33 protein-coding genes and 4 pseudogenes are annotated in these 52,649 nt (G+C 72.2%); 27 read left to right on the forward strand and 10 right to left on the reverse strand.

Annotated features, from left to right (window positions below; genetic code table 11):
- From ABZS71_RS28435 to ABZS71_RS28460, 6 genes are all read left to right on the forward strand, one after another.
- Positions 1 to 236, forward strand: a 236-nt coding sequence (locus ABZS71_RS28435) for an amidase domain-containing protein (RefSeq protein WP_356214682.1), incomplete at its 5' end; no start/stop codon positions are given.
- A gap of 34 nt (positions 237 to 270) precedes the next feature.
- A complete protein-coding gene (locus ABZS71_RS28440; RefSeq protein ID WP_356214684.1) occupies positions 271 to 921 on the forward strand; it encodes a hypothetical protein in 651 nt (216 codons plus the stop codon).
- Positions 918 to 1,736, forward strand: a complete 819-nt coding sequence (locus ABZS71_RS28445; protein ID WP_355847528.1) for a hypothetical protein — start codon at positions 918 to 920, stop codon at positions 1,734 to 1,736. The genes ABZS71_RS28440 and ABZS71_RS28445 overlap by 4 nt, the downstream gene beginning before the upstream one ends.
- A gap of 100 nt (positions 1,737 to 1,836) precedes the next feature.
- Positions 1,837 to 2,241, forward strand: coding sequence for a DUF3662 domain-containing protein (locus ABZS71_RS28450; protein ID WP_356214731.1), 405 nt, complete (start codon positions 1,837 to 1,839; stop codon positions 2,239 to 2,241).
- Positions 2,242 to 2,288: 47 nt separating this feature from the next.
- Entirely contained in the window at positions 2,289 to 2,600 is a 312-nt protein-coding gene (locus ABZS71_RS28455; RefSeq protein ID WP_356214686.1) for a hypothetical protein, read from the forward strand.
- A gap of 157 nt (positions 2,601 to 2,757) precedes the next feature.
- Positions 2,758 to 3,789, forward strand: coding sequence for a hypothetical protein (locus tag ABZS71_RS28460; RefSeq protein ID WP_356214688.1), 1,032 nt, complete (start codon positions 2,758 to 2,760; stop codon positions 3,787 to 3,789).
- 97 nt (positions 3,790 to 3,886) lie between these two features.
- On the opposite strand, the gene ABZS71_RS28465 is transcribed toward ABZS71_RS28460, so the two are convergent.
- Together ABZS71_RS28465 and ABZS71_RS28470 are read right to left on the reverse strand one after the other, a co-directional pair.
- Positions 3,887 to 4,396, reverse strand: coding sequence for a hypothetical protein (locus ABZS71_RS28465; protein WP_355847537.1), 510 nt, complete (start codon positions 4,394 to 4,396; stop codon positions 3,887 to 3,889).
- Positions 4,397 to 4,479: 83 nt separating this feature from the next.
- Positions 4,480 to 6,537, reverse strand: coding sequence for a DUF4429 domain-containing protein (locus ABZS71_RS28470; protein WP_356214690.1), 2,058 nt, complete (start codon positions 6,535 to 6,537; stop codon positions 4,480 to 4,482).
- Positions 6,538 to 6,593: 56 nt separating this feature from the next.
- Here ABZS71_RS28470 and ABZS71_RS28475 point away from each other — a divergent pair, with 56 nt between their 5' ends.
- From ABZS71_RS28475 to ABZS71_RS28515, 9 genes and pseudogenes are all read left to right on the forward strand, one after another.
- Positions 6,594 to 7,601, forward strand: a complete 1,008-nt coding sequence (locus tag ABZS71_RS28475) for a D-cysteine desulfhydrase family protein (protein ID WP_356214692.1) — start codon at positions 6,594 to 6,596, stop codon at positions 7,599 to 7,601.
- Positions 7,602 to 7,869: 268 nt separating this feature from the next.
- Positions 7,870 to 8,610 (forward strand): DUF4142 domain-containing protein, encoded by a 741-nt coding sequence (locus ABZS71_RS28480; protein WP_355847546.1) that lies wholly within the window; start codon positions 7,870 to 7,872, stop codon positions 8,608 to 8,610.
- Between the two features lie 690 nt (positions 8,611 to 9,300).
- The gene (locus tag ABZS71_RS28485) at positions 9,301 to 9,711 is read left to right on the forward strand and encodes a hypothetical protein (RefSeq protein WP_355847549.1); all 411 of its coding nucleotides are present in this window, start codon (positions 9,301 to 9,303) and stop codon (positions 9,709 to 9,711) included.
- Positions 9,708 to 10,502, forward strand: coding sequence for a transcriptional regulator (locus tag ABZS71_RS28490; protein WP_356214694.1), 795 nt, complete (start codon positions 9,708 to 9,710; stop codon positions 10,500 to 10,502). Before ABZS71_RS28485 ends, ABZS71_RS28490 begins: the two co-directional genes overlap by 4 nt.
- A 37-nt stretch (positions 10,503 to 10,539) precedes the next feature.
- Positions 10,540 to 10,974: a roadblock/LC7 domain-containing protein gene (locus ABZS71_RS28495; RefSeq protein ID WP_356214696.1), complete on the forward strand. Its 435-nt coding sequence runs from the start codon at positions 10,540 to 10,542 to the stop codon at positions 10,972 to 10,974.
- A gap of 83 nt (positions 10,975 to 11,057) precedes the next feature.
- Positions 11,058 to 11,432, forward strand: coding sequence for a hypothetical protein (locus ABZS71_RS28500; RefSeq protein WP_356214698.1), 375 nt, complete (start codon positions 11,058 to 11,060; stop codon positions 11,430 to 11,432).
- Positions 11,387 to 12,232 (forward strand): annotated as a pseudogene (locus ABZS71_RS28505) (MFS transporter); the annotation flags it as partial. The gene ABZS71_RS28500 and the pseudogene ABZS71_RS28505, both read left to right, overlap by 46 nt.
- 258 nt (positions 12,233 to 12,490) lie before the next feature.
- Positions 12,491 to 13,720, forward strand: coding sequence for a cytochrome P450 (locus tag ABZS71_RS28510; protein ID WP_356214700.1), 1,230 nt, complete (start codon positions 12,491 to 12,493; stop codon positions 13,718 to 13,720).
- Between the two features lie 5 nt (positions 13,721 to 13,725).
- Positions 13,726 to 13,932: a ferredoxin gene (locus ABZS71_RS28515; protein ID WP_356214702.1), complete on the forward strand. Its 207-nt coding sequence runs from the start codon at positions 13,726 to 13,728 to the stop codon at positions 13,930 to 13,932.
- 461 nt (positions 13,933 to 14,393) lie between these two features.
- Here ABZS71_RS28515 and ABZS71_RS28520 read toward each other — a convergent pair whose 3' ends face one another.
- Positions 14,394 to 14,957: an ATP-binding protein gene (locus tag ABZS71_RS28520; protein WP_355847567.1), complete on the reverse strand. Its 564-nt coding sequence runs from the start codon at positions 14,955 to 14,957 to the stop codon at positions 14,394 to 14,396.
- Positions 14,958 to 15,154: 197 nt separating this feature from the next.
- Between ABZS71_RS28520 and ABZS71_RS28525 the strand changes: the two genes are divergently transcribed.
- The 3 genes from ABZS71_RS28525 to ABZS71_RS28535 all read left to right on the forward strand — a co-directional run bounded on the left by ABZS71_RS28525 (position 15,155) and on the right by ABZS71_RS28535 (position 18,013).
- A complete protein-coding gene (locus tag ABZS71_RS28525) occupies positions 15,155 to 15,922 on the forward strand; it encodes an IclR family transcriptional regulator (protein WP_356214704.1) in 768 nt (255 codons plus the stop codon).
- Positions 15,923 to 15,964: 42 nt separating this feature from the next.
- Positions 15,965 to 17,467, forward strand: coding sequence for a glycerol kinase GlpK (glpK, locus tag ABZS71_RS28530; protein WP_356214706.1), 1,503 nt, complete (start codon positions 15,965 to 15,967; stop codon positions 17,465 to 17,467).
- Between the two features lie 150 nt (positions 17,468 to 17,617).
- On the forward strand, positions 17,618 to 18,013 hold the full coding sequence (locus ABZS71_RS28535; protein WP_355847576.1) for an SseB family protein: 396 nt from the start codon (positions 17,618 to 17,620) through the stop codon (positions 18,011 to 18,013).
- 119 nt (positions 18,014 to 18,132) lie between these two features.
- Here the strand turns inward: ABZS71_RS28535 and ABZS71_RS28540 are convergent, their stop codons facing one another.
- The 3 genes from ABZS71_RS28540 to ABZS71_RS28550 are packed head-to-tail and all read right to left on the reverse strand — an operon-like array spanning position 18,133 to position 21,047.
- Positions 18,133 to 19,518, reverse strand: coding sequence for a HAMP domain-containing sensor histidine kinase (locus ABZS71_RS28540; protein WP_356214708.1), 1,386 nt, complete (start codon positions 19,516 to 19,518; stop codon positions 18,133 to 18,135).
- Complete coding sequence (locus ABZS71_RS28545; RefSeq protein ID WP_356214710.1) at positions 19,515 to 20,186, reverse strand: response regulator transcription factor; 672 nt, start codon at positions 20,184 to 20,186, stop codon at positions 19,515 to 19,517. The genes ABZS71_RS28540 and ABZS71_RS28545 overlap by 4 nt, the downstream gene beginning before the upstream one ends.
- Before the next feature lie 45 nt (positions 20,187 to 20,231).
- Positions 20,232 to 21,047 (reverse strand): hypothetical protein, encoded by an 816-nt coding sequence (locus tag ABZS71_RS28550; protein WP_356214712.1) that lies wholly within the window; start codon positions 21,045 to 21,047, stop codon positions 20,232 to 20,234.
- Positions 21,048 to 21,213: 166 nt separating this feature from the next.
- On the opposite strand from ABZS71_RS28550, the gene ABZS71_RS28555 reads away from it, so the two are divergent.
- From ABZS71_RS28555 to ABZS71_RS28570, 4 genes are read left to right on the forward strand one after another with little or no spacing between them, the layout of a single operon-like run.
- Positions 21,214 to 22,050, forward strand: a complete 837-nt coding sequence (locus tag ABZS71_RS28555; RefSeq protein ID WP_355847588.1) for an undecaprenyl-diphosphate phosphatase — start codon at positions 21,214 to 21,216, stop codon at positions 22,048 to 22,050.
- A gap of 44 nt (positions 22,051 to 22,094) precedes the next feature.
- Entirely contained in the window at positions 22,095 to 22,280 is a 186-nt protein-coding gene (locus ABZS71_RS28560; protein WP_356214714.1) for an SAM-dependent methyltransferase, read from the forward strand.
- A gap of 40 nt (positions 22,281 to 22,320) precedes the next feature.
- Positions 22,321 to 23,556, forward strand: a complete 1,236-nt coding sequence (locus tag ABZS71_RS28565; protein WP_356214716.1) for a cytochrome P450 — start codon at positions 22,321 to 22,323, stop codon at positions 23,554 to 23,556.
- Positions 23,553 to 24,719 (forward strand): serine hydrolase domain-containing protein, encoded by a 1,167-nt coding sequence (locus tag ABZS71_RS28570; protein ID WP_356214718.1) that lies wholly within the window; start codon positions 23,553 to 23,555, stop codon positions 24,717 to 24,719. The genes ABZS71_RS28565 and ABZS71_RS28570 overlap by 4 nt, the downstream gene beginning before the upstream one ends.
- A 12-nt stretch (positions 24,720 to 24,731) precedes the next feature.
- Here the strand turns inward: ABZS71_RS28570 and ABZS71_RS28575 are convergent.
- From ABZS71_RS28575 to ABZS71_RS28590, 4 genes and pseudogenes are all read right to left on the reverse strand, one after another.
- A pseudogene (locus ABZS71_RS28575) lies at positions 24,732 to 25,087 on the reverse strand (enolase C-terminal domain-like protein); the annotation flags it as partial.
- 14 nt (positions 25,088 to 25,101) lie between these two features.
- A pseudogene (locus tag ABZS71_RS28580) lies at positions 25,102 to 25,713 on the reverse strand (N-acetylmuramoyl-L-alanine amidase); the annotation flags it as partial.
- A 64-nt stretch (positions 25,714 to 25,777) separates the two neighbouring features.
- On the reverse strand, positions 25,778 to 25,906 hold the full coding sequence (locus ABZS71_RS28585; protein WP_355844495.1) for a hypothetical protein: 129 nt from the start codon (positions 25,904 to 25,906) through the stop codon (positions 25,778 to 25,780).
- A 71-nt stretch (positions 25,907 to 25,977) separates the two neighbouring features.
- Positions 25,978 to 26,166 (reverse strand): annotated as a pseudogene (locus tag ABZS71_RS28590) (hypothetical protein); the annotation flags it as partial.
- Positions 26,167 to 26,824: 658 nt separating this feature from the next.
- On the opposite strand from ABZS71_RS28590, the gene ABZS71_RS28595 reads away from it, so the two are divergent.
- The 5 genes from ABZS71_RS28595 to ABZS71_RS28615 all read left to right on the forward strand — a co-directional run.
- Positions 26,825 to 27,628: a hypothetical protein gene (locus ABZS71_RS28595; RefSeq protein ID WP_356214721.1), complete on the forward strand. Its 804-nt coding sequence runs from the start codon at positions 26,825 to 26,827 to the stop codon at positions 27,626 to 27,628.
- A 15-nt stretch (positions 27,629 to 27,643) separates the two neighbouring features.
- Positions 27,644 to 28,843, forward strand: coding sequence for a copper amine oxidase (locus tag ABZS71_RS28600; protein WP_356214723.1), 1,200 nt, complete (start codon positions 27,644 to 27,646; stop codon positions 28,841 to 28,843).
- A 38-nt stretch (positions 28,844 to 28,881) separates the two neighbouring features.
- Positions 28,882 to 30,246 (forward strand): serine hydrolase domain-containing protein, encoded by a 1,365-nt coding sequence (locus ABZS71_RS28605; RefSeq protein WP_356214725.1) that lies wholly within the window; start codon positions 28,882 to 28,884, stop codon positions 30,244 to 30,246.
- Between the two features lie 107 nt (positions 30,247 to 30,353).
- The gene (locus tag ABZS71_RS28610) at positions 30,354 to 48,968 is read left to right on the forward strand and encodes a non-ribosomal peptide synthase/polyketide synthase (RefSeq protein WP_356214727.1); all 18,615 of its coding nucleotides are present in this window, start codon (positions 30,354 to 30,356) and stop codon (positions 48,966 to 48,968) included.
- An 11-nt stretch (positions 48,969 to 48,979) separates the two neighbouring features.
- Positions 48,980 to 52,649, forward strand: a 3,670-nt coding sequence (locus ABZS71_RS28615) for an amino acid adenylation domain-containing protein (protein ID WP_356214729.1), incomplete at its 3' end; no start/stop codon positions are given.

Here is a 52,649-nt window from a genome sequence, read left to right on the forward strand (position 1 = left end):
CCGACAGCCAGAAGACCGGGGACGTGCTCTTCTACGACTGGGGACAGGGCGAGGGCGTCAGCCACGCGGCGATGCAGGTCGGCTACGGCCCCGACGCGACGTCCCCTTCCTGGAAGGGCAACTACGTCGACCAGCACACCAGCAACCGGTACCACGCGTTCTGGTCGCTCAAGCCCTACAACGCCGCCTGGGCGACGACCACGGTCTACTTCATGCACATCGACGCCGCCAACTGACACGACGTCAGTAAGCTTGTGAACCGGAGATAGCATGCCCCCCGTCAAGTCCACATGGCGTACGACGACGGCCATCAGCGCGCTGACCGTCGCAACCGTCGGCGGTATCGTCGCGCTCGGCGGCGCGGACGCCGCGTCCGGCAGCCCGCAGACCGGCGCCGGCCTGGTCCAGGCCGGCGCCGCTCAGCTGCCCAGCGTCAAGAGCGCCTTCACGGGCGCCATCAAGGCGGCCCGCACCTCCCAGGCTCCCCCCGCCTCCGCCGTCGGCGATGTGTCCACCCTCAAGGCCGGTCAGGCCGCGCCGATGGCCGGCTCCTCGGTACGCCGGCGCCAGCTGTCGGACGGACTGTCCACCCTCGCCAAGCACTTCACCCCCCAGCAGGCCAAGCATGAGGCGGTCGGCCTGCGCAACGCCGTGGCCGGCGAGGCCGATCCGACGTTCCGCAACCTCGGCAGCGGAGCGTCCAAGGTGGACTTCACCCGGGTCGGTGTCTCCGGCTCGACGGCGACCGTCCAGGCCAAGGTCACCCTGTGGGCGAAGTTCCAGCAGCAGATCGACGGCAAGTGGGTCACGGCCAACCCCGTCAACGTCATGAACTACACCGCCACGCTCGTCAGGAACGCCGAGGGCGACTGGCTGGTCGACTCCCTGACGGGCAACTTCGCCCCGAACGAGGGGCCGTGACACCTCTCCGTATCGCAGCCGGTGGCCTGGCCTCCGTCCTGGTCGCCGCCCTGGCCACCGGCTGTGCGAACACCGCCGCCCCGCCGAGCGCGCGGCAGCAGGTCATCGACCGGGTCCACCACGCCTATGAGCGGACGACGGCGCTGCCCGCCGTGTCCGCCGCCCTGACCGAGACCGTCGCGTCCGGCACCAGCGCCGTGGCGCAGGGCAAGGGCACGGCCGTCTGGGAGTTCCCCCACCGGAGGGGCGAGACCCGGATGACGGTGAACGGACAGACCCCGGTGATCGCGCTCCGGGTCGAGGACACCTTCTACGAGGGCCGGACGCGGAAGGCGCTGGCCGGCACCGGACGGGACCTCGCCCGGACGGGCGCGCGCAACCCCACGGCGATGCCGCAGATCCAGGCCCCGGGGCTCGACCCCTTCCAGCTGACGACCCTGCTGGGCGCCACCTCATGGCCCGACACCCTGGAGAGCGCGCAGCCGGTCGTCACATCCGACGACAGCGGCCAGCACACCGAATACCAGCTCGGTATCCGAACGGCCCGACTGGCGACCCATGCCAAGGGGGCCGACCGCACCTGGCTGACCGCGATGTCGCGACACCCGGGCGGGGCGGTCGTCACGGTGGCCGCCAGGCTCTCCCACGGCCGCATCAGCACGCTCTCCGCGCAGCTCCCCATCCCCAAACCGCACTCCCTCGCCAAGGAGCCCAAGGGGGCGAGCATCGCGCCCACACCCAGGCCGATGACCGTCCTCGTGTCCGCGGAGTTCTCCTATGTGAAAAAGCCTCAGCCCCTTGTCATCCCCTCGTAAAGAAGGGGGCGGCCGCGGGCCGGCCCCTTGTCGTGGCAGGAAGCCATGACAAAGGCACGACCAGGGCATGACGTGGTACTTCACGGGAACTCGGAGCGGCATGGAGACGCTGAACCGATGGGAACGAGTCCTGGAGCGCTGGGAGGAAGCGCTCGTCGCCAAGGTGTTCCGCAGTGAGCCTGTCGAGCTCCTCGGTGCCCTGCAACGGGAGTGCGACGACCATGCCGTGGTGTGCGGCCCACACCGGGTGGTGGTCCCGAACGTCTATGACGTCGCGCTGTCCGACGCGGTGTACGAGGAGCTGGAGCGACGCGGCTGCTCGGTGGGAGAGGAGCTGACGGACCACCTGATGCGGCACGCGGAGGAGAACGGCTACGAATGGGCGGGCCCGCCCACCGTGCATGTCACCCGGTCCAGCACCGTACCCAACGGCCGGTATCAGGTGGCGAGCAACCCCATGTCCCACATCCGCGCCGACGCGTTCACCGCCCCGGTCCCCGGCTGACGCCGGGCCCGGCGCGGCCCGCATCGGCCCGAGACAACATGTGTCTGATGGCCGAGGGACCCCACGACAGCGTCGGTGAAAGCGACGGCCGCGGCGCCACATCCGCCTTCGTCATCAACGACAACTCCTGCGAGACGCTCCGCGCCTCGCAGGCCCTGATGTTCGAGGACGTGCAGAACGCCACGATCACCGGCAATACGTTCGCCACCCCGACCGACCACGCCATCGGGCTCGCCGACCACTCCACCGGAGCGCATGTCGGCGGCAACACCCTCCACTCCGGCATCGGCTATGAGGTGGGCATCGACGCGTCGTCGAGGGCGGGCTACGAGGGCCCTGAGCCCGGCGGAGAGCCGTAAGAGCCTCGGGGAGGAGGAGAGGGGGGCGGGGCCGCACGACCCCGCCCCCGGCCTCGGCTTCGCCCTGAGACCTCGCTCGATCGCTCTCCCCCGCCAACGCCCGTCGCGGCGACAGGGAATGCCTCACAATGGCGCTACCACCTCAGGGGGAGAGTTCATGACGGAGTTGCGCGCCGAGCTCGTGGTGCCTCAGGGCAGACAACGCCGCGCACGGGGACGGGCGCTCATCGCCTGCGGCTGGACCTTTCGGATCGTCGGTACGCTCTTGGGCCTCATCGGAATTCAGCGAGGCCGCATGGCCGGCACCGGCCAGCTGGTCATCCACCTGGGCGAATCACCGGTGGTCATCCCGTTCTGGGGGAGACTGCTCATCGCGCTGACACTCAGCGCTGCCGGAGTCCTGCTCTTCCTGGTGGGACGCGTCCTCGCAGGCCGCGGACGGCAGCACATCGCGCATATCATCCGCTCCCTGACCGAGATCGACGGAAGGCCCTTCGTTCTCTATCTCCGGCCGTTCGCCGACGACCTGGCGGGAGCCCGGATGCCGACGCATACCCCCGCCGCTTCTTTGGGGTCCTTGTTCCGCCTCTCGGGACGCACCCAGGAGGAGTCGCTTCGCGAGATGTTCCGGGACTTCGGCACCATGGTCGCCATCGGCAGACCAGGTGAGATCCTTCCTCTGCCGGGTGCGCTGCGCGCCTATCTGCCCGTCGACGACTGGCAGGACACCGTCCGCCACCTCATTGCCAGGGCACGGCTGGTCGTCATGGGCGCGGGGCCGGGGCCGGGAACGATCTGGGAACTGGTCGAAGCCGTACGCACCGTCCAGCCGGCCCAGCTCGTCCTGGTCGTTCATCACGAGGCGGACGTCTACGAACAGTTCAGGAAGGCCGCCGCCGCGGAGTTCGCCGCCCGGCTGCCGCGACTACGCCGGGAGAAGGGCCCGCACTGGCTTCCTCCGGCCCTCCCCGACTATCCGCCCATCCGCCACCCTGAACGGCTCACTTGGGACTACGTTCTCAAAGGAGTGATCTACTTCGAACCCGGCTGGAAGCCCCGCTTCCTACGCTTCGACCCGACCGCCCTGCGTCGTCGCACCCAGTCGACGATGACCAAAAGCGTCAACCGTTCCCTGGAGCAGGTTCTGCGATATCTACGGGATGCGGGCCCTCCGTCGCCCAACCGCTAGGACCGCTCAGCGCGTCCTCGCCGCGCCCCGCGGCCATACGGTGCGGACCGGGACACACCTCCCACGGCGCTGTCGACGGTTGCCCCGACCTTACAGGTCACAGGACGAGAGCGAAGAAGCCCAGAAGGTAGGAGAGACAGAAGATGACCGGCACCCACTGCTCGACATGGGTCAACGGCAGGTACCTGCGCCAGTCGCGGCCCTCACCGAGCGCGCCCCACTCCGCTCGGGAGTAGGCGTACGCCGGCAGTCGCTCCTCGAAAGCCCCGATCACAGCGTACTTGGCGGCATTGAGCTGCCGGTACGAACGCACCATGACGAACCACGCGGCGCACTGGCCGAGCAGAATCACCAGGCCCGCGACGAGAGGCCAGACCGACACCCCGGTCAGTGCCTGGTCCGAGACCGCCGCCACCACCGCCACCACCGCACTGTTGAGCGACAGGAAGAAGGTGTTGGTCAGGTTGCGCCGGGCACTGACCCGGTCCGCCATCTCCACACACAGCTTGTACTGGGCCAGTATCGCCTCCTGGTACTGCTCACTGGCCGCCGAGTAGTCGGACGGGCCGATCTCCGTGTTCCACAGCGCATCCCCGAGATCGCTCATGCCACCAGCATGCCGAACGGGGCGGACGAGCGCAGGCCCTCGTGCCGACTCTCCGACCGTGCGTGGGGGCGGACACGTCCCGCTCACGGAAATTCGGGTATTTCGAGGTCACGACTCTTTCGGACGGCGCCCGACAGGTCCTGCATGGTGAGTCCGAACCTGACAACGAGCCAACCAGTGATCAAAAGCAGGCCGACGACCTGGAATCGGCGCGCCCAGTGGACGTTCCGACGGTAGCCGAGCGGCTTCAGCACGGGGCCGAGTCGCAGCGCGATTCTCGTGTCGAGGGCCAACAGGGCGCGCGGGAAACCGAATCGCAGGGAGACCACCGTCGGATGCCAGCCGTACGTGAAGGTGATGGCCGCGGCGATGCGCTGCCGGACGGGTCCGTCCGCGGCATCGTCGGGCAGCGGGTGAGGCAGCACAGCGGAGGCCCGCCGCCGGAATTCGTCGTAGGTCACCGGATCCGTGGGCACCAGGATGATCAGTTGCTCCGGGCGCAACAGCGCCACCACTTGGCGCAGTTCCCAAAAGAGCGCGTGGCCAGTCCCGCAGCGCATGACCACCAGGCGGCAGCGCAGCAGCAGCGACAAGACGGCCGACCGCCAGTCCTCGTCGGCCGGGACCTTCCCGCGCGCCGCTCCCGGAGCCGAGCGGCCGAGATCCAGCGCGATAAACGGTCCCACCCCCTGGACCACATCGGCCACCGCCTCCTCCAAGGAGGTGAACGCTCCTAATCGCGACGGTTCGGCCGCCTGCGCGTCGTCCTGAAAGGAGCGCAGGAACAGCACGGGGCGGCGGATGTCCGTACGCAATGCCATGGAGGCGTTCCGCACCCGCGAGAGTCGTTCGGCCCTGTACCCCACGCGGAGCCCGGTCCAGGCCATGACGGCGAAAGCTCCCGCGGCGAGTAGTCCGGTCCTGTCGAAGGCGAAAAGCCCAGCCAACACGAATGCGGCGACGATGAATACCACCCCAAGGACCGGCAACAGCCCGCGCGCGACGATGTGACGCCGCCAGCGCACCCTTCGCGGTGCGATGTCGCCCAGAACGGCCGGCACCTCGCGTCTCCGCCGTACCGGTCCATGCCGCAGCACGGCTCTCATGAGCCACTCGTCCCGTGGTTGCTCGCGCCACTCCCCCGTCAGGCTGAATCCTTGTCGCTCCAGGCGATCCCTGCGCGTCGGAACGTCGAGCACCCACACGGCAAGCTCGCCCGCCCCCTCCGTCGCGGCCCGGCGCATGGCGGCGGCGAGAAGTCCTGTCTCCACCTCCCGCATCGGGTCGTGCGGCGGGAGCTCCCATGTGCTGATCTCCCATGAGTCCGGACGGTTTTCACGGAGGCGTGTTCCGATCTCCCCCACCCGTACGCCATTCCGGGTGGCCACGGCGGCAAACGTCTCCCCCGCACGCACGGGCGCGACAGCACGTATGTCGAGCCCTGACCATGAGCGGTCCAGCACCGCGCGTACCGTCGCGACGAACAACACGCTCTCCGCCTGCCCCGGCACGGACACCTCCAGGGTGTGCGGGTCCTCGCGGGGCTCCAGCCCTCTTCCGGGCTCGCCCACCACCAGGAACCGCACCCTGTACGGTCCCAGCTCCTTCTCGGCGCACCACTCCACCGCTTCCACCACTCCCAGCGGAATGACCGTGGGTGTGTCCCCCGAGGACCATTCGATCCGGATGCTTCGCCCTATGAGCTCAGCGGTCCCCTCAACACCCTTCAGTCTCTTGACCGCACGGGGCAACAGCTCGCGGGGGACTGCCCCCATCGGCGTGGCGCCGATCGCTTCCGCGAGGGCATCCCGCAGCCGGTACGCCATCGCTCGGTCGCGCCGGTGGAACCGCACGATGTACGGGTCGAGACCCTCCGGCGGGTCGGACCCGAGCACATCGGCCACAGGGTCCGCGCCGGGCCGGGGAAGGATCCTCAGCGCACCCCATCGCCCGCCTTCCGGAAGGGTCACTTCGACGCCTGCCAAGGCCGTGACGGGGATGGAGCGGCCGTTGAGGGCCTTGAGTAAGGAGTGCTTCTGAAACGGTGTGTAGTAGCGGAATGCGCACCGTGCGCCATCGAATTCCACCGTGCATGTGCTGCCTTGAAGAATGATGGGCGGGTCGAAGCCGTCAGCGACCATACGGGCACCGTAGCCTGCTACCCGAATTGCCGGAACGGCCTCGAAGGGAGTCAGCGATGACCTCCGACAGTGGTATCCCACGACGCGTCACGCTCGGCACCTGGCCGACGCCGCTCGAACCCGCGCCACGGCTGGCCCGCGCGCTCGGGCTCGGCGCCGACGACCTCTGGGTCAAGCGGGACGACCTCATCGGGCTCGGCGGTGGCGGGAACAAGGTGCGCAAGCTGGAGTGGATCTGTGGCGCGGCGCTGGCCGACGGAGCCACGGTTCTGGTCAGCACGGGCGCGCCGCAGAGCAACCACGCGCGGCTGACCGCCGCCGCCGGTGCCCGGCTCGGACTTGACGTCGTCCTGGTGCTCGCCGGGGCACCCGGGGCGTCGGCGTCCGGCAATCTGGCGCTCGACGGACTCTTCGGCGCCACGGTGGTGTGGGCCGGGGACGTCGACGGCAAGGGGCTCGCCGCCACCGCGGAGCGGGTGGCCGAGCGGCTGCGACGCGACGGCAGCATACCGGCGCTGATCCCCTTCGGCGGCTCCAGTGTGCTGGGGGCGCGCGGCTACGCGGAATGCGGGCGGGAGCTGCTCGCCCAGGACCCCGGCCTGGAGACCGTCGTTGTCGCGGTCGGCTCCGGCGGCACAATGGCCGGGCTGATCGATGTGCTGGGCTCCGCGCGTGTGCTGGGCGTGCACTGCGGTGCCGTCGCCGATCCGGCCCTGACCGTGTCCGAGCTGGCCTCCGGCCTGTCCGGCGCGGACTGCGCTCCGCAGGCGCTCCGGCTGCGGTTCGACCAAGTGGGTGCCGGCTACGGCGCCCTGACCGAGCCGGTCATGGCCGCCATGACCCTGGCCGCCCGCACCGAGGGCCTCATCCTCGACCCGGTCTACACCGGGCGCGCGATGGCCGGTCTGGTCTCGGCGGTGGCGGACGGCGGCATCGTCGCCGGGCGACGTACGGTCTTTCTGCATACGGGCGGTCTGCCCGGACTCTTCGGCCACCCGGCGGCGCTCACATACGCCGAAGCCGAGCTTTCCGTCGCGGACGGGGAGGGCCCCGCTGCGAGCTGAGGCGCTGGTGGAACGGCACCGTCGCGCGCTGAGATCACCTCATGCACACGACGCCACCGGACTGGAACCACTGCGGAGTCGGTGAGCCGAAGCACCCCGGCACGCTCGCGCATGCCCTGCCGTACGCCCGGCGCGCGCCCGGCGGTTCAAGAGCGCATAAAGAACCGTGAGGCGCTTGAGCAAACAGGCTCCGTGATCCGTATTCGGCGGTACATGCACAGCGCAACACTGCCCGATACAACGACCGGCGCCCCCGCCAGGAGGGTCTATGCGATCCAGGTACTTCGTGACAGGAACCTCTCTCCTCATCGGTTCCGTGGTGGTCACCCTCGCCGTCATCATGTCGCCCGTCCTCACGGGGGTGCAGCAGAAGACCGTCACCGCCATGAAGGAGACGACGTCCACGCAGTACGGACCGCTCAGCGGGGCCGACAGGGAATTCGTGGTCAAGGTCCGCCTCGCCGGACTGTGGGAGTTCCCGGTGGGTGAACTGGCCCTCAAGAAGGGCACGACGAAGGCGGTGAAGACCGCGGGTGACCATCTGATCAAGGGGCACGCGCAGTTGGACGCCGCGGCACGGGACATCGCCCCCAAGCTCGGCATCACCCTGCCCAATAAACCCACGCCGCAGCAGCAGGGGTTCCTTGACACCCTGACGGCCGCGACGGGCAAGAACTTCGACTCCGAGATGGCGAACATCCTGCGCATCACCCACGGCCAGATCTTCAGCTCCATCGCCAAGATCCGGGCGACCAGCAAGAACAGCCTGGTGCGTCAGCTCGCCACGCAGGCCAACAACACCGTGCTGGACCACATCACCCAGATGGAGAACATCGGGATGGTCGACTTCGACAGCCTCCCGGCCAAGATCACCGCCACCCCGACCAACGGCCCGGACTTCACCAAGGCGCCCATGCCCCGCCCCGGCGAGCCCATGGTCGTCCTCTCCGAGGCCAATGCCAACAGGGGCGGGGCGTCCCCCACTCCGTCCACCCCCGCCGCCCCGTAATCCCTCGATGTGACCGTCCGCCCCCCCGTCTTGAGCTCGCCCGGGTGTTGCCCTCGCACCCGGCGAGTACGCCTCAGGACAAGCCGGACAACGGGGCCGTTTTCACGACCTCGACGGCCGCCAAAACCGGCCACTCTGAGCGGCGTCCCGGGCCGAAAGGGCCCCACCGAGCCCTTCTGGCATACGCGTTGAGTGGCCGCGGCGCGCCCTTCCTCGGCCTCCGCTCGGAGTCGACCACTCCACGACCGTCTACTGGTCTATCCACCACGCCTGCAATAGGACGGTGGAATATGCGTCCGCCCGTCTGTGGCCCAGGGCGACCCATCCGCGCTATGAATCGTTCCGATAGACCACGGCCGGGCACGGGCACGGCTTCCGGGGCCCGGCACCCGAGGGTCGGCCGGGAACCTCACCACGAGGCAAAGGCGCAGCACAGACGGGTCGGCCCCGGAGCGCACAGCCGGAAGCGGCCGTCGCCCGGGGCACCTCCCTCCCCCTCGGCGCCGATGGGGGCCCGTGGGGCTGCCGGGGTGCAGGGGGCGCATGGGGTCGCGGACCTTACTACAACGCGCCCGCCGTTTCGGAGCATTACCGGATTTCACCCCCTAGAGCTGAACCCTGCGTAACCTCGCCGTTACGGGCGAAGCCACCGGTGCGCGCCACGGGCAACGCAGGGAGGGGAGCAACCGCATGCCCGGAATCGACGAGTGTCTGCTGGAAGCGATGACCGTGAACGGCGCGCGCGGAGCGGCCCTGATCGAGTGGACCAGCGGACTCGCCCTCGGCATGGTCGGCGAGGTACGGGACGACGACCCCGAGGCCACCGCGGCGGAGACGGCCGAGCTGGCCCGTATGGCCGCCGAGCAGACGGCGTTCGCCGCGGTGACGTCGAACAACGGCGACAACGACGACGCGGACGGGGAGCCCCCCGTAGAGGACGTCATCGTCACCACCCGCACCTGCTACCACCTGCTGCGCTTCGTCGACACGGCCTTCGACAGCGGTGTCTTCTTCTATCTGTGGCTCGACCGCCGCGACGGGAATCTGGCCCTCGCCAGGCTACGGCTGCGCGATATCTCCCAGCGTCTGGCGCTGATATGAGAGACCCGAGAACCCGCCGCGCGCCCAGCCTCACCGAGCTCGCCGCCGAGCGGGCCAGTGGCGCCCTGCTGTGCGACGCGGGCACCGTCTACTTGACGGAGGGCCAGGTCGTTTACGCCGAGAGCCCCGTGGCCCCCGGGATCGATGTTCTGCTCACCACCGGCGGACGGCTCACCGTCGACATCTGGCGGGAGGCGGTGGGCCGGACGGACCCCCTCGGCGGCGTCGGCCGGTTCCTCGTCGACAGCGGCCGGCTGTCGGGCGCGGAGCTGGAGATCTGCCATCTCGGCGCGCTGTTCGACGCGGCCTACTTCGCGCTGGGCCCCGGCAGCGGACCGCGCGGCTTCCAGCGGGGCGCGGCGCACTGGCTCGGACCGGTGCGTCCGGTGGGCGCGGTCGCCGTCGAGCGGGAGACCCGGCGCCGCGGCAAGCTGCTCGACGCCCTGTGGCCGTATCCCCAGGTCGACACGGAGCCCGTGGTGCTCCGCCGCCCGGATGGCCGCGCCCCGGCCGTCACCCGGCGTCAGCGCGCGGTGCTGGCGCTGGCCGACGGGGTCCGTACGCCCGCCGGGATCGCCCGCGCCCTGGGCCGTCCCGCGTTCCACACCCTGATCGACATACGGCGGCTGGCGGCCGCCGGACAGGTGGAGACGCCCCGGCCGTCCCCGCCCACCCGGCCCCGCACTCCCGCACCGCCGGGAGCGGGCAGCGGTCCGGCCGCGGTCGTCTTCACCGATCCCGACATCGACCTGCTGCGTCGGCTCCGCGACGCCTTGGAGGCAACCCTGTGACTCCCCCGACCGCCCCGGCCGCGATGTGCGCAGCGTCATGAGACGCACCCTGCGGCAGCGCACGGAAAGGAGGCAGCTGTTGGCCGCCGAACCCGAAGTGCTCGAGGAGCTGCGCCGGTTGCGGGCGCGCGTGGCCCATGTGACCGGCGCCCTGGCCGCCACCAGCGACGGCGTCGTACTGGCGCATGACGCGGCCACCGTCGAACCCGACGGCGTCGCCGCGCTGACCGCGGCGGCCCTCGGGGTGGCGCAGTCGCTGGCGGGCGCCACCGGCCGGGGCGCCTTCCGGGAGCTGCTGGTCCGCGGCGAGGACGGCTATGTCGCGACGTACGCCGCGGGGTCCACCGCCGTCCTGACCGTCCTGGCCGGTGAGCGCACCAACGTCGGCCGCCTCCATATGGAGGCCCGTCGGTCGGGCGCCCGGCTCGCCGATCTCGTGAGCGGCGCACTCCGCCGGGCCGAGCAACCCTGACCACCACGACTTCCCCCCCACGGCGCCCTCATGGGCGCCGGCACCATCCGGATACCCATCCACCGAAAGGAACTGCCACGATCATGGCGAACACCCAGACCGCGCTCAAAGAGGCGATGACATCCATCGAAGGCACCCTCGGCGTCGCGCTGGTCGACTACTCCAGCGGTATGGCCCTGGGCACCGTGGGCGGAGGGAAGGAACTCGACCTCGCGGTGGCCGCCGCCGGCAACACCGATGTGGTCCGCGCCAAGGTGCGCACCATGGAACAGCTCGGCCTCAAGGACGCCATCGAGGACATCCTGATCACCCTCGGCAGCCAGTACCACCTGATCCGGCTGTTGAAGGGGCGGGACAGCCAGGGCCTCTTCCTCTATCTGGCGCTGGACAAGAACCGGGCCAACCTGGCGATGGCCCGGCACCAGCTGCGCAAAATAGAGGCGGACCTGGAGATCTGATCCGTCCGGCCCGGAACCGGGTGCGGGGTGCCGCTCGTCTCGCGGTGCCCCGCACCCCACGCCGTGGCCACCGCGAGCCCCGCGCCACCCGGCCCGAACGCCGCCCCCGAGCGCTCATCGGCGAGGTCGGCGAAGGGCTGCGGCTGATCGCCGGCGACCCGTGGCTCCGTACCCTGACGTCTTCGCGGCCGCCTCCGACCTGGCCCTGATGGGGTATCAGTCGCTCCGGGTGGTCTTCCCGGTCCGCGGCGTCGGCCTGTCCGCCGGGCTGGTCGGCGGACTCGTCGCGGCCGTCAGCACCGGAGGCGTCGTCGGGGCCTTCGCCGCCCGCCGGGTGGCCGACCGGGTCGGCACGGCCCGTGCGACGCTCCTCTTCGAACTCGGCCTCGCGGTAGGCGCCCTGCTCATCCCGCTGACCGTCGGCGGAGCCGGAGTCCTGCTCTTCGTGGCGGGCGGTTTCTGCGTCACCGCGGGTATCCGTGGCGGGCAATGTGCTCAAGGCGAGCTTCCGGCAGCGCTACTGCCCGCCGAAGCCGCTCGGCCGCCTCACCGCGAGTTCGGCGTTCCTCACCTATGGGGCGCTCCCTCTCGGCGCCCTGCTCGGCGGCGCGCTCGGCACCGCACTCGGCCTGCGCCCCGCGATGTGGGTCATGACGGCGGGGATCCCGCTCGCCGGGCTGATCCTGTTCTTCTCCCCGGTCCGGCGGGCCCGGGACCTGCCGATGTCCCGCCGGCCGGCGGGCGGTGCGACGCTTCCCCTGGACCTCGATGACGAACCGGTAAGGAGCCCTCACCCATGACCGCTTCCCGCGTAGGTCGAGTGGCGGTACCACCGGCGTTGGCAGCCGCCGCGAGCCGCCAATGAGCCGGGGGACGCGGCCGCGTGCGGGCCGCTGTCGGCAAGAGACGGCCCGGCGGTCGGGCTACGCTCGAAGGGAAGGGCTCGGTTCGCCTGCGGACTGCTCTCCATACCGCTGTCGCCCGCGCGCGTTGTTCGCCCCGCGGTCGACGGTGTGGGCAGGCGTCCGGCACTGCCCGCCGCGGAAGGGAGCGATGCCGTGTCCGTCACATCACCCGGATCGTCGCCGGTCTCCCTGCCCAGGGAGCGCGACTGCCCGTTCGATCCGCCCGGTGCGTACGGGGTGCTGCGCGAGGAGCGGAGGGCCAGCAGGCTGGCGTTTCCGGACGGGAAGGTGGGCTGGCTGCTCACCCGGTACGAGGACGTTCAGGAGCTGCTCGCGGACGATCGGTTCAGTTCGGACCGCCGACGGACCTCATCGCCGGTGAGCGCGGTTCCGATCCCCGAGGACGACCGCCGTCGGCTTGGCTCGTTCATCGGCATGGATCCGCCCGAGCACACCCGCTATCGACGCCTGCTGACCAGGTGGTTCACGGTCCGGCGGATGCGCGGGCTGCAACCGCGGATCGAGGAGATCGTCACCGGCCATCTGGACGCGATGGAGCGCGCCGGGCCGCCGGCCGATCTGGTGGAGGCGTTCGCGCGGCCGGTGCCGTCGCTGGTGATCTGTGAGCTGCTGGGGGTGCCGTACGGCGACCGGGCCGCCTTTCAGCGGTGGGCCTTCGCGCTGTTCCGGATCGACGGGACCGAGGAGGAGGTCTACGCGGCCAGGGACGCGCTCTGGGACTACATGGGGAATCTGATCGCCGTGAAGCGGCGGCAGCCGGACGACGCGCTGCTGTCCAGGCTCGTCCACGGCGACCTGGGGAAGGACCCGTCGGCGCCGCTGAACGACGACGAGCTGACCGGCGTAGGACTGCTGCTGCTCCTCGCCGGCCATGAGACGACGGCGAACATGCTGTCGCTCGGCACCTACGCCCTGCTGCGCCATCCCGGGCAGTCGCGGCTGGTGCGTGAGCGGCCGGACCTCGTCGATCAGGCGGTCGAGGAGCTGCTGCGGTATCTGACCATCGTGCAGTTCGGGACCGTACGGGCCGCCCGCGAGGACGTCGAGATCGCCGGGGTGCGGGTGCGGGCCGGGGAGACCGTGGTCGCGTCGATCGCCGCGGCCAACCGGGATCCCGCGCACTTCCCCGACCCCGATGAGCTGGACATCACCCGCGACGCCGCCCACCACATCGCCTTCGGCCACGGCGTTCACCAGTGTCTGGGCCAGCATCTGGCGCGGATGGAGATGCGGACGGGCTATCCGGCCCTGCTCCGGCGCTTTCCCACGCTCCGCCTGGCCGTGCCGCCCGACCAGGTGCCGCTGCGCGACGACATGCTCGTCTACGGAGTCCACCGGCTCCCGGTCACATGGGAAGGATGATCGCGATGCGCATCGAGGTGGACCGCGGCCGTTGCCGCGGGGCCGGTCAGTGCGCGCTGCACGCGCCGGAGCTCTTCGACCAGTCCGAGGACGACGGCCTGGTCGTCGTCCTCGACGACCGGCCCCCGCCCGAGCTCCACGAGAGGGCCCGGCTCGCCGAGCGGCTCTGCCCGAACAGCGTCATCCGCACCGTCGGCGAAGACCGCCCCTGAGGGACATGCCGCCGATGGCGCGCCGCACGATGCCCGGGACCGAGCGATGAGACGGCCGGGCCGCGGCCACTCCGGCCAGGGCCAGGAGGGCCGGGACGGCCAGGAAAGGCACACCGAGCGGGCCGCGGCGTGGGTTTTCTGTGGGACCGCCACTACGTCGCCGCGTACCTCTCCACCGCCCTGGTCGGCGCTCTCGGCACCGCGCTCGGCGATGTCCTGCTGCTGTGTCCGGACGGACTGATCGAGGCCCGCGATACGACCGGGGCCTTCTGCCCCCTCATCGACCGGCTCCGCGACCGCTTCGCCGGCCGGCCGCCCGCCGGACCCATTGATGTCATCGACTTCCCCAACACGATCTGCCCCACCACGCCCGCACGCTCCACGACGACGTCGCCATCCTCGCCATCGCCCCGCCCGGCCCTATGTGAGGCGCGTGCCGGACCTGGGGTCTGCCGGGCCGGTCAGGCGGCCACCGGCAGCTCCGCCCAGCGCGTGACGCGGTCGCTGCCGGTGCGGGTGCCATGGCGCGCCGAGAGCGCGGTGACGATGCTGAGCCCGCGCCCGTGCTCATCGGGCTCGATCTCCTCGTCCGGCAGCTGGTCACAGGGCACCGGGCCGCCGTCGGTGACCTCGATACGCAGGGTGGGACACCCCTCGTTCTCGCTCCAGCACAGCCGTAGCACGGCCGGGGGCAGGGCGTGGAGGACCGCGTTGGTGATCAGCTCCGAGATCACCATGAGCGCGTCGTCGAGGCAGTCGGCGGGCAGCTCCCACTCGACGAGGAGCGCCTGCGCCCGTCGTCGCACGGGGGCGACCGCTTCATGGATGTGCGGCACCGGAAAGAGATGGCCGTCATCGCCGTCCGGTGGGGTCCGATCCGGGCTCTCGTCCCCGTTCGCCGCCGGCGCGCCCATCGGCTCCCCGCCGTCCGCCGGGGAGCCGATGCGACGCGTGGTGGTGTGACCGGCCTGCTTCACAACACGTCCTACGAAGCCGGCCACCGGAAAACTCAGCTGGTCCGCCACATCTCCTCCTCTCGTCGCCGGGTAGCTGTCCTTGATGAGGCCCACTCGGCCACCTATTGGCATACTGGTACTCATGTCCTGATACGGACGCTATGGGCCTCCACCCATCGGGGTCAACGAATCCGAGTCGGCATTGCCGAACGTTTCCCCGCCTGCTCAACAGGCTGAGCCCATGGGCGAAGAGCTACGATCGCGTCATGGCCGGCCCGGTGCAGTCCATCGAGCGGGCGGCGGCGATTCTGCGGCTGCTCGCCCAGGGCTCGGGTCGGCTCGGACTGGGCGAGGTGGCGGCCTCGCTCGGACTGGCGAAGGGCACCGCACACGGCATCCTGCGCACCCTGCAGAGCGTCGACTTCGTCGAACAGGACAAGGCCACCGGCAAGTATCAGCTCGGCGCGGCGCTGCTGCACCTGGGGACCAGCTATCTCGACATCAACGAGCTGCGGTCCCGCTCCATCAACTGGGCCGATGCGCTCGCCGCCCGCAGCGGTGAGGCAGTCCGCCTCGGCGTGCACCTCGAGGGCCAGGTCCTCGTCGTCCACCACGTCTTCCGGCCCGATGACACCTTTCAGACCCTGGAGGTGGGCTCACTGCTGCCGCTGCACGCCAGCGCACTGGGAAAGGTCCTCCTCGCGTACGGGGTGGCACCCATGGAGCCGCTGACGGAAGCGGAACCGGAGGCCTACACCCGGCACACTCTCGTCTCCTCCCAGCAGCTGGGCAAGGCGCTGGGCGAGATACGGGAGGCCGGATGGGGGGCCGCCAACCAGGAAATGATGATGGGCGAAGCGGACATCGCGGCGCCGATACGCGGACAGGGCGGCCTCGTGGTGGGCGCCATCGGCGTGTCCGGCGCCGTGGAACGCGTCTGCGACAGCAAGGGCCGTCCCCAGGCGTCGCTGGTCGGGCTGACCCGCGATGCCGCACGCGCGATCTCCCGCGACCTCGGTGCGGCCCGCTGGTGACCCCCATGCCCTGCTCGAAAGCGCGCGAAGGCAGGTCAGGCCATGGTTGAACGCTATGTGATGTCCATCGACCAGGGCACCACCTCCACCCGGTGCATCCTCTTCGACCACCAGGGACGGCTGGTGTCGGTCGCCCAGCGAGAACACCAGCAGCACTTCGCCAGGCCCGGCTGGGTGGAACACGACGCCATCGAGATCTGGGCCAATCTGCGGCGCGTCGTACCACGGGCGCTGAGCAGCGCCGGGGCCGGTCCCGGCCAGATCGCGGCGATCGGCATCGCCAATCAGCGCGAGACCACCGTGCTCTGGGACCGCCGCACGGGCGTGCCCATCGGCAATGCCATCACCTGGCAGGACACCCGCACCAGCGCCCTCGTCGAGGAGCTGCGGCGCACCACCGGTGACGACTTCTTCCTCGACCGCTGCGGGCTGTCGCCCACGACCTACTTCTCCGCGCCCCGCATCCGCTGGCTCTTCGATCACGTCGACGGGCTGCGCGAGCGCGCGGAGCGCGGCGAGGTGCTCTTCGGCACCATGGAGAGCTGGCTGATCTGGAATCTCACCGGCGGGCCCGCCGGTGGGCTGCACCTCACGGACGCCACCAATGCCAGCCGCACCATGCTGATGAACATCCGCACGCTGACCTGGGACGATGAACTGCTGGCGTATTTCGGTGTGCCCCGCCCGATGCTGCCGGACATCCGGCCCTCCGCCGAGTGCTACGGCGTGGCCGGCTCGCTGCTCCCGGACGTCCGGATCTGCGCGGCCCTCGGCGATCAGCAGGCGGCGCTGTTCGGGCAGACCTGCTTCGCCTCCGGGGAGGCCAAGTGCACCTACGGCACCGGCAGCTTCCTGCTGCTCAACACCGGCACCAGCCTCATCCGGTCCCGGCACGGGCTGCTCGCCACGGTGGGCTACAAGATCGGGGACGAGCCGACGGTCTACGCCCTCGAGGGGCCCATGGCGGTCACCGGCGCGCTGGTGCAGTGGTTCCGCGACCGGCTGGGGCTGATCAACAGCGCCCCGGAGATCGAAACCCTCGCCCGCACCGTCAAGGACAACGGCGGCTGCTATATCGTGCCCGCCTTCTCCGGGCTGTTCGCCCCGCACTGGCGCAGCGACGCGCGGGGCGTCATAGTCGGGCTCACCTCGTACATCACCAAGGGACATCTCGCCCGCGCCGTACTGGAGGCGACCGGCTGGCAGACCCGCGAGGTCGTCGACGCCATGAACGCCGACTCGCCCCAGCCGCTGAAGGAGCTGAAGGTCGACGGTGGCATGACGGCCAACCATCTGCTCATGCAGATCCTGGCCGACGTCCTCGATGTGCCCGTGGTGCGCCCCATGGTGTCCGAGACCGTCTCGCTCGGCGTCGCCTACGCCGCCGGTCTCACCGTCGGCTACTGGCCGGACCTCGAGGGGCTCCGCCGCAACTGGCACCGCGCCGCGCAATGGCTGCCCGCGATGGATCCCGGGCGGCGGGAGTCGGAGTACGAGAACTGGCAGCGGGCCGTCGAGCGGTCGTACGGCTGGGTCAGGTCGTAGCGGGTCGGAGCAGAAAATCGTGTGTCCGTGGAATTGGCGCCGCCAGGGATGTGTGATCGCCATGGGGAGGGGTATTCGAGCCAGCTGCGGTTGGTAACAGCCGCTCTGGGCCCAGAGCCATTCCACAAGCCCCGATCCATGGACGGAATCATGACCAGCCCTTCCGATGACAGCAACGTTTCCGCCACCCAGCACGCCCTCGGCGAGCTGGCGGCCGACCGCGCGGACGAGGCGGCGCTGACCACGCTTGCCAACAGTGAGGTCCTGCTTCCCTCCGCCGAGACCGGAGAGGAGACGGATCCGCAGGCAGTGACTCTGCCCGTGTTCCAGCAGGAGGACGGCGCCCAGCTGGTGCCGGTCTTCACCACAGCGGACCGGATGCACCAGGCGCTGCCGCAGATCGAGCGGTACCACCTGGTGCCGCTGGGCGCCCTGGCGCAGGGCTGGCCCTCCGACGAGCTCTCGTTGACCATCGACGCGGGCGCCCCGGAATCGGTCACCCTGTCGGCCAACGGCGTACGGAGCCTGCTGACGCACCCGGCGTAACCCGTCACGGTCCGCCCGGTGACTCTCCGGGCGGGCACCTCTTCCCCTTACCGGCCGGCTGGTGGCCTACGGCGGCTTACTGGTGGCCTACGGCGGCGCGTCGCCGCCGACGCCGCCGCTCAGCCCGCGGGGAGCATGACCACGAAGCGCGCTCCCCGCAGGGCGGGCTCCAGGCGCAGCTCCCCGCCCGCCGCGCGGGCCAGCCGGCAGGCCAGTGGCAGCCCCAGCCCCGCTCCGTCGTGGCCATCGGCCGGGTCGGCCCGGTAGCCCGGTTCGAAGATCGCGTCGTGGGCGTCCTGCGGCACACCCGGCCCGTCGTCCGTGACGGTCACACGTACGCTCCCGGGCGGGCCCGCCGAGCACTCCAGGGCGATGGCGTCGCGGGCATAGCGGCGGGCGTTGTCCAGCAGCGGGGTGAGGATCCGCTCGACCACCGCCGGAGAGACCCCCGCGACCAGCATCGGCTCCTCCCCCGTCAGCCGAACGGCGATCGGCGGCGCCTGCGGCCGGTCGGCGGCCTCGGGTGCCTCGCGGGCGGCGATGTCCCGTACGACCGTGCCGAGCGCACACCGTCCAGGGGCCTCGGTGCTCCCGGCGCGGGCCTCGGCCAGCAGCGTTTCGCAGATTGTGCGCATCCGGTCGGCTCCCTGGGCGATCGCCTCGATGGCCGCCGTCCGCTCCTCTGGCCCGCGCGGGCGGGCCAGCAGCCAGTCCGCCTCGGCGGTGATCCGCGCCAGCGGGGTGCGCAGCTCGTGGGAGAGCTCCGCGCTGAGCTGCCGTTCGTGGCGGAGTACGGCGGCGAGCCGGTCGAGCAGTTCGTCGAGGTTGCCTGCGAGCGCGTTCAGCTCCGCCGGGCGCGGCGCCGCGCCGAAGCGGCGGCCTATGTCATGGCCGCCCCACTGGGCCGCCTGCCGGGTCATCGCGCCCACCGGCCGCAGCGCCCGGCCGACCACGCCCCGGGCCATCAGATAGACGCCGCCGAGCAGCAGCAGGGCCAGGCCGACGGAGCCCGCCAGGGCGGACTGGGCCGTATGCCGGTAGGGGTCGAGGCCTACCGCGGTGATCACGGTGCCCACCTGGCGGCCGTGGTCGCGGATCGGCAGCGCGTAGAGCCGGGAGGGGGTCGAGCCACCGGTCTCCTCGAAGGCATCGTGGCGGCCGGCCAGCCGGTCCGCGGCGCGCTGCACCCCCGCGGACGCGGGCGGCCGCTCCAGGGCCCGGCGCCCCTGGTAGATCCAGATGCCGGTGTCCAGGGCGCGGTCGTGCGCGGGTTCGTCGACGGTCAGCGACCGGTCGGGGTGTACCCGTACGGTGGCCTCGGCCGCCGTCGCGCGGGTGCGCAGCAGATCGTCGGCCTCGGCGCGCAGCCGGCCCTCGAGGGCGACATTGAAGACGGCCGTGAGGACGATCACCCAGACCGCGGTGGTGAACAGGGCCAGCAGCGCCAGCCGGCCGCGCAGGGTGCCCGGCCGGACGCGGTGCCACCCCCGGGGTAGCGCCCTCATCCGAACCGGTAGCCCACGCCGCGTACGGTGCCGATGCCGCGCCCGCCGCCCACGTCGCGCAGCTTGCGGCGCAGCCGGACCAGGTACTGGTCCAGGGTGTTGTCCGCCACCATCGCCCCTTCCGGCCAGGCCGCCCGCAGCAGCGTCTGGCGCCGTACGACCACGCCCGGGGCGGCCATGAGACAGGCGAGCAGCCGGAACTCGGTGGGGGTCAGCGGCGCCGTGCGGCCCTCGTACTCCAGCAGATGGCGGGTGGGGTCCAGCCGGATCCCGCCGGCCTCGACCGCCGGGCTGCGGCCCGCCCGGCGCAGCACCGCCCTCAGCCGGGCGGCCAGTTCCACCAGGTGGAACGGCTTGGGCAGATAGTCGTCGCCGCCGGAAGAGAAGCCGGAGAGCCGGTCGACGAGGCCGTCGTGCGCGGTGAGGAAGAGCACCGGGGCGTCCAGACCGCCGGCGCGCATGGCCTGGCACACATCGCGACCGTCGGAGTCCGGCAGGCCCACGTCAAGGACGACGGCGTCCACCTGCCGTGGCCCGGCCACCGCCCGGAGGGCCGCCGCGCCGTCGGCGGCGGTCACCACCTCGAAGTGCTCGTCCCGCAGGCCGCGGGCGAGTACATCGCGCAGTCCATGGTCGTCCTCGACGACCAGCACCCGGTGAACGGTCATCGGCCCAGTATCACCCAGGTGCTCGTCCGGCCCCGGATGGGGCGATCAGACGTTCAGGTCGGGTACAGGTTCGGCCGCGGGCGACCGGTCCTTGCGCGTGACCGACAGATAGACGACGAGGGCCAGGATCGTGGTGAGGAAGAGCGCGCTGGTCCCCACCGTGCCGAGGGCGAGCCCGCCGTCGGCGCTGGGCTGGGACATGTAGTCCCCGAGGGAGGCGCCCAGCGGGCGGGTCAGCACATACGCGACCCAGAACGCCGTGACCGCCTCCAGCCCCAGCCAGAAGTGCGCGACGGCCACCGCCGCGATCAGCCCGGCGAACATGAGCGCCGAGACCCAGTAGCCGAGGGCGAGCTTCTCCGCCGTGAGGTCGCCCGCCGCGGTGCCGAGGGCGAAGGTGAACAGGATGGCCGCCCAGTAGAACGCCTCGCGCCGGGTGGTGTGGATGGTGTGGATGGACAGGGTCTTCTCGCTCGCGTACCAGAGGGCGAAGGTGGCCGCCAGCACGATGGTGAAGACGATGGTGGTCGTCTCCAGCGGTACGCCCATGTTGTCCGTGAGATTGTCGGTGACCAGGGTGCCGACGACGCTGATCAGCACCACGGAGAGCCAGTAGATCCCCGGTACGTACCGCCTGGTCCGGAACTGGAACACCAGCGCGGCCACCAGCAGGGCCGACATGACGTAGGTGGTGTTGGTCAGGCCGAATCCGAGGGTGTCGTTCAGATAGTCGGCCGCCGTCTCGCCCACGGTGGTGCACAGGACCTTGATGATCCAGAAGTAGACCGTGACCTCGGGGACCTTGTTCAACATCTGCCGGTGCCGTGACACGGCCCCGGCCTGTGGCGTCGTGGTAGTCATGGCGGGAGGCTGGCACGGTGCTCCTGTACGCAACCTGAGCGTGACGGGGCGTCCGGCCGTGCGGAGGCTTCCGGCAGCCTCCTGATTGGCCACCTCCCCCGGCCATCGTCTACAGTCACGTAGACCTTCATTGCGTACGCACAAAGACACCGGCGGGACGGATCACGTGAGCGCGATCAGCATCGGACAGGCCGTCGTTCTCGGCGTCGTGGAGGGAGTCACGGAATTCCTCCCGGTCTCCTCCACCGGCCATCTGAAGATCACCGAAGGGCTGATGGACATCCCGGTGGACGACAAGGCCGTCGTCGCCTTCACCGCCGTGATCCAGGTCGGCGCCATCGCCGCCGTCCTCCTCTACTTCTTCAAGGACATCCTCCGCTACGCCACCGCGTGGGGACGTGGCCTGTTCAACCGCGAGGAGCGCTACCACCACGACTACAAGTTCGCCTGGTGGGTCATCTACGCCACCATCCCGATCGTGATCGTGGGCCTCGCGGCCAAGCCGCTCATCGAGGGGCCGCTCGCCTCCCTGTGGGTGGTGGCCGGTTCGCTGATCGTCGGCAGCGGGCTGATGTGGGCGGCCGACCAGATGGGCCGGCACAAGCGCGGGGAGGACGACACCAGCTTCAAGGACGCGATGCTCGTCGGATCCTCGCAGATCCTCGCCCTGCTCTTCCCCGGCTTCTCGCGCTCGGGCGCCACCATGTCCACTGGGCTCATCCTCGATCTGGACCGCGTCGCCGCCACCCGGCTCTCCTTCTTCCTGGGCATTCCGTCGCTGACCGGGGCGGGGCTGTACGAGCTCAAGGACGCCACGGGCGGCGGTGTGGGCGCGATGCCCCTCGCGGTCGGCACCGTGGTGTCCTTCGCCGTCGCCTACGCCTCGATCGCCTGGCTGCTGAGGTTCGTCGCCAAGCATTCGTTCAACGCCTTTGTGATCTACCGCGTCATCATCGGGGTGGCGCTGTTCGGGCTGCTCGGCGCGGGCGTCCTCAACGCCTGACGCCGCCCCGCCGGGCGCTCACCAGCCCGAACCGCATCAAGACGATGCTGGAGTTCCTCGGCACCGGCCGCTTCCGGACCATGGAGGAGATCGAGGGCTACCTCCGGGGCCTTGAACTCGTCGCACCAGGGGTGGTCCCCTTGCCGATGTGGCGCCCCAACGCCCCCGTCCCACAGCCACTGACCGTGGCCCAGCGACTGATGGCCGGGGGCGTCGGCCGCAAGCGGTGATCCGGGCAACGCAAGGCTTCCTGAAGGGGAGGTGCCGCTGGTGGGCGGTGCGCAGGAGCAATACGGAGGACGCAGGATCGAGCGGGGGACGGCCGGGGACGGCTGTCCGGTGCGGCGGGGGCCCGATGGGGTCTGGCAGGTGCGGGGATACGAGGAAGCCCGTGCCGTGTTGCGCACCACCGCCACCGTGCAGGCCGGGCTCGGCATCGAGACCGTGGAGAAGCTCCCGTCGGGGATCCGGCGGCCGGTCCTCTACCGGGACGGCCCGGAACACCGTGAACACCGGCGGCAGACCGCCCGGTTCTTCACCCCCCGCCGCGTGGACGAGCGGTACCGCGAGGTCATGGTCCGGGTCGCGGAGGCCCAGATCGCCACCGTCCGGGACACGGGCCGGGGCCGGCTCGCCGATCTGAGCTTCCATCTGGCGATCGAGGTGGCCGCTGCCGTGATCGGCCTGACGGAGAGCAGGCCCGGCATCCGGCGTCGGCTGGAGCGCTTCTTCCCCGAGAAGTTCGGACGACCGGGGCTGACCAGCTTCCACGGGCTCTACTGGATGTTCCGGCAGAACACGAACTGGCTGCGGGTCTATCGGGGCGACGTACGTCCGGCCGTGCGCGCCCGCCGCCGGCGGCGTCGTGACGACCTGATCTCCCATCTGCTCGACGAGGGGTGCTCGGCCGGCGAGATCCTCGGCGAGTGCCTGACGTTCGCCGCGGCCGGGATGATCACCACCCGGGAGTTCGTCAACGTCGCCGCCTGGCATCTGTTCACCGACGGCGCGCTGCTCACCCGGTACCGGGCGGCGGACGAGACGGACAGACTCGCGATCCTGCACGAGATCCTCCGGCTCGAACCGGTCGTCGGCCGTCTCCGCCGCCGTACGACCGCCCCGCTCGAACTGCGGGGCGGCGGCGATGCCGTGACGTTGCCGGCCGGGGAACTGGTCGACATCTTCCTCGACAGCACCAACACCGACGAGCGCACGGTGGGCGCATGTCCGGGGCGGATCCGCCCCGGACGCGCGATGGCCGAGGGCGCCGGCGCCCCGGGCCTGTCCTTCGGCGACGGCCCGCACAAGTGCCCCGGCGCCCATATCGCGATCCTGGAGACGGATGTCTTCCTCAGCCGCCTGTTCGCTCTGCCCGGACTCCGGATGGCCACCCCGCCCCGGGTCGGCTTCAAGGACGAGATCGGCAGCTACGAGCTCCGCGACTTCACCGTCTTCCTCACCGACCACACCTCATCCGACCATCGAGCCGCTGGAGAGACGCCATGACCCAGTCCGTGCCACTGATCCAAGGCCACTGCGACGCGCGCTTCGCCGGGGTACGGGACGCCTTCGAGGCGAACTTCGCCGAACGCGGCGAGCTGGGTGCGGCGGTGACCGTGCGGGTCGGCGGGCAGAGCGTGGTGGATCTGTGGGGTGGCTGGGCGGACGGCGGGCGCACCGTCGCGTGGGAGCGGGACACGCTGGTCAATGTGTGGTCGACCACGAAGGGGCCCACCGCGCTGTGCGCGCATGTGCTGATGGACCGGGGGCTGCTGGATCCGGACGCGCCGGTGGCCACGTACTGGCCACAGTTCGCGGCGGCCGGCAAGGCCTCGCTTCCGGTGCGGTATCTGCTGTCGCACCGGGCGGGTCTGGCCGGGCTGCGGGAGCCGCACACCCTGGCCGAGCTGTACGACTGGGAGCTGACCACGGGGCGGCTGGCGGCCATGGAGCCGTGGTGGGAGCCCGGTTCGCGGTCCGGGTACCACGCGATCACCTACGGCTTTCTGGTCGGCGAGGTGATCCGGCGGATCACCGGCCTGCTGCCGGGCGAGTTTCTGCGGAAGGAGATCACCGGGCCGCTGGGCATCGACTTCACGATCGGCCTGCCGGGGAAGGACGCCGGCCGGGCGGCCGAGCTGGTCCATCCGCCGGCCGCGGTGACCGGTGAACAGGCTGCGGTCTACGCCCAGTTGGAGCCGGTCGCCCTGGCCGCCCTGGCCAACCCGCCCCTCGGCGCCGCGGAGGCCAACACCCCCGCGTGGCGCGCCGCCGAGATACCGGCGGCCAATGGCCACGGCACCGCGCGCGCCGTCGCCGCGCTGTACGACATCTTCGCCCGCCGGGGCCTGGCAGGTGACCGCCGTGTGCTCTCCCCGGAGGCCGCCGAGCGCGCCCGCGAGGGCCAGGGCGCCTGCCGCGACCTGGTCCTCGGCGCGGGCTTCGACCATGACACGGAGGTCGCCCTCGGCCTGTGGCTCAGCGGTCCGAACGGGTCGTACGGGCCCAACCCCCGCGCCTTCGGCCACGATGGCCTCGGTGGCTCCTGCGGCCTGGCGGACCCGGAGGCGGAGGTCGGCATGGGCTATGTGATGAACCGCATGGGTCCCCATATCGCCGACGACCCCCGGAAGATGGCCCTGATCGACGCGGTGTACGCACCGCTGTGACCAGGGCCTGTCGATGCCGATGCCGGGGGTGGTCGGCACGGGCAGCTGGCCGTCCCGCAGGACGAACGGCTCGGTGATGTCCTCGGTGAAGTGCCGGCTGGATGCCGGGGTGTCGCCGGGCAGGGTGCATCCGGGCAGTGCGGCCACCGCCAGGTTGGGGCGCGGCCGATACCGGTCTCCAGCATGCCGCCGCACCACACCGGGACGCCGTGGGCGGCGGCGATGTCGTGGATGCGGCGGGCTTCCAGATAGCCACCGACCCGGGCCGGTTCGACGTTGATGACCCGGCAGGCGTCCAGGGCGATCGCGGACGCGGCGTCGCGCGCGGTGTGGGTGGACTCGTCCACCCACACCGGGGTGGTCAGCCGGGCGCGGGGGTCTGCTCGGCGGCGCCGTCGGGCTTGGTGCCGAGCCGCTTCGCTATCCGGGAGCGCATGGTGTCCATCGAGAAGCCCCGGGGGTCGACCTTGCCCGGCTGCCACTCCCGATGGCCGATCACCGACCGCTGGGTCCAGCCGTGTGCGCGGCAGATGGCGGCGGAGACCTTCTCGATCGCCAGCTTCTGCGCCTCCGGCCAGGGGTCCTCGCCGTCGCCGAGGTTGATGCACTCGAAGCCGTAGAAGTGGCGGTTGCCGTCGGTGTCGGCCTCGTTGTCGCCGGGCAGGGCGGTCTCGTCGATGACCGCCCTGAGCACATCGCCGTCGCCGAGACCGGCGTGGTTGGCGCGGCCGTGGCCGACCAGATGGACCGCGCCCGCCTTGTCGATGACCCCGTGGCACAGCGGGCCCGGCAGGGACGAGTGGCCCTCGTAACAGAGCTTCACCGATGAGTCGGTGCCCTTGGTGACGGTGTGGTGGATCATCACACCGTTCACCGGGCCCCAGGCGCCCTTGGAGTTGCGGTTGTGGTGGCGCCAGTCGCGGTATTCGTGCACCTCCAGACCCTCGTCGCGCAGAGCCTTGAGAAGGCGGGCGGCGGTCAGTGGAGTGGCCATCGTGAATATGCTCCTTCGACAGTCGGGGGGACGTGAGGAAGTACGCAGAGCGCGATCATGTGACTCAACCGGCCCGGTCGGCCGAGTCGGCCTCCGCCTCCGCCGCGAGCGCCTCCGCGTCCGCCGCCGGGACCGGGGTGGCCAGCGGCCCGAAGGCCGGCCGCAGATCCAGCACCGCGTCCTCATCCGTCACCCACCCGAGCGGTGCGGAGTGCACCTGGATCCCCGCCGGGGCCTGGAGCAGCGGGCTTACGGGCCGGGTTCGAACCAGTCGTCGTACTGGCCCTCGACCCCGCTGCGTACGAGGTCGACCTGTTCGGCCAGCACGGCGAGCAGGGCGCGCAGGGGCTCCCCCGCCTCGGCGTCCCTGAGCCGATGCCACTGCGGCAGCAGCTCGGCGAGCCCGTCCGGCTCCCTGCTCTGCGGCGTGGGCGGCCGCGGTGAGCACCACAGCCGCGAGCACCCACGGGATCCGGTTCCCCCGGGCTGGGCAGCCACTGCCTGCCCAGCGCGACCGGGTAGATGACCGCCGCGTGGACGGCGGGGACGGCAGGCCGCACGAAGCCCTTTCTGGCGGGCGCCGAGGAACAAGGGCGGCGCCAGGAGTCCGGCGGAGAACACCACGCACACCACCCACAGCGCACGGCGCCGCGGGCTGGTGTACAGGGGGGCTGGGGCGGATGTGCCGGCGGGGTGGTCGTTCATGGTCACCTCTCGGCCGTCGGTTCGGTTGCGGAAGCGGGGTCCGATGGATCATCCGGCCCTCCTGTCGCGTCTGGTCCCAGCTCACGGGGCGTCCGCGCGGGCAGGGCACTGTGCAGACTTCCCCACCGAGGGGTCGCTCCCGCCGGAACATGCGTTTCTCACAGTCGCTTGATTACAAAAGCAACTGTTATGACGCCTTGAGGGGTGAAAGCGTGGGCCGACAGTGGACAGCGGCGAGTCCGGGGGATGTCCGCACGAGCCATCGGAAGCGTCTCGCATCGTGCCGCGCGGCGGGACACGCACCGACGACACGCCCGGTTCCGGCATGCGCCCCGCGGGGCGGTCGGCCTGCTGTCCTCCGAGCCCTGCCCGGGCTCGCTCGACCGACAACGGGAACGGCTGGGTGATGAGAATCAACACCACTCACGACGGCGCGGACGGCGCACCGAGCGGCCCAAGACGGCGATGGCGCCTGTCCGCGGCGCTGGGCGTGGCGGCCCTGATAGCCGGCGGGGGGATCGCCGCCCTGGACACGGCCGGGCCGCCCGCGCCCGACACCTCGCAGCCGGCGGCGGCCATCGCCTCGCACACCGGCCCGTTGACGTCGGAGGAGACGCGGAAGGCGTCCCGTATCGCCGTCGGGAACACCACCGGGCAGGAGCCCTCGCCCAGGGACAAGGGCGGCAAGAGCGGCGGGGAGAGGAACGCCACGGGCGGTTCCGGGGCCGAGGTGCTGGACACCCACCGCCCGCTGCGCGACAAGTCGGCCTCCGCCGCCCCCGACAGTGAGGCCGAGGTCCAGCTCTACGACTACGCCTCCGACGTCCTGATCACCCGGCTGGTCGATCTGCGCTCCGGGAAGGTGCTCCGCTCGGCCCGTCAGCGCGGGGTCCAGCCGCCTCCCACCCTGACCGAGGTCCGGCAGGCAGTGAAGATCATCCTGGCCGACCGCCGTCTCGGCCCGGGGATGCGCGACTCCTACGCGTCGCAGACGAAGAAGACGCTCACCTCGCCCTCCCAACTGCTGGTGCAGGGAATGGCGTTCCTGGAGTCCCGCGCTCAGGGCGTGACCGGCGCCCGGAAGGTGTCGCAGTGCGGTGTCCACCGGTGTGTGCAGCTGTTCGTGCGCATTCCGGGTGGCAAGTGGATCGACACCAGCAGGATCGTCATCGATCTGTCGGCCCGGCGCGCCGCCGTCATCGGCCTCTGAGGGGAGCTTGCGTTCATGTTCAGTCTCTTTCGGCATGCCCGGATCCTGTTGGCCGTGGCGGCCCTGCTGACGCTGGGGACGCCGGGTCCGGCCTCCGCCGCCCCCCGCCCGTCCGCGGCGGCCCCCTCCTGCGACAATGCCGATCGCATCGACAAGACCCTCAAGAACGGCGCCCGCTGGCAGATGTGCTGGGACATCGACCGCAACACCGGGGTGATGCTGAGCGATGTGACGTACACACCGAACCGCGGCACCCCGACGCGTGTCCTCAAGAGCGCGTCGCTCGCCGAGGTGCATGTCCCCTACGACAGCGGTCAGCCCCGCTTCTACGACGTCTCGGCCATCGGCTTCGGCGACCTCGACCTGGGCACCCTCACCAAGCTCTCGAAGGACGACTGTCCCACCGGCAAGCTCTGGAACTACCGGAACGCCCCCGTGATGTGCAGCCAGGAGCAGCCCCGGCCGTTCGCGTACAAGAGCGCGGTGGAGAAGAGCGTGCTGCACGGGACCGATCTGGTCGTGTTCTCCGTGTCCGAGATCGGCTGGTACGACTACATCATGGAGTGGCACTTCTCGGACGACGGTGCCATCGCCCCGCGCGCGGGCGCCACCGGAACCCTCTCGCCGTTCCAGTTCACCGACGCCACCAGCGGATGGCCGACGGGGGTGGGATCCAAGCGATTCAGTGAGAACCACATGCACAACGTCTTCTGGCGGCTCGACTTCGATGTCGACGGACAGTCGAAGAACGTCGTCGAGCAGTACGACTACCGGGGCAGCGGCACCGCCAAGCGCACCGCCAAGCGCACCGTGCTGACCCATGAGACCGGCGCGGACCTCGCGCCCAGCCGCTTCTGGCGGGTCGTGAACCCCACCGCCCTGAACGACGACGGCCACCCGAAGTCATGGGAGATCGACGACCACGAGAGCGATCAGTACCGGGGGCCGAGCGACACCGAGGAATTCACCCACCACGACGTGTACCTCACCACCTACCGGGCGTGCGAACGGCTGGCCTACGGCAACACCGCGCCGGCCTGCGCCCCCTCGGTGGACAGGTACGCGAACGGCGAGAAGCTCACCGATCCGGTGGCATGGGTCAGCGTCGACTACCACCACGTGCCCAGGGACGAGGACCAGGACCCCATGCCCACGCACTGGCAGGGCTTCCGGATCGTCCCCCGGGATGTCACCGCCACCAGCCGGCTGCCGTAGGCCCATCGTCCGTCCCGTCCCGTGGCAAGGAGTGCACCGTGTTCCACCGGTCACCGACCCCGTCCACAGCCGAGCAGCGGTCCAAGGCGCGCCGCCTGCTCGAAGACCGCCTCTCCGCGCTGGCCCGCGCCCACCAGGTACCCGGAGCCCAACTCGCCGTGCACAGCGGCGGATCCACGCTCGCCGTGGAGACCGGCGTGCTGGACTGCGCCACCGGGGAGCCGTTCACCACCGACACGGCGGTGCCCCTCGGCTCCATCACCAAGTCCTACACCGCGACCGTCGTCATGCTGCTGGTGGCGGACGGGGATGTGGAGCTGGACGACCAGCTCAGCGACCATGTGCCGGAGCTGCGGCGGGCTGGTCCGCCGTGCACGGTGAGACAGGTGCTCAGCCACACCGCCGGGCTCGCCTCCGGCCCGGACTCCGACCATGTGGCCGCGCTGACCACCTCGCGCTATCTGCTGGACCACTGCACCGACCGCACCCTGGTGATGCCCCCGGGGACCGACTTCTCGTACTCCAACGCCGGCTATGTCGCGGCGGGCCGGCTGATCGAGACGGTCACCGGGATGAGCTGGCAGGAGGCCATACGGTCGATCCTGCTGGACCCGCTGGGCACCGTCCCCTCCTTCATCGGCACCTCCGGTGCACCGCACCGGCCGGCCGCCCGCGGCCACTCGGCCAACAAGGCGACCGGCAGAACGCGGCCGGTCCGGCAGAACCTCGCCCCCGCCGAAGCCGCGGCCGGCGCCCTGATGGCCAGCGCCCTGGACCTGGTCGCGCTGGCCCGCGACCACATGGGCGACGGTGCGCCGAGGCTGCTGCCGCCTCAGCTCGCGGAGGAGATGTGCCGGCCCGTGCCCGGTGCCGACCCCGGTGTCCTCGCCGACGGCTGGGGCCTGGGGTTCGCGCTCTTCCGGCACGAGGGCGCCATCTGGTTCGGACACGACGGCAACGCCCAGGGCACCTCGTGCTATCTGCGGGCGGATCCCCGTACCGGTGTGGTCGTCGCCTTCACCAGCAACGCGGGCAGCGGCGCCGATCTGTGGTACGAACTGGCCGGCACCCTCGACGAGATCACCGGCATCGGCGTGCCCGGCACCCCGTCCCGGCCGCGCCCGGCCACCCCGATGGCCGCGACGGCGCAGTGCACCGGGGTCTATCTCAACGGTGACATCGAGTATCAGGTGACCATGAACGACAGCGGCACGCTCGCCCTGTCCGTGGACGGCGACTCCCCCGCCCCCCTGGTCTGTCACGAGGACCTGACCTGCGATCTGGTCGATCCGTCCTCCGGACGCCGGATCCCCGGCGGCCGCTTTGTGCGCGATCCGCGGACCGGCGCGGTCGACCGCATCCAGCTCTCGGGCCGGATGGCCCGCAAGAGCGCCCTCGTCTGAGGCACCGCACCTCATCCCACCGGGACGGACTCCCCACTCTCCCCAAGGCCGCCCGCGGTGATCACCCTGTCCCCGCCCGTTCACCCGCTCTGAAGGGCCGTCCCACCATGAAGGACCAGTACGACACGTCATCCGGTCCGGCGTTCGCACCCCAGGACGCCACGGACCTGCCCCCCGCGAAGTGGAACGCCACCGCCCGTGCCGCCTCCCGCGCACCGCTGGGCGAGCTCTTCCAGTCCTGGGCGGCCCGTACCCCCGATGCGCCCGCGCTGGTGGCCGGGGACCGGACGTGGTCCTTCGCCGAGGTCGACACCTGGGCCAACCGGCTGGCCCACCATCTCATCGGACGCGGCGTGGGGCCGGAGCGCGTGGTGGCGCTGGTGCTGCCGCGCTCGGCCGAGCTGGTGGTGGCCGAGCTGGCGGTGGCGAAGGCCGGCGGCGCGTTCCTGCCGATCGACCCCGCCCACCCCGAGGAGCGCCGCGCCATGATGCTGGCCGACGCCCGCGCGACCGTGGTGCTCGACGACCCGGAGCGGATCCGGTCCGTGGCGGGGCCCGGCCACGCGCCCGGCGACGGGGACCGGCTCGCACCGCTGCGTCCGGAGCACCCCGCGTATGTCATCTACACCTCCGGCTCCACGGGCGTGCCCAAGGGGGTGCTGGTGCCGCACGCCGGGCTGGGGAACTTCTCGGCCGCGACGACCGCCCACTACCGCGTCGAGCCCGGCGACCGGGTGCTGCAGTTCTCCTCGCCGAGCTTCGACGCCTCCGTTCTGGAGCTGTGCTCCTCCCTGCTCGCGGGCGCGGCGCTGGTGGTGCCCCCGGAGGGGCCGCTGCTGGGCGCCGAGCTGCCCGCGGTGCTGCGTGACCACCGGGTGACCCACGCCCTGATCCCCCCGGCGGCGCTGGCGACAGTGCCGCCCGAGGAGGTACGCGCCGGGCTGCCGGAGTTCCGCACCCTGATCGTGGGCGCCGAGGCGTGCCCGGCCGATCTGGTGGACCTGTGGGCGCCGGGCCGGCGGCTGGTCAACTCGTACGGACCGACGGAGGCCACCGTGGTGGCCACCTGGACGCAGGCCCTGCGGGCGGGCTCCGGCACCCCGCCGATCGGCCGTCCGCTGCCCAACACCCAGGTCTTCGTGCTGGATCAGGCGATGCGGCCGGTGCCGGTCGGCGCCACGGGAGAGCTGTACATCAGCGGCGCCGGGGTGGCCCGCGGCTATCTCGACCGCCCGGGGCTGACCGCCGGGCGCTTTGTCGCCGCCCCCTTCGGCCCGCCCGGCTCCCGGATGTACCGCACCGGCGATCTGGCCCGCTGGCGGGCCGACGGGCAGCTGGAGTTCCTCGGCCGGACCGACCATCAGGTCAAGGTCCGCGGCTTCAGGATCGAACTGGGCGAGGTGGAGGCCGCGCTGACCCGCCATCCGGAGGTCGGCGCCGCCGTCGTCACCGTCCGGGAGGACGAGCCCGGTCTGAAGCGGCTGGTCGCCTATGTGGTGCCCACCAGCGGCGGGACGCCGCCGCGGGCCGCACAGCTGCGGGACTGGGCGGCCCGGCTGCTGCCCGCCCATATGGTGCCGTCCGCCTATGTCGTGCTGGACGCGTTCCCCCTCACCCCGCATCGCAAGATCGACCGGCAGGCGCTGCCCGCGCCGCGCACCGGCCCGGACGGGGACACCCGGCACATCGCGCCCCGCACCCCCGCCGAGGCCGCCCTGGTCCGCATCTGGGCCGAAGTGCTGCCGGTGGACACCGTGGGGGTCGAGGACGACTTCCTGGGGCTCGGCGGCGACTCCATCCTCGGCGTCCGGATCCTGTCCCGTATCCGGGCGGAGCTGGGCGTGGAACTGACGCTCCGTGAGCTGCTCGACGCCCGGACCGTGGCGCGGCTGGCGGGCGCGCTGCCCGCCGAGCCCGTCGATCCCTCCACCGTATCCGAGCCGCCGATCCCCTCCGCGCCGCGCGACCGTCCGCTGCCGCTGTCCGCCGCCCAGCGGCGGCTGTGGTTCCTGGACGATCTGACCTCCGGCGGCATCGAGTACAACACCGGGGCCGGGCTGCGGCTGAGCGGCCCGCTCGACCGGGACGCCCTGGGCCGGGCGCTCGACGCCCTGGCCGCCCGGCACGACGCGCTGCGCACCACCTTCGCCACCGTGGACGGGCGCGGTGTGCAGCTCGTGGCCGAGTACGGGACCTTACCCCTGGAGCGGGTCGACCTCGGCGGGCATCCGGCCGCGGAGCGCGCCGAGGCCGTCGACGCCCGGCTGACCGAGGAGCTGGGCCGCCCCTACGACCTGGAACAGGGGCCGCTGACCAGAGCGCTGCTCATCCGGCTCACCGACGACGACCATGTCCTGCTGCTGGCCCAGCACCACATCGTCACCGACGGCTGGTCGGTCGGCGTCCTGGTCCGCGAACTGGCCGCGCTCTACGCGGCGGAGGTGGCCGGGACCGGCCCCGCGCTCCCCCACCTGCCCGTGCAGTACCCGGACTTCGCCGTCTGGGAGCGGAACCGGCCCGCCCCGCCGCGGCAGGACACCGATCTGAAGTACTGGCGGACCCGGCTCGCCGGAACGCAGACGCTGGAGCTGCCCACCGACCGGCCCCGCCCCCCGGTGCGCACCACCGCGGGCGCGGTGCACCGCCGCGAGTTGCCCGCCGATCTGGTGGCGGGCCTCGGCCGGCTCGGCCGGGAGCGGGGCACCACGCTGTTCACCCTGCTCGCGGCGTCCGTCGCGGTGCTGTTCTCGCGCTACTCGGGCCAGCGGGACGTCGCCTTCGGCACCGTCACCAGCGGACGCCACCGCAAGGAGCTGGAGTCGGTCGCCGGGTTCTTCGTCAACACGCTGGTGCTGCGCGCCGATGTCGACGGGGACAGCAGGGTCGAGCAGTTCCTGGACGCGATGCGCGAGACGGTGCTGGACGCCTTCGGCCATGACGAGCTGCCGTTCGAGCGTGTCGTCGAGGAGCTGGCCCCGCGGCGCGACCCCAGCCGCAACCCGCTGGTGCAGGCGCTGGTCGTCCAGCAGGGCGCCATGGTGCCCGCGCGGGAGGCCGGGGGCGTGCGGATCGCCGAGCACGCGCTGCCGCGACCGGCCGCGCGGTTCGATCTGGTGCTGGAGTTCCTGCCCCGGGACGACGGATCGCTCGGGCTGACCGTCGAGTACAACTCGGATCTGTTCGACGCCCGGACGATGGAACAGATGGCCCGGCATCTGCACCGGCTGCTGGCCGGGATGGTGGCCGATCCCGGCATCACCCTGGTCGAACTGCAGATGCTGAGCGACGCCGAGTGGCACAAAATGCTCGACGCCTGGAACGGAACGGGTCACGCCGCCTACGAGGCGACCCTGCCCGAACTCTTCGCGGCGCAGGCGGCGTCGCGGCCGTCGGCGCCCGCCGTGGCCTGGGGGGACACCCGGCTCTCGTACGACGAGGTCAACCGGCGCGCCAACCGGCTCGCACGGCTGCTCATCGACCGGGGGGTCGGCCCCGAGCAGCTGGTGGCCCTGGCGCTGCCGCGCTCGGCCGACCTCGTCGTCGTCCTGCTGGCGGTGCTCAAGGCGGGCGCCGGATATCTGCCGGTGGACCCCGGGTATCCGGCCCCGCGCATCGCGTTCATGCTGGACGATGCCGCGCCCTCGGTGATCCTCACCACCGCCGAGATGGCCGGCTGCCTTCCCGACGGCGCCGAGCCTCTCGTCCTGGACGACGAGGCGGTCCGCGCCGATCTGGCGAGCCGGGCGGACGGCGACATCACCGACGCCGAGCGGACCCGGCCGCTGGACCGGGCTCATCCCGCGTATGTCATCTACACCTCCGGTTCGACCGGCAGGCCCAAGGGCGTGGTGGTCACCCAGCAGAGCGTGGCCGGGCTGGTGGCCTGGGCCGCGGCGGAGCTGGGACCGGAGGGGCTGACCGATGTGGTGGCCTCGACCTCGCTCAACTTCGACGTGTCCGTCTTCGAGATCCTCTGCCCCCTGCTGGCGGGCGGCAGCATCGAGGTGGTCAGGGATCTGCCGGCCCTCACCGACCCTCACGACCGGCCGCGCGCGGCGGGGCTGCTCAGCGGGGTGCCGTCGGTGTTCGCGCGGATCCTGGGCGGGGACGCCCCGGACATCGGGGCCAAGACCGTGGTCCTGGCGGGCGAGGCCCTGCCCAGCCAGACCGTACGGGACATCCGGGAGGCCATGCCCTCCTGCCGCGTCGTCAATATGTACGGACCGACCGAGGCGACGGTGTACGCCACCGCCTGGTTCTGCGAGGGTGCCGCCCCCGAGCAGGCGCCGCCGATCGGCCGGCCCGTCGCGGACACCCGGGCCTACGTCCTCGACCCGACGCTGCGGCTGGTCCCGCCCGGGGTGACCGGCGAGCTCTACCTCGGCGGCCAGGGCCTCGCCCGCGGCTATCTCAACCGGTCGGCGCTGACCGCGAACCGCTTTGTCCCCGACCCCTTCGGGGCGGCCGGCAGCCGGATGTACCGCACCGGAGACCTGGTCCGGTGGAACAGCGACGGCCAGCTGGAATACATGGGCAGAGTCGACGACCAGGTGAAGATCCGCGGCTTCCGCATCGAACTGGGCGAGGTCGAGACGGCGCTGCTGCGCCACCCCGAGGTGGCCGAGGCGGCCGCCGTCGCGAAGGAGGCCGGGGACCACAAGCGGCTGATCGCCTACGTCGTCCCCGTGCCGGGAGCCTCGCCGGACCCGTCCGGGCTGCGGAGGTTCGTGACGAACGGCCTGCCCGACTACATGGTGCCCGCCTCGGTCCTCGTCCTGGAGCGGATGCCGCTCAACCCCAACGGCAAGCTGGACCGCGGCCGGCTCCCCGACCCGGACTGGGCCGCCGCGGCGGCGACCGGCTATGTGGCGCCCCGCACCGCGACCGAGCGGATTCTCGCGAAGGTCTGGGCCGGGATCCTGCGGGTGGAGCGCGTCGGCGTGGAGGACAACTTCTTCTCGCTCGGCGGCGATTCGATCCTTTCCATCCAGGTGGTCTCCCAGGCACGGCAGGCCGGCCTCCCGGTCACCTCGCGCGATGTCTACCGCCATCAGACGATCGCCGCTCTCGCCCTGAACCTGGACACCGCGGCTCCGGCCGCGCGCCCCGACGCCGTGGAGGAGGCGGCCACCGGGGACCTGCCGCTGACCCCCATCCAGCACTGGCTGTTCGAGGCCGACCCCGGGCGGGCCGGGCACTTCAACCAGACGATCTCCCTCGTCCTGCCCGAGGACGTGGACCAGGAGGCGCTGCGGGGGGCGCTGGCGGCGCTCGTGGACCACCATGACGCCCTGCGCTCCCGGTTCCACCGGAAGGACGGCGACGGCTGGTACCAGCGGATCGAGAGCGGGGGGACGCCGGACGTCCTGCGCCGCCACACCGGAGACGGCGCCCCCCATCCGGGCGGATTCGACCTGGCGGAGGGGCCGCTGCTGCGCGCGGTGCTCGAGGAGGCGGGCGCCGGAGCGCGGCCGGTGCTCCATCTCACCGTGCACCACACCGTGGTGGACGGGGTCTCCTGGCGCATTCTGCTGGAGGACCTGGACAGCGCCTACCGCCGGCTGGCGGAAAGCGCACCGGTCCGGCTTCCGGCCGCGTCCTCCTCGCTGCGCCGCTGGGCGCTCCGGCTGAACGACCACGCGGCGGCCGGCGGCTTCGCCGACGAGACGGACTACTGGACCGGGCTCGCCCGGGACTGCGACCCGTCGCTGCCCAGGGACCACGAGGGCGCGAACACCTACGCCTCCGCCCGCTCGGTCACCGTACGGCTCGGCCCGGACGAGACCACGGCCCTGCTCCAGACCCTGCCCGAGGTCTACCGGACGCAGGTCAACGATGTGCTGCTGAGCGCGCTGGCCCGGGTGCTGACCCGGTGGACGGGGCGTGGCCGGGTCCCGGTGGACCTGGAGGGCCACGGCCGCGAGGAGATCTTCGAGGAGGTGGATCTGTCCCGTACGGTCGGCTGGTTCACCACCCGCTTCCCGGTGGCGCTCTCCCTTCCGCAGTGGAAGGGCGGGGACTGGGGCGCGGTCCTCAAGTTCGTCAAGGAGCAGCTGCGGGCCGTACCGCGCCGTGGGCTCGGGTACGGGGTGCAGCGCCATCTGATCCGCCCCGAGGGGTTCCCGGAGGGTCCCACCGCCGGAATCAGCTTCAACTACCTCGGCCAGTTCGAGCTGCCGGGCGACGGCGACGGGCTCTTCCGCGGGCTCCACCGTGAACTGGCCCTGGACGCCGACCCGGCGGCCACGCGTCCGCATCCGCTGGAGGTGGTCGGCCGGGTCGAGGGGCGGACCCTGGAATTCACCTGGTTCTACTCGGGGAATCTGCACCGGGAGGAGACCGTCGGGCGGCTGGCCGAGGAGTTCCGGCAGGCGCTGTGCGAGATCGCCCGGCACGGCGCCGCGCCCAGCGCCGGCGGCCGCACCCCGTCCGACTTCCCGCTCGCCGCCCTCGACCAGCCCACCGTGGACCGGCTGGCGGGGGACGGCAACGGGGTGGAGGACATCTACCCGCTCACCCCCACCCAGGCGGGCATGCTGTTCCACGGGCTGTCCCAGGAGGACCGGCGCGCCTACTTCCAGCAGCTCACCTTCGTCCTCGACGGCGTGCCCGATCCCCGGGCGCTGGCTGCCGCCTGGCAGCACGTCACCGACCGGACACCGATTCTGCGCAGCCGCGCGGTGTGGGGCGGGGTGCCCGAACCGCTGCAGGTGGTGGAGCGGGGCGCCCGGGTGCCGGTCACCCAGCTCGACTGGCGCGAGCTGTCCGGGCCCCGGCGCCAGGAGGAACTGCGGATTTTCCTCGCCGAGGACCGGGCCAGGGGGCTCGACCTGGGCACCGCGCCGCTGATGCGGCTGGCCCTCGCCCGCCTCTCCGCCACCGAGGTGCGGGTGGTGTGGACCTTCCACCATCTGCTCCTGGACGGCTGGAGCCTCTTCCAGGTACTGTCCGACGTCTTCCACTGCCACGCCCGGTCGCGTGACGGATCGTCCGATGTGGCGGCCGGTCTGCCCAGCCGCCGCCCGTTCCGCGACTATGTGACCTGGCTGCGGGAGCGCGACTGGTCCCGGGCCGAGGAGCACTGGCGCGCCCGGCTCGCCGATCTGTCGGAGCCCACCCCGCTGCCCTTCGACCGGGAGCCCACCGAGACCCATCACGCGGAGTCCACCGAGGCGGTCCGGATCACGCTGCCCGCCGACGCCTCCCGCCGGCTGGAGGAGCTGGCCAGGGGCGCGGGGCTCACCATGAACACCCTGTTCCAGGGGGCGTGGGCGGTCCTGCTCGCCCGGCAGAGCGGGCGCGGGGACGTCGTCTTCGGGACCACGGTGTCCGGGCGTCCGCCGGAACTCCCGGGCGTCGAAGCGATGAGCGGACTCTTCATCACCACCGTGCCGACCCGGCTTTCGGTGCCGTCCGAGGGCACGCTGCTGTCCTGGCTGAGCTCGGTGCAGACGGAGCAGACCGAGGACCGGCGGTTCGACTTCGTACCGCTGACCCGGCTGCGGTCCTTCACCTCCCTCGCCGACCGGGTGAACCTCTTCGACTCCATCGTGGTCTTCGAGAACTACCCGGTCGGGGGGGACCTCGCCGCCGCGCACGGTCTGGAACTGCGGGAGCTCGACGGCATCGAGACGACGAACTACCCGCTGTCCCTGGTGGTCTACCCCGGCGAGGAGCTGGTGCTGCGGCTCGGCTACGACCCCGCCCTGTTCGACGACGCCACCGTCGGGCGCCTGGCCGAGTATCTGTCGGTGCTGCTCACCTCCATGGCCACCGGCCCGGACCGCGCGCCCGCGCGCCTTCCGATGCTCACCCCCGCCCGGAGCCGGCAGGTGCTCCAGGAGTGGAACGACACCGCGGCCCCGCTGCCCGAGGGCACGGTGGCCGAGCTGTTCGCCGCGCAGGTGGGGCGTACGCCGGACGCGCCGGCGCTGGACGGCGAGGGCGGCCCGGTCAGCTACCGGGAGCTCGACGCGCGCGCCAACCGGCTGGCCCACCGGCTCATCGGGCTCGGCGTCCGGCCGGAGCACCCGGTGGCGGTCCTGATGAACCGGTCCGTGGAGTTGGTGGTCGCCCAGTTGGCGATCGTCAAGGCCGGCGGGATGTACGTACCGCTGGACATACGCGCCCCCGAGGACCGGCTGCGGACGGTGCTGGCCGAGGCGGCGGCGGACGTGCTGCTGACCGACCGGGACCGGGAGCGCGCCGCGGCGGACATCCCGCACGGCGGGCGGACGCTGGTGGTGGAGGCCGGTGGCGACCTCGGCAGCGGGCCCAGCACACCGCCCCGGGTGGAGGTCTTCCCCGACAACACGGCCTATCTGATGTTCACCTCGGGCTCCACGGGACGGCCCAAGGGGGTCGCGGTGCGCCACCGCGACATCACCGCCCTCGCCTTCGACCGCGCCTTCGCGGCGCACGAGCGGGTGCTGGTGCACTCCCCCCAGGCGTTCGACGCCTCCACCTACGAGCTGTGGGTGCCGCTGCTGCGCGGCGGCCGGGCCGTCCTGGCGCCTCCCGGGGACGTGGACGCGGACACCGTACGCCACGCGATCGCCGCGCACGGGGTGACCTGCCTGTGGCTCACCGCCGGTCTCTTCCGGCTGCTCGCGCAGGAGGCGCCGGAGTGCCTGCGCGGCGCCCGGGAGGTGTGGACAGGCGGCGAGGCCGTGCCCGCCGGGGCGGTGCGCCGGGTGCTCGACGCGTGCCCGGAGCTGACGGTGGTCGACGGCTACGGGCCCACCGAGACCACGACCTTCGCCACCCGGCGCCCCTTCCGCGCCGGGGAGGAGCTGCCACCGACGCTGCCCATCGGACGGCCGCTGGACAACACCCGCGTCCATGTCCTGGACGCCTTCCTCCAGCCACAACCCCCGGGCGTCCCCGGCGAGTTGTACATCGCGGGCGCCGGTCTCGCCCGCGGCTACCGCGACCGCCCCGGCCCGACGGCCGAGCGGTACGTCGCCGACCCCTTCGGGCCGCCCGGCTCCCGGATGTACCGCACCGGGGACATCGTGGCCTGGACCGCCGACGGCGAACTGAGCTTCGTGGGCCGGTCCGACGACCAGATGAAGGTCCGGGGCTTCCGTATCGAACCGGGCGAGATCGAGGCCGCGCTCACCCGCCACGGGGCCGTCGCGGAGGCGGTCGTCGCGCTCGCGCGCGAGGGGGAGCGCACCTTGCTGGCCGCCTATCTGGTCCCGGTCCGCGGTGACGCGGTGCCGGACCCCGAGGAGCTGCGGCCGTTCCTGGGCGCCGTACTGCCCGACTACATGGTGCCCGCGGTCTTCGTCAGCCTCGACGAACTGCCGCTCACCGGCAACGGAAAGGTGGACCGCCGCCGGCTGCCCGCACCTGACTGGGCGGCCGCCTCGGGCGCGGGGTACGTGGCACCGCGCACCGACGCCGAGCGGGCCCTCGCGGCGATCTGGGGCACCCTGCTGGGCCGGGACCGGATCGGGGTCGAGGACAACTTCTTCATGCTCGGCGGGGACTCGATCCTCAGCATCCAGGTCGCCTCCCGCGCCCGGCAGGCGGGGCTGTCGCTGACGCCCAGGGAGCTCTTCCGGCACCCCACGATCGCCTCGCTCGCCACCGTCACCCAGGCCGCCGCGCGCCCCGCCACCGACGCGGGGCCGGTGACCGGGGACGTGCCGCTCACCCCGATCCAGCACTGGTTCTTCGGCACGCAGAGCGCCTGGCCCGCGTACTTCAACCAGTCCGTCGTGGCCGAACTCGACCAGGATCCCGACCCCGAGGCGCTCCGGCAGGCGCTCCGGGCGCTGCTGGAACACCATGACGCGCTGCGGACACGCTTTACGCGCCGGGCGGACGGGAGCGTACGGCAGTACTGCCCGCCGCCGGACGAGGCGGGTCCGGTACCGCTGCGGGAGCACGACCTGTCGGGGCTCGGCGCCCGCGAGCGGCGGGCCGCCGAGGACGCGGCCATGGCCGAGGCGCACGCCGGCTTCGAGCTGGAGCGCGGGCCGCTGCTGGCCGCCCGGCTGCTGCGCACCGGAGACGGGCGACCGCCGGCGCTCTTCCTGACCGTGCACCACCTCGTGGTGGACGGTGTCTCCTGGCGGGTGCTGCTGGAAGACCTGGACACCGCCTACCACCAGGCGCTCCGCGGCGAACGGCCCGATCCGGGCGCGCGCACCACCTCGGTGCGGGACTGGTCCCGGCGCCTGGTCGAGCACACCGCCGCGGGCGGCTTCGACGCCGAACTCCCGTACTGGACGGCGGTGTCCGCGGACTGTGCCGCCGGGCTGCCCGTCGACGGTGAGGGGGACGCCACCGTCGCGGCCATGGAGACGGTCACCGTCCGGCTGGACCAGCGCCGGACCACCGCCCTGCTCCAGCAGGTGCCCGGGATCTACCACACCCGCGTCGACGACGTCCTGCTCGCGGCGCTGGGCCGGGTGCTGGCCGAGTGGACCGGGCGGCACAAGGTGGCCGTCGATCTGGAGGGGCACGGCCGGGAGGAACATCTGCTCGACGGGGTGGACCTCTCCCGTACCGTCGGCTGGTTCACCACCATGTTCCCGGTGGCTCTGGAGATCCCGGCCGGCGGCTGGGGCAAGACGCTCAAGTCCGTCAAGGAGCAGCTGCGGTCGGTGCCCGCGCGGGGCATCGGCTACGGGACGCTGCGCCATCTGGCCCCGTCCACCGGGCTCCGGGACACGCCGCGGCCCCTGATCAGCTTCAACTACCTTGGCCAGTTCGACTGGTCCGCCGCCGGGGAGTCCCTGGTCGCCGCCGTACGGGGCGGGTTGGGCGGTGACGCGGCACCGGAGTCGGAGCGGGCGCATGTGCTGGACGTCGTGGGCCGGGTCGAGCAGCGGTGCCTGGAGATCACCTGGTACTACGGCTCGGGGACGCACACGAAGGAGACGGTGGACCGGCTGGCCCAGGAGATGCTCCGCGCCCTGGAGGAGATCGTCGGCCACTGCGCCGAGCCCGGGGCCGGCGGCCGTACGCCGTCGGACTTCCCGCTGGCCCGGCTGGACCAGGCCGCGGTGGACCGGGTGGCCGGCGACGGCCGGGCGGTGGAGGACATCTATCCGCTGGCCCCGATGCAGGCCGGCATGTTGTTCCACAGCCTGGTGGACCCGGCGTCGGACGCCTACTTCAACCAGGTGCAGCTGGGGCTGACCGGGGTGACGGATCCGGTGGCGCTGGCGACGGCATGGCAGCGGACCGCGGACGCCAACCCGATCCTGCGCACCCGTCTGGTCTGGGAGGACACCCCGGAGCCCCTTCAGGTCGTCCAGCGCCGGGCCGCCGTACGCATCGTCCACCACGACTGGACCGGACGGCCCGACCGGTGGCGCGAGGCCGAACTGAGCCGGCTGCTGGCCGAGGACCGGGCCGAGGGGCTCGACCTCGGGGCCGCCCCGCTGATGCGGCTGACCCTGATCCGGCTGTCCCCCGACGAGGTCCGGCTGATCTGGACCTTCCACCATGTGCTGCTGGACGGCTGGAGCGCGGCGCAGGTCTTCGACGAGGTGTGCGAGCGGTACGCGGCGCTCACCACCGGACGCGGCGCGGACGTCCCCGCCCGCCGGCCCTTCCGCGAGTATCTGGACTGGCTCGGCGCGCAGGACACGGCGGAGGCCGAGCGGTTCTGGCGCGGGGCGCTGGCGGGCTTCACCTCCCCGACCGAGCTGCCGCGGGACCGGACCGCGGTCGAGGCGCACCGCACCGCCTCCTCCGGCACCCACCGGGTGACCCTCGGCGCCGAGGAGTCCGCCCGGCTGCGCACGACGGCCCAGCGGAGCGGGCTGACCATGAACACGGTGGTACAGGGCGCCTGGGGGCTGCTGCTGTCCCGGTACAGCGGGGCCCATGACCTGTGCTTCGGCACGACCGTCTCCGGGCGTCCGGCCGCGCTGCCTGGTGTCGAGTCCATGGTCGGGGTGTTCATCAACACCGTGCCCACCCGGGTCCGGGTGGACGGCCAAAGCCGGCTGCTGACCTGGCTGCGGGAGCTCCAGACGGCGCAGTCGGAGTCCCGGCGCTTCGACTTCGTGTCCCTGGCGCAGCTGCGGAGCTGGAGCGATGTCCCCGGCGGGGTCAATCTCTTCGACAGCATCGTGGTCTTCGAGAACTACCCGTTCGACAGCGAGGCCATCGCGGCGCACGGCCTCGGCATCCGGCAGGAGCGCGATCTGGAGCCGACCAACTACGCGCTCAGCGTGGTGGTGGCGCCCGAGGAGCGGCTGTCGATCTCGCTGGACTACGACCCCGCCGCCTTCGACGCCTCGACGATCGAGCGGCTGGGTTCGTGTCTGCGCGGGCTCCTGGAGGAGATGGCGGTCGATCCCGTACGGCGGCTGGACGAGCTGCCGCTGATCGGCGAGGCGGAGACCCGGCGGATCCTCGACGAGTTCAGCGGCCCGGTCTCCCCCGCGCCACGGGCGGTCCTGCCCGAGCTCTTCGAGGCGCAGGCGGCCCGTACTCCGGACTCCGTGGCGGTGGTCGGGGAGGACGGACGGCTGACCTACCGGGAGCTGAACGAGCGCGCCAACCGGCTGGCCCGGCTGCTGATCGGCTCAGGGGCGGGCCCCGAACACTTCGTCGCCCTCGCGATGCCGCGCACCCCGGAGCTCGTGGTGGCCCTGCTGGCGGTGCTCAAGAGCGGTGCCGGATATCTCCCGGTCGACCCCGCCTACCCGGCGGAGCGCATCGCGTTCATGATCGGCGACATCGCCCCGGACACCGTCCTGACCACCGAGGAGGTGGCGGAGAAGATTCCCGCCGGACCCGCCCGGATCCTGCTGAACGGCGCGGACTCGGGCCGCCGGGCGGCCGGGCAGCCCGCCCATGACATCACCGATGCCGAGCGGACGTCCCCGCTGTCCCCCGGCCATCCGGCCTATGTCATCCACACCTCCGGATCGACCGGTACGCCCAAGGGCGTCGTGGCCACCCACCAGGGTGTCGCGGCGCTGGGGGCGTGGGCGGCGGCGGAGTTCGGGGCGGCGGGCCTGTCCCATGTGGTGGCCTCCACCTCGCTCAACTTCGATGTGTCGGTCTTCGAGATCATCTGCCCGCTGCTGACGGGCGGCTGCCTTGAGATCGTCCGCGATCTGCTCACCCTGGCCGAGCGGACACAGCCCTGGACCGCGAGCCTGATCAGCGCCGTGCCCTCCGCCCTCGGGCAGGTGCTCGGCAAGGGGTCGGTCGCCGTCGCGGCCGACACGGTGGTGCTGGCGGGTGAGGGGCTCGCGGCCCGTACCGTCCAGGAGGTCCGCGCGGCCATCCCTGGCTGCCGGGTGGCGAACATCTACGGCCCCACCGAGGCCACCGTCTACGCCACCGCCTGGACCTGCGACCCCGCCGACCCCGGCCGGACCCCGCCCATCGGCGCCCCGATCGCCGCGACCCGCGCCTACGCGCTGGACGCCCGGCTGCGGCCGGTGCCCGTCGGCGTGCCCGGAGAGCTGTATCTCGCCGGCCCCGGCCTGGCGAGGGGCTACTTCGGCCGACCCGGACTGACCGCGCAGCGGTTCACGGCCGACCCCTTCGGCCCGCCGGGCAGTCGGATGTACCGCACCGGCGACCTGGTCCGCTGGGACCAGGACGGGCAGCTGGAGTACCTCGGCAGAACCGACGACCAGGTCAAGGTGCGCGGCTTCCGGATCGAACTGGGCGAGGTCGAGGCCGCGCTGGCCCGCCACCCCGATGTCGCCGAGGCCGCCGCGGCCGTCATCGACACCTCGGGCCACAAGCGCCTGGCCGGCTATGTCGTCCCGGCCTCGGGACACCCGGTGGACCCCGCGGCGATGCGCGCGTTCCTCGCCCGGAGCCTGCCGGACCATATGATCCCCGCGGCGATCGTCACGCTGGACCGGCTGCCGCTGGGCACCAGCGGCAAACTCGACCGGCGGGCGCTGCCCGTACCGGTCTGGGCCGCCCCCGCCACCGGCCACATCCCCCCGCGTACGGAGGCCGAGAAGGCCCTCGCCGCGATCTGGGCCGAGGTCCTGGGGCTGGAGCGGGTCGGCGTGGAGGACAACTACTTCACCCTCGGCGGCGACTCCATCCTCAGCATCCAGATCGTCTCCTCGGCCCGCCGGGCCGGGATCGCGCTGACGCCCCGCCATCTCTTCGTTCACCAGACCGTCGCGGCCCTGGCCGCCGCCGCGCAGGACGTACCGGCCACGGCGGCCACCGCCGAACAGGGGCCGGTCGTCGGCGAGGTGCCGCTCACCCCGATCCAGCACTGGCTCTTCGAAAGCCTCCCCGAGAGCCCCTGGCACTTCACCCAGTCGGTCTCCGCTGAACTGAGCGGCCCGGTGGACGAGACCGCGCTGCGCGCCGCCCTGGCCACGCTGCCGGAGCACCACGACGCCCTGCGGATGCGGTTCGAGCGCAGCGGGGACGGCCCCTGGCGCCAGCACAACGCCCCGCCCGGCGCCGCGCGGATGCTCGACGTCCACGATCTGTCCGCCGATGAACCGGGGCGGCGGGCCGAGGTGATGCGCAAGATCGCCGGGCAGGCGCAGGCCGGATTCGACCTCGCCCGGGAGCCGCTGCTCAAGGCCGTGCTCTTCACCCGGGGCGACGAGGAGCGCCCGGTGCTCTTCCTGACGGCCCACCATCTGGTGGTCGACGCCGTCTCCTGGCGCATCCTGCTGGAGGATCTGGACACCGCCTACCGTCAGATCACCGCCGGAGGACCTGCGGAGCTCGGCCCGAAGAGCACCTCGTTCCGGGAGTGGTCACAGCGGCTGCGCGACCACACCGCCGCCGGGGGCTTCGACGACGAGCTCGGCCACTGGACGGCGGCGGACGGGTGCGTGGACCTTCCCACGGACGGCGAGGGACCCAACGCCGCGGCCTTCGAGGAGTCGGTGACCGTCCGGCTCGACGGGGAGGAGACCCGCGTACTGCTGCAGGACGTGCCGGGCGCCTATCTGACCCGGATCAACGATGTGCTGCTGTGCGCGCTGGGCCGGGTGCTCGGCCGCTGGACCGGTCATGACCGGGTGCTGGTGGATCTGGAGGCGCACGGCCGCGAGGAGATCTTCGAGGGGGTCGATCTCTCCCGTACCGTCGGCTGGTTCACCAGCATGTTCCCGGTCGCGCTGGAGGCCGGCGCCGAAGCCGGTCTTGAGGAGACGCTGAAGGCCGTCAAGGAGCGGCTGCGGGCGGTGCCCCGCAAGGGACTGGGATACGGGGCGCTGCGCCATCTGTCCCCGGCGGCCGCGCCGGGCCTCCCCGACGCGCCCCGGATCAGCTTCAACTATCTCGGCCGGCTCGACTGGCAGCCGCCCGGCACCGGCGGTCTGCTGCACGCCCCGCACGGCGGACTGGACGGGGATATGAGCGGGGAGGCGCCCCGGCCGCACCTCATCGACGTGGTCGGCAGGGTGGAGGACGGGCGGCTGGAGCTCTCCTGGTCCTACTCCCGGTGTCTGCACCGGCGCACCACCGTGGTCCGGCTCGCCGAGGGGATGGTGGAGGAGCTGCGGGCGATCGTACGGCTCTGCTCCCGGCTGGAGGCGGGCGGGCGGACGCCCTCGGACTTCCCGCTGGCGGCCCTGGACCAGGAGACCGTCGACCTGCTGGCGGGCGACGGGCGGGACGTGGCGGACATCTATCCGCTGACGCCGACCCAGACCGGGCTGGTCTTCCATGGGCTGGCCCAGCGCGACCAGGGGCTCTATGTGGAGCAGGCGACCTTCGTCCTGGACGGGGTCCGGGACTCCCGGGTCCTGGCCTCCGCCTGGCAGCATGTCGTCGACCGCACCCCCGTGCTGCGCAGCGAGGTGGTGGTGCGGGGGGTGCCCGAGCCTCTGCAGATCGTGCGCCGTACGGCAGCCGTACCGGTCGAGGAGCTGGACTGGAGCCGGCTGACGGAGGACGAGCGCCGGGCCGCGCTGCGGCGGCTGCTCGACGAGGACCGCGCCCGGGGGATGGATCTCACCGCGGCCCCGCTGCTCCGTATCACCCTCGCCCGGCTCTCGCCGAGCGAGGTCCAGGTGCTCTGGACCTTCCACCATGTGCTGCTCGACGGTTGGAGCGTCTTCCAGGTCCTCTCCGATGTCTTCGCCGCCCATGCCGCCCTGGCCGCCGGTGAACGGCCCCGGCTGGAGGCCCGTCGGCCGTTCGCGGACTATGTGGCCTGGCTCGGCCGACAGGACCGTACACAGGCCGAAGCGCACTGGCGGCAAGCGCTGGAGGGATTCGCCGCTCCCACTCCTCTCCCCTATGACCGCAAGCCGACGCCGGAGACCGCCACCCGGTCCTCCCAGTGGCTGTCGCACCGGCTCGGTGAGCAGGACACCACCGCCCTCCAGGACTTCGCCCGGCGGCACCGGCTCACGCTCAATACGATCGTCCAGGGCGCTTGGGGATTACTCGTGTCTCGCTTGAGCGGAGAGTCGGACGTCTGCTTCGGGGCGACGGTCTCCGGACGGCCGACGGAGCTGCCGGGCGCCGACAGCATCACCGGCATCTTCATCAACACCCTGCCCGTACGGCTGGCGGTGAACGGCGACGCCGCCGCGGCCGCCTGGCTGCGCGGGCTCCAGACCGACCAGGCGGACGCCCGCGGCTTCGGCCATGTGCCGCTGTCCCAGCTGCAGGGCTGGAGCGAGGTACCGGGCGGGGTGAACCTCTTCGAGAGCCTGGTGGTGTTCGAGAACTACCCGATCAACAGCTCCGCCGCCGCCGAGCACGGACTGCGGGTGCGGGACCTCCAGGCCCTGGAGTCCACCAACTACGCGCTGACCGTGGTCGTCTCGCCCGGCGCCGAGCTGTCCGTCGAACTCGGCTATGACCCGCGGCTCTTCGAGGACGCCACCGCTCGGGCTCTCGCCGACCGGCTGACGCATGTCCTTCGCGCCCTCGCCGCGGCCCCCGACGACCTGCCGCTGGACCGGATCGACATCCTGCCGGCCGCCGAGCGCCACCGGCTCCTGGTGGACTGGAACGACACCGCCCGGCCGGTCCAGCAGGCGACGCTGGCCCAGCTCTTCGAGGCGGCGGCGGACCGCCGGCCCGACGCGCCCGCGGTGGTCTCCCCCGAGGGACGGCTGTCCTACGCGGAGCTGGACATGTGGGCCAACCGCCTCGCCCACCGCCTCATCGCCCAGGGCGTGGGCCCCGGGGAGATCGTCGCCCTGGTGCTGCAGCGGTCGGTCGAGATCGTGGTCGCCCAGCTCGCGGTGGCCAAGGCCGGGGGCGCCTATCTGCCCGTCGACCCCGACTACCCCGCCGAGCGCATCGCCCTGATGCTCGGCGACGCCGCCCCGCTCGTCACCCTCGGGGGGACGGCCGGGGTCCACACCGCCGAAGGCCCCGCGCACCGGCCCACCGACGCGGACCGGACGCGCCCGGTCGATCCCGACGACCCCGCGTATGTGATCTACACCTCCGGATCCACCGGCACGCCCAAGGGCGTGGTCGTCACCCACCGCGGGATCGGGAGCTTCGCCGCCGCCGAGGCCGAGCACTACCAGGTGCGGCCGGGCGACCGCGTGCTGCAGTTCGCCTCGCCCAGCTTCGATGCCTCCGTCCTGGAGCTGTGCATGGCGCTGCCGGCCGGGGCCGCCCTCGTGGTGCCCGAGCCCGGTCCGCTGCTGGGCGGGCATCTGGCCGATGTGCTCCGCGAGCGGCGCGTCACCCACACCCTCATCCCGCCCGCCGCGCTCGCCACGCTGCCCGTGGGCACCGAGAAGGAGCTGCCGGAGCTGCGCACGCTGATCGTCGGGGGGGATGCCTGCGGTACCGAGCTGACGGCCCGGTGGGCCCCGCACCACCGCATGATCAACTCCTATGGGCCCACCGAGGCCACCGTGGTCGCCACCTGGTCCGAGCCGCTCGTCGCCGACGGTTCCCCGCCGCCCATCGGACGGCCTGTCCCCAACACCCGGGTCCATCTGCTCGACGCGCGGCTGCGCCCGGTGCCGCCGGGGGTCCCCGGCGAGCTGTGGATCAGCGGCCCGTCGCTCGCCCGGGGCTATCTGGGCCGCCCGGGTCTGACCGCGTCCCGCTTTGTCGCGGACCCCTTCGGGCCGGCCGGCTCCCGGATGTACCGCACCGGCGATCTCGCCCGCTACGACGCCGAGGGCCGGCTCCACCACCTGGGGCGCACCGACCACCAGATCAAGCTGCACGGCTACCGGATCGAGGCCGGCGAGGTGGAGACCGCCCTGGGCGGCCACCCGGCCGTCCTGGAGGCCGTGGTGACGGTCCGTGAGGACGAGCCCGGTGTGCGCCGGCTGGTGGCCCATCTCGTTCTCGCGCCCGGTGCCACCGCGCCGTCGGGCGCCGAGCTCCGGGCCCAGCTGGGCCGGACGCTGCCCGGGTACATGATCCCGTCGGCGTTCGCCGTCCTGGACCGCCTGCCGCTCACGGAGAACGGCAAGACCGACCGCGCGGCCCTGCCCGCGCCCGGCCCCGCCACCGCCGCACCGGCCGGCCATGTCGAGCCGCGCACCCCCACCGAGGAGGTCATCGCGGAGATCTGGGCGCAGGTGCTGGGGGTCGCCAAGGTCGGCGCCGAGGACGAGTTCTTCGCCCTGGGCGGTGACTCGGTCCGCAGTCTGCTGATCGCCTCCCGCGCCAAGGAGGCGTTCGACGTCGATCTGACGCCCCGGGACATCCTGACCGCGCACACCGTCGCCGCCCTCGCCGACCTGGTCGAGGAGCGGATCCTGCGCGAACTCGAAGACGCCGCTCTCGGCGGCAGCGACCACGACGAACGGTGAGGAAAGAGAACATGACGTCTTCGAGGAACAGCCGTGCCTCCGCCCTGCCGGAGGAGCTGCGGGAAGCGCTGCGCCGCCGTCTCGCGGGCAAGGCCGGGCGCACCGAGGCGATCCCCCGCGCGGACCGCGCACAGCCGCTTCCGCTCTCCTTCGCGCAAGCGCGCCTGTGGTTTCTGCACACCCTCCAGCCGGACGAGGCCGGGTACAACAGCGCGGTGGCGCTGCGGTTGACCGGTGCCCTGGATCCGGCCGCGCTCTCCCGGGCGCTGGACACCCTGGTGGAGCGCCATGAGGCACTGCGGACCGTCTTCGAGGACGGGGACGGACAGCCCTCGCAGGTGGTGCTTCCGGCCGCCCCGCTCCCGCTGCCGGTGGCGGACCTCGACGGCGCGCAGGACGGCCGGAAGGCGCTGGAGCGGCGGCTGCAGGCGGAGTACTCGCGCCCGTTCGACCTGCGGACCGGGCCGCTGCTGCGGGCGCTGCTGATACGGGTGGCCGACGCCGAGCACGTCCTGCTGCTGACCGCCCATCACATCGTGACGGACGGCTGGTCCATGGGCGTTCTGGTGGACGAGGTGTGCGCGCTGTACGACGCCGGGGTGGCGGAGGGCGAGCGGAAGCCGCTGCCGCCGGTGCCGGTCCAGTACCCGGACTTCGCGGTGTGGCAGCGGGAGCGGCTGGACGGGCCCGCGCTGGAGAAGCAGCTCGACTACTGGAAGGGGCGACTGGACGGCATCGTCCCCCTGGAGCTGCCCGCCGACCGGCCCCGGCCGGCGGTGCGCGGCTCGGCGGGGGCGGTGTACGAGTTCACCGTGGCACGCGGCGCCGCGGCCCGGCTCCGGGGGCTGGCCGCGGAGCAGCGGACGACCCTGTTCACCGCGCTGGTCGCCGCGTGCCAGGGGCTGTTCGCGCGCTGGTCGGGGCAGGACGACATCGCGATCGGCACCGTCACCTCGGGCCGTGGCCGCATCGAGCTGGAGCGCGCCGTCGGCTTCTTCGTCAACACTGTCGTGCTGCGTTCCGGGGTGGACACCTCGCGCTCGTACCGGGAGCTGCTCACCGACGCCGGCACCACGGTCCTCGACGCCTTCGCGCATGACGAGACGCCGTTCGAGCGGCTGGTGGAGACCGTGGGGGCGCGCCGGGACGCGGGCCGCAATCCGCTGTTCGACGTCATGGTGCTGCTCCACAGCACCCCGCGGACCGCGCCCCGGATGGCCGGGCTGGCGGCCGAGAGCGTCGATGTGCCCCGGCAGTCGGCCACCTTTGACCTCAGCGTGGAGTTCCTGGAGGACGGGGACGAGCTGCGGGGGCTGCTGGAGTACAGCACCGAGCTGTTCGACGCCGGGACCGCCGAGCGGATGGCCGGGCATCTGCTGGTGCTGCTCGACGCGGTGAGCGCCGAGCCGGACCGGCCGGTGCGGGAGCTGCCGCTGCTGACGGACGAGGAGCGGCGGCGGGTGACGGACGGCGGGCACGGCGCCGCCCTGGCGGTCGAGCCGTCCACCTTCCCCGCGGTGTTCGAGGCGCAGGCGGCCCGCACTCCGGCGGCGACGGCGCTGGTCGCCGGGGAGGAGGTGTACGACTTCGCGGGGCTCAACGCGGCCGCCAACAGGCTGGCGCACCATCTGATCGCGCGGGGCGTCGGCCCCGAGCGGATCGTCGGGGTGAAGCTGCCCCGCACCGCCGACATGGTGGTGGCCATCCTCGCCGTCCTCAAGGCGGGCGGTGTCTATCTGCCCATCGATCCTGAACTCCCGGCCGAGCGCGTCGCGTTCCTCACCGCCGACGCCGAGCCGATGCTGGTGCTCGACGAGACGGCGCTGCGTACGGTCCCCGCCACGCTGCCGGCGGCCGATCCCACCGACGCCGACCGGACCGGCGCGCTGCACCCGGACAGCACGGCCTACGTCATCTACACCTCCGGCTCCACCGGCCGCCCCAAGGGCGTGGCCGTGGACCATCGGGCGATGGTGAATCTGCTGGTCAACCACCGCCATGGCTTGGTGGCGGAGGCGGGCGGCGGGCCGCTGCGCGCCGCCCTGACCGCGTCGTTCTCGTTCGACACCTCGCTGGAGGGCCTGCTGCTGATGGCCGACGGCCATGAGCTGCATCTCATCGACGAGACGACCCGGCTCGATCCGGCCGCGCTCGTCGGCCACATCGTCGAGCACCGGGTCGACTTCCTCGATCTCACCCCGTCGTATCTGCGGCAGCTCCTCCCGGCCGGGCTGCTTGACCACCCCCGGCACCGCCCCCGGGTGCTGATGCTGGGCGGCGAGGCCCTCGGGCAGGCACTGTGGCGGCAGTTGGCGGACGCCTCCGGCACCACGGCGTACAACTTCTACGGGCCCACCGAGTGCACCGTGGACGCGCTCTGGGCCCGGATCGGCGGGAGCGGCCGGCCGGTGGTGGGCCGGCCGCTGGGCAATCTGCGCGCCTATGTGCTCGACGCCCGGCTCCAGCCGGTGCCGGTCGGCGTCGCGGGCGAGCTGTATCTCGCCGGCGACCAGCTCGCCCGCGGCTATGTGCGCCGCCCCGGGCTGACCGCGGCCCGCTTTGTGGCCGACCCGTTCGGGCCCGCCGGGAGCCGGATGTACCGCACCGGCGATGTGGCGCGCTGGACCGCGGACGGGCAGCTGGACTACCTCGGCCGCGCGGACGACCAGGTGAAGATCCGGGGCCGGCGGATCGAACCGGGCGAGATCGAGGCCGCGCTGCTCGATCTGCCCGCCGTCGCCGAGGCGGCCGTCGTCGCCGTGACCGACGACCGCGACCACGTTCGGCTGGCCGCTTACTACGTACCGGCCGCCACCGCCGAACCGCCCACCGCGGCGGAGCTGCGCGCGGCCCTCGGGCGCACCCTGCCGGCCCCCATGATCCCGGCCGCCTTCGTGGCCCTGGCCGCCATGCCGCTCACCACCAGCGGCAAGCTGGACCGCCGGGCGCTGCCCGCCCCGAGGGCCGACGAGGCTCAGCGGGAGAACACCTATACCGCTCCGCGGACCCCGGCGGAGAAGGAGCTCGCGCGGATCTGGGCCGAGGTGCTCGGCGCCGGGGCGGTGGGGGTGACCGACAACTTCTTCGAACTCGGCGGCGACTCGATCCTCAGCATCCAGACGGTCTCCCGCGCCCGCCGGGCCGGGCTGCGGCTCACCTCGCGGGACATCTTCCTGCATCAGACCGTCGCCGATCTGGCCGCCGCGCTCGCCTCGCGGACCGCGCCCGAGCCCGACAGCGCCGCCGGCCGGACGGACGACGCGGGTCCGGCGCCGCTCACCCCGATCCAGCACTGGTTCTTCGCCACCCACGGTCCGCTGCGCCACTTCACCATGTCGATGGTGATCGACCTCCCGTACGGCCTCGACGAGACGGCGCTGAGCGCCGCTCTGGACGCCGTGGTCGCCCACCACCCCGCCCTGCGCACCCGGTTCGTCCGCGACGGCGACGCGTGGCGGCAGGAACCCACCGGCGCGGCGGCGGGGCCCCTGCTGCGCCGCCATGACCTGTCCGGGCTGTCCGGGGCCGAGCAGCGCACGGCGGCCGAGGCGGCGGCCGACGCCGCCCGCGCCGAACTCGACCTCGCCACGGGGCAGTTGCTGCGCTCCGCGCTGATGCTGAGCGGGGCGGGGGCCCGGCCGCGGCTGTTCCTGACCGTGCACCATCTGGCCGTGGACAGCG

The organism is Streptomyces sp. NPDC005393 (assembly GCF_040606675.1).
Taxonomy (GTDB): Bacteria; Actinomycetota; Actinomycetes; order Streptomycetales; family Streptomycetaceae; genus Streptomyces.

What these genes read in the sequence shown, in the direction of transcription:
- ABZS71_RS28440 (WP_356214684.1), top strand. Translation starts at nt 271, where the DNA reads ATGCCCCCCGTCAAGTCCACATGGCGTACGACGACGGCCATCAGCGCG.
- ABZS71_RS28450 (WP_356214731.1), top strand. Translation starts at nt 1,837, where the DNA reads ATGGAGACGCTGAACCGATGGGAACGAGTCCTGGAGCGCTGGGAGGAA.
- ABZS71_RS28455 (WP_356214686.1), top strand. Translation starts at nt 2,289, where the DNA reads ATGGCCGAGGGACCCCACGACAGCGTCGGTGAAAGCGACGGCCGCGGC.
- ABZS71_RS28460 (WP_356214688.1), top strand. Translation starts at nt 2,758, where the DNA reads ATGACGGAGTTGCGCGCCGAGCTCGTGGTGCCTCAGGGCAGACAACGC.
- ABZS71_RS28465 (WP_355847537.1), bottom strand. Translation starts at nt 4,396, where the DNA reads ATGAGCGATCTCGGGGATGCGCTGTGGAACACGGAGATCGGCCCGTCC.
- ABZS71_RS28470 (WP_356214690.1), bottom strand. Translation starts at nt 6,537, where the DNA reads ATGGTCGCTGACGGCTTCGACCCGCCCATCATTCTTCAAGGCAGCACA.
- ABZS71_RS28475 (WP_356214692.1), top strand. Translation starts at nt 6,594, where the DNA reads ATGACCTCCGACAGTGGTATCCCACGACGCGTCACGCTCGGCACCTGG.
- ABZS71_RS28480 (WP_355847546.1), top strand. Translation starts at nt 7,870, where the DNA reads ATGCGATCCAGGTACTTCGTGACAGGAACCTCTCTCCTCATCGGTTCC.
- ABZS71_RS28485 (WP_355847549.1), top strand. Translation starts at nt 9,301, where the DNA reads ATGCCCGGAATCGACGAGTGTCTGCTGGAAGCGATGACCGTGAACGGC.
- ABZS71_RS28490 (WP_356214694.1), top strand. Translation starts at nt 9,708, where the DNA reads ATGAGAGACCCGAGAACCCGCCGCGCGCCCAGCCTCACCGAGCTCGCC.
- ABZS71_RS28495 (WP_356214696.1), top strand. Translation starts at nt 10,540, where the DNA reads ATGAGACGCACCCTGCGGCAGCGCACGGAAAGGAGGCAGCTGTTGGCC.
- ABZS71_RS28500 (WP_356214698.1), top strand. Translation starts at nt 11,058, where the DNA reads ATGGCGAACACCCAGACCGCGCTCAAAGAGGCGATGACATCCATCGAA.
- ABZS71_RS28515 (WP_356214702.1), top strand. Translation starts at nt 13,726, where the DNA reads ATGCGCATCGAGGTGGACCGCGGCCGTTGCCGCGGGGCCGGTCAGTGC.
- ABZS71_RS28525 (WP_356214704.1), top strand. Translation starts at nt 15,155, where the DNA reads ATGGCCGGCCCGGTGCAGTCCATCGAGCGGGCGGCGGCGATTCTGCGG.
- glpK (WP_356214706.1), top strand. Translation starts at nt 15,965, where the DNA reads ATGGTTGAACGCTATGTGATGTCCATCGACCAGGGCACCACCTCCACC.
- ABZS71_RS28535 (WP_355847576.1), top strand. Translation starts at nt 17,618, where the DNA reads ATGACCAGCCCTTCCGATGACAGCAACGTTTCCGCCACCCAGCACGCC.
- ABZS71_RS28540 (WP_356214708.1), bottom strand. Translation starts at nt 19,518, where the DNA reads ATGAGGGCGCTACCCCGGGGGTGGCACCGCGTCCGGCCGGGCACCCTG.
- ABZS71_RS28545 (WP_356214710.1), bottom strand. Translation starts at nt 20,186, where the DNA reads ATGACCGTTCACCGGGTGCTGGTCGTCGAGGACGACCATGGACTGCGC.
- ABZS71_RS28550 (WP_356214712.1), bottom strand. Translation starts at nt 21,047, where the DNA reads ATGACTACCACGACGCCACAGGCCGGGGCCGTGTCACGGCACCGGCAG.
- ABZS71_RS28560 (WP_356214714.1), top strand. Translation starts at nt 22,095, where the DNA reads ATGCTGGAGTTCCTCGGCACCGGCCGCTTCCGGACCATGGAGGAGATC.
- ABZS71_RS28570 (WP_356214718.1), top strand. Translation starts at nt 23,553, where the DNA reads ATGACCCAGTCCGTGCCACTGATCCAAGGCCACTGCGACGCGCGCTTC.
- ABZS71_RS28595 (WP_356214721.1), top strand. Translation starts at nt 26,825, where the DNA reads ATGAGAATCAACACCACTCACGACGGCGCGGACGGCGCACCGAGCGGC.
- ABZS71_RS28600 (WP_356214723.1), top strand. Translation starts at nt 27,644, where the DNA reads ATGTTCAGTCTCTTTCGGCATGCCCGGATCCTGTTGGCCGTGGCGGCC.
- ABZS71_RS28610 (WP_356214727.1), top strand. Translation starts at nt 30,354, where the DNA reads ATGAAGGACCAGTACGACACGTCATCCGGTCCGGCGTTCGCACCCCAG.